Origin of the sequence: Vibrio hepatarius, assembly GCF_043642085.1 — a bacterium.
Taxonomy (GTDB): domain Bacteria; phylum Pseudomonadota; class Gammaproteobacteria; order Enterobacterales; family Vibrionaceae; genus Vibrio; species Vibrio hepatarius_C.
On sequence record NZ_JBHZSA010000006.1, the window covers coordinates 120448 to 178118 of the forward strand.

Genomic DNA, 57671 nt, shown 5'->3' on the forward strand with positions numbered 1-57671 from the left:
GTTGTTGAAGCGATTCAGCAGCATCCAAATACATCGATTGAGCTGCAAATTGAGCGAAATGGAGAGAACGTTAGTTTAACCATGATTCCTGATAGCCGCGAACTTGCAGACAAGCGAGTGATTGGTTTTGCTGGAATCGCTCCTGAAGTCGCAGAATGGCCAGAAAATTATCGCTTCGACTTACAATTTGGTGTAATTGATTCAGTCGGTAAGGCGGTTGAGAAAACAGGTCAGGTAATCAGTCTGACAATCAGTATGCTCAAAAAGCTGATTGTTGGTGATGTTGGATTGAATAACTTAAGTGGACCTATTTCGATCGCAAAAGGGGCCGGTATGACTGCCGATTATGGCTTAGTCTACTTTTTAGGTTTCCTTGCATTAATCAGTGTGAACTTAGGGATTATTAACCTTGTACCGCTGCCTATGTTAGATGGCGGACATTTATTGTTTTTTGCTATTGAGGCTGTAATAAGACGCCCTGTACCTGAGAAAATTCAGGAAATGGGTTACCGCGTTGGCGGTGCAATTATCTTCTCTCTTATGGCAGTGGCAATTTTCAATGATTTTGCTCGTTTGTAATTGAGCAAAGGTTGAATTAAGGAATAACAAAAACAAATATGGCGATGAAAAATATTCTGTTTGCAACTTTATTGGCGACCAGTGTCAGTGCAAACGGTGCCGAGAACTTCGTAGTTCAAGATATTAGAATTGAAGGCCTTCAGCGAGTTGCACTGGGTGCAGCATTGCTGAAGATGCCAGTACGAGTTGGCGATACAGTCGATAATCAAGACGTGTCTGAGACAATACGCGCGCTATACGCCACCGGTAACTTTGAAGACATCAAAGTGCTGCGTGATAACGATGTGTTGGTTGTTCAAGTTAAAGAGCGCCCAACGATAGCGAGCATCTCATTCTCAGGTAATAAAGCGATCAAAGAAGAGCAACTTCAGCAGAACTTGGATGCGTCAGGTATCCGTGTTGGTGAAGCGCTTGACCGCACAACGCTTTCAACCATTGAAAAAGGCTTAGAAGACTTTTACTACAGCGTGGGTAAGTACAACGCCGGCGTAAAAGCGGTCGTTACACCTTTACCTCGTAACCGTTCTGACCTGAAGTTTGTCTTTACTGAAGGCGTGTCTGCCAAGATTAAGCAGATCAACTTCATTGGTAACACCCAATACACAGACGAAGAGCTACTGAGCCGTTTCGATCTTAATGTCGACGTTGCTTGGTGGAACTTCCTTGCGGATGATAAGTATCAGAAGCAGGTACTGGCGGGTGATATCGAGGCACTTAAGTCATACTACCTAGATCGTGGTTACCTTAAGTTCCAGATTGACTCTACCCAAGTGGCAATCTCACCGGATAAAAAAGGTGTTTATATCACTCTTGGTCTAAATGAAGGCCAGCCATACAGTGTAAGTGATGTGAAATTCCGCGGTGAACTACTGGGCAAAGAAGCAGAATTCGAAAACCTAGTACCATTTGAAAGTGGTGAAACCTATAACGGCTCGGCGGTTACAGGACTAGAAGAGAATGTTAAGCGTCTACTTGGTGAAGCAGGTTATGCATACCCTCAAGTACGCACCATTCCAGAGTTTGATGATGAGAACCAGACCGTATCACTAGTTGTTAACGTCGAAGCTGGTCAACGTATTTACGTACGTGATATTCGCTTTGTGGGTAACAATTCGACTAAAGATGAAGTTCTGCGTCGTGAAATGCGCCAAATGGAAGGCAGCTGGCTTAACTCAAAATCGATTGAGACCGGAAAAAGCCGCCTAAACCGCTTGGGCTTCTTTGAAACGGTAGACGTACAGACGGTACGTGTACCGGGCAGTACTGACCAAGTTGACTTGGTGTACAACGTAAAAGAGGCCAACTCAGGCAGCGTTAACTTCGGTATTGGTTACGGTACTGAGTCAGGTGTGAGCTTCCAAGTGGGTCTACAGCAAGATAACTTTGTAGGTAGCGGTAACCGCGTTGGTATTAACGCGATGATGAACGATTACCAAAAGAACATCAGCTTAGATTACCGCGACCCTTACTGGAACCTTGATGGTGTCAGTATGGGCGGTAAGATCTTCTACAACGAGTTTGAAGCGTCAGAAGCGGGTATTGTTGACTACACCAACGAAAGTTACGGTGCGAGTTTAACTTGGGGTTTCCCATTCGATGAGCTTAACCGTTTTGAGTTTGGTGTGGGTTATACGCACAACAAGATTGGTAATGTACCAACTTATGACCAAGCTCAGTTATTTGCTCAGAGTATTGGCCAAGAGAATGGCGATATCCTGACAAACGACTTCGATGTTAACGTATCATGGACACGGAACAACCTGAACCGTGGTTATTTCCCTACCGCTGGTAACTACCAACGTGCTTTCGCTAAGGCGACAGTGCCAAGTTCTGATGCTCAATACTTTAAAGTTCAGTATGACGTTAGACAGTACGTACCAATCACCAAAAAGCACGAATTTACGCTATTGATGCGTGGTCGTTTAGGTTACGGTAACGGTTATGGCCAAACAGATGGTAACGATAACTTGTTCCCATTCTACGAGAACTACTATGCGGGTGGTTTTACGACCCTGCGTGGTTTCGGCTCAAACAGTGCGGGTCCAAAGGCGGTTTATACCACTAACGGCAACCCAGCAACTTGTAACAGCGCAAGCTGTGTTTCAGCGACTGACGATTCGGTAGGTGGTAACGCAGTTGCATTGGCGAGTTTGGAACTGATTGTCCCAACGCCATTTGCTTCGGAAGAAGTTCGTAACCAAATTCGTACTAGTGTATTTGTCGATGCGGCAAGTGTTTGGGATACAGAATTCGTTTATGACCCAAGTGTTGATACTCGATACTACGATGATTACTCAGACCCAATGAACATCCGTGCATCTTACGGTGCAGCATTGCAATGGATGTCACCAATGGGGCCTCTAGTCTTCTCTATTGCTAAACCTATTGAAAGTTATGAAGGTGATGACGAAGAATTCTTCACTTTCACCATCGGCAGAACCTTCTAAAACAGAGGAAAATAAAGTGAATAAAACAATTAAAGCGGCTGGTCTAAGCCTTCTTGTAATGACGTCTTCTTTCTTTGCTAATGCAGCTGAAGCGGCGCAAAAGATCGGCTATGTCAACACGGCTCAAGTATTCCAAGCGCTTCCTCAACGTGAAGTTGTACTGCAAAAGATGCAGGAAGAGTTCAAAGATAAAGCGGATGAGCTAAAAGCAATCCAAGCGCAAGCTAAGACAAAGATTGAAAAGCTAAAGCGTGATGGTGAACTGCTAGGTCAAGATGAGATTGAGAAGCTGCGTATTGAGATTGGTCAGCTAGACAGCAAATACAAGATCAAGGCTCAAGCATTAGAGCAAGCATCGGCTCGTCGTGAAGCGCAAGAGAAGCAAAAACTGTTTAAAGTGATTCAAGACGCAGTAGCGAAAGTTGCTAAGAAAGAAGGCTACGACATCGTTGTTGATATTCAAACGATGCAGTACGGTAAGCCTGAGTACAACATTTCAGAAAAAGTAATCAAATCACTTAAATAATAAAAACTATGACAGTACTTTCTTTAGCCGAATTGGCAACCATTACCGGGGGCGAACTACATGGTGATGCAGCAGCGACTGTCACCATGGTTGCGCCAATGGATAAAGCGCAAGAAGGGCATGTAACCTTCTTGTCTAATCCTAAATATGCTAAGCACTTAGCTCAATGTCAGGCTACTGTAGTGATGGTCAAAGAGGCTCAGCGTGAACAGTGCAGTGGAAATGTACTGGTTGTTGCTGACCCTTATGTGGCATTTGCGAAAGTGACCCAAGCGTTAGATAGCACTCCAGCACCTGCGAGTACTGTTGCTCCTTCAGCTTTTATTGCAGAAGATGCGAAGCTTGGTAAAGATGTTTCGATTGGTGCAAACGCTGTGATTGAATCTGGTGTTGAACTGGGTGATAACGCGGTAATTGGTGCGGGCTGTTTTGTTGGTAAAAATGCCAAGATCGGCTCAAACTCAAAGCTTTGGTCAAATGTTAGTGTTTACCACGAAGTACAGATCGGCTCTGACTGTCTGATTCAAGCCAATACAGTGATTGGTTCTGATGGTTTTGGTTATGCGAACGAGAAAGGTGAGTGGGTTAAAATTCCTCAACTAGGTCGTGTTCGCATTGGTAACCGTGTTGAGATCGGTGCATGTACCACGATTGACCGCGGCGCATTGGATGATACGGTGATCGAAGATAACGTCATCTTAGATAACCAGTTGCAGATCGCCCACAACGTACACATCGGATATGGTACAGCTATAGCTGGTGGTACGATTATCGCAGGCAGCACTACTATCGGTAAATACTGTATTATCGGTGGCGGCACTGTAATCAATGGTCATATCGAAATCACTGATGGCGTCACCATCACGGGTATGGGTATGGTCATGCGTGGTATTTCAGAGAAAGGTATGTACTCCTCTGGTATTCCACTACAGCCAAACAAAGAGTGGCGTAAAACAGCAACCCGCGTTCATCGCATTGATGAGATGAATAAGCGTCTAAAGGCTGTTGAAAAGCAATTAGAGCAGAAAGAAGAATCTTAATTCCATTTCTGATTAAAAGGCTCGCACTTCGCGAGTCTTTTTGTCTATATAGCCAACCAATTTTCGGGTGGGATTACACCTTAAGCTCACTTGAGTATATAATGCCTGCCAGCAACCAAATTTAGCATTCAAAATAGGAATATGACTTTGACTACTGAACAGAAAACGATGAACATCACTGAAATCCAGGAATTGTTACCACATCGCTACCCATTCTTGCTCATCGATCGCGTAATTGATTTCCAAGAAGAGAAATACCTAACGGCGATCAAAAACGTTTCAGTGAATGAACCTCAGTTTACAGGTCATTTCCCTCAGCTACCTGTATTTCCAGGTGTACTTATCCTAGAAGCAATGGCTCAGGCGACTGGTTTATTGGCATTCAAATCATTTGGTGCTCCTTCTGAAAATGAACTGTACTACTTTGCGAGCGTTGATGGCGCGAAATTCCGCAAACCAGTTGTTCCAGGCGATCAGCTAGTGATTGAAGTAGAATTTATTAAAGAGCGTCGCGGTATTGCTGCATTTAAAGGCATAGCAAAAGTCGACGGCGAAGTGGTATGTTCTGCGGAACTAAAATGTGCTCGTCGAGAGTTTTAATATGATTCATGAAACAGCTCAAATTCACCCTTCAGCGGTTATTGAAGGTGAAGTTAAAATTGCAGCCAATGTGACCGTTGGTCCATTCACTTACATCTCAGGTACGATTGAGGTCGGTGAAGGCACTGAAGTGATGTCTCATGTTGTCATTAAAGGTCATACAACGATTGGTAAAGACAACCGTATCTTTCCCAATGCCGTAATTGGTGAAGAGAACCAAGATAAGAAATATGGCGGTGAAGAGACGACAGTTGTTATCGGTGATCGCAACGTTATCCGCGAAGCCGTTCAAATCCACCGTGGTACAACTCAAGACAAAGCGACTACAGTAATCGGCAACGATAACCTGTTGTGTGTTAATGCGCATATTGCCCATGATGTGATTGTTGGTAACCATACTCACATTGGTAACAATGCCATCCTTGGTGGTCACGTTACCGTTGGCGATTATGCGGGCGTTATGGCGCTTTCTGCGATTCATCCATTCTGTAATATCGGTGCTTACTCATACACAGGTGGCTGTTCTGCAGTGGTTCAAGACGTGCTTCCTTACGTGCTTGCACAAGGTAACCATGCAACACCGTTTGGCTTAAACCTTGTTGGCCTTAAGCGTAATGGTTTCGAGAAGCCAGAAATCCGTGCTTTGCAGAAAGCATACAAAGAAATTTACCGTTCAGGTAAAACGCTTGAAGACGCAAAAGCTAGCCTAGTTGAAATGGCGAAAGAGTTTGATTCGATCAAACCGATGCTGGAGATGCTAGAGATTTCTGAGCGCGGTATTATTCGCTAATAACACTTGTGAAGCTGCATAAAAGATCGCAATCTTACGGTTGCGGTCTTTTTTACTTTTTAAAGCAATAAATTAGGTAGGTCATTCAGCCATGGAAAAGCCACTACGAATTGGTATTGTCGTCGGGGAACTGTCCGGAGACACTCTCGGTGAAGGTTTCATCAAAGCGATAAAACAAAAGTACCCTAACGCTGAGTTCGTCGGTATCGGTGGACCAAAAATGATAGCCCAAGGCTGTGAGTCTCTGTTTGATATGGAAGAGCTTGCGGTAATGGGACTCGTCGAAGTACTGGGAAGGCTGCCAAGATTGCTGAAAGTGAAAGCTGAACTGGTTAAGTACTTCACCCAGAACCCGCCGGATGTATTTGTCGGTATCGATGCGCCAGACTTTAACTTGAGACTTGAACTCGACCTGAAAAAAGCTGGCATTAAAACCGTCCATTATGTGAGTCCATCGGTGTGGGCTTGGCGACCAAAGCGTATCTTTAAAATTGATGCAGCAACAGACCTTGTCCTTGCGTTCCTACCTTTTGAAAAAGCGTTTTATGACAAGTATCAGGTAGCGTGTGAGTTTGTTGGTCACACCTTAGCGGATGCGATCCCACTGGTGCCAGATCAACAAGAGGCGAGAGAGCTTCTTAATCTAGAGCAAGACAAACAATGGCTCGCGGTATTGCCGGGCAGCCGTGGCGGCGAGGTGGGCTTAATCGCTCAGCCATTTATTGAAACATGCCGAGAAATAAAGCAGAAGTTTCCTGATATTGGCTTTGTTGTTGCGGCGGTGAATGACAAGCGTAAACAGCAGTTTGAAGAAATCTGGCAACAGACTGCGCCTGAACTAGACTTCGTCATTGTTCAGGATACCGCGCGTAATGTGATTACCGCGTCTGATGCTGTACTGCTTGCTTCTGGTACGGTTGCGCTCGAGTGTATGCTGCTTAAACGACCTATGGTTGTTGGCTATAAGGTCAACCGATTCACTGGCTGGTTAGTACAGAAATTAGCGATTACTGAATTCGTCTCACTGCCGAATATTTTGGCTGGAGAGGAGTTAGTCAAAGAGTTCATTTTGGATGAGTGCGACCCACAATTTTTAGTACCTGCTGTTGAGGATATGTTGGGCAGTAATAACGAGGAACTGATTGCTCGATTTACTGAAATGCACCACTTGATCCGTAAAGACGCGGATGTTCAGGCTGCCAAAGCTGTCCTCAACCTAATTGGTAAAGAATAATGGCAAAAGAGAAACAAGAACTTCCACCTTTTGAGTACCCGCAAGGCTATCAACTGGTTGCAGGTGTGGATGAAGTAGGCCGTGGCCCTTTGGTCGGCGATGTTGTCACTGCCGCGGTTATTTTAGACCCGAATAACCCGATTGAGGGTTTGAACGATTCTAAAAAGTTATCCGAGAAAAAACGCTTAGCGCTGTTGCCAGAAATTAAGCAAAAAGCTCTGGCATGGTCGGTAGGGCGTTGCTCTCCTGAAGAAATTGATCAGCTAAATATTTTGCAAGCGACCATGGTTGCAATGCAGCGTGCTATCGATGGCTTGAGTGTTAAACCTGATCTTGCCCTTATTGATGGCAACCGCTGCCCAGAATTACCTATGGATTCTCAAGCGGTGGTCAAAGGCGATTTACGTGTTGCAGAGATTAGTGCGGCGTCGATCATTGCCAAAGTTGTCCGTGACCAAGAGATGGAAGAGCTCGATAAGCTGCATCCTGAGTTTGGTTTTGCTAAGCATAAAGGCTATCCAACCAAGGCGCATTTTGAAGCCATTGAAAAGCACGGCGTCATCGAACAGCACCGCAAGAGCTTCAAACCAGTCAAGCGCGCGCTTGGGATTGAATAGAAAGCGCTTTGATGGGGTATATAAGTCGATAATTTTCACTTAAAATACCCCAAATATCTTCCAAATTTATCACCTTTCTGGACCTTATTCATGTCAGATCCAAAGTTTATCCACCTTCGAGTTCATAGTGACTTCTCCATGGTTGACGGCCTATCAAAAGTGCCTCCCTTGGTTAAGAGGGTGGCTGAAATGGGTATGCCTGCAATGGCACTGACCGACTTCACCAACTTGTGTGGTCTGGTTAAGTTTTATGGCACTGCACACGGCTGCGGTATTAAGCCAATCATTGGTGCTGATTTTCTTATGCAGTCACCTGAGTTCGGTGATGAGCTAACAAAATTGACCGTTATCGCGGCGGATAATGTTGGCTACAAGAACCTAACTCTACTCATTTCTAAAGCGTACCTGCGTGGGCACGTACAGCATCAACCTGTCATTGATAAAGAGTGGCTAACTGAGTTATCTGAAGGGGTAATTTTACTCTCAGGGGGTAAAAGCGGTGAAATAGGTAAAGCTCTGCTCAAAGGCAACCAGAAAGTTGCTGAAGAGTGTGTCGCGTTCTACCAAACCCATTTCCCAAATAGATTTTATTTGGAGTTAACGCGTACAGGCCGTGCTGATGAAGAAACGTATCTGCATTTTGCGCTAGAGTTGGCCGAGCAACGAGAGATCCCTGTCGTGGCGACCAACGATGTGGTTATCCTCGACGAGACTTTGTTTGATGCTCATGAGATTCGAGTTGCTATCCATGATGGCTACACACTTGAAGATCCACGTAGGCCAAAAAACTACAGCCCTCAGCAATATCTACGCACGGAAGAGGAGATGTGTGAGCTCTTCTCTGATATCCCAGAAGCACTAGAAAACAGTGTTGAAATTGCTAAGCGTTGTAACGTTACTGTCCGACTCGGTGAGTACTTCCTTCCAGCGTTCCCAACCGAAGGGATGGAAGAAACCGAATTCTTGGTTAAGAAATCGGAACAAGGCCTAGAAGAGCGTCTTGAGTTCCTATTTCCTGACCCAAAAGTGCGCGAAGAGCGCCGCCCTGAATACGATGACCGACTTAAGATCGAGCTTGAAGTAATCAACAACATGGGATTCCCAGGTTACTTCTTGATCGTAATGGAGTTCATCCAGTGGTCAAAAGATAACGCTATTCCAGTTGGTCCTGGGCGTGGTTCAGGTGCGGGTTCGCTAGTGGCGTACGCACTTAAGATCACCGACTTGGATCCATTGGAATATGACCTGCTATTCGAACGATTCTTGAACCCAGAACGTGTCTCGATGCCCGATTTCGACGTCGACTTCTGTATGGATAAACGTGATAAAGTTATTGATCACGTAGCAGAAATGTATGGCCGAGACGCGGTATCTCAGATCATCACCTTTGGTACCATGGCGGCAAAAGCGGTTATTCGCGACGTGGGACGTGTACTTGGTCACGGTTTCGGCTTTGTAGACCGCATTTCTAAGTTGGTGCCGCCAGACCCAGGTATGACGCTTGAAAAAGCGTTCAAAGCTGAGCCTGCACTGCCTGAATTGTACGAGAACGACGAAGAGATCAAAGAGCTGATCGATATGTGTCGCATCCTTGAAGGGTGTACACGTAACGCCGGTAAGCACGCGGGTGGTGTTGTTATCTCACCAACGACCATTACTGACTTTGCGCCTATCTACGCGGATGCGGAAGGCCATTTCCCAGTTACCCAGTTTGATAAGAACGACGTAGAAACCGCTGGTCTGGTTAAGTTTGACTTCTTGGGTCTACGAACATTAACCATCATCGACTGGGCGCTGGGCTTGATTAACCCTCGTCTAGAGAAAGAGGGCAAACCACCGGTTGCGATCGAGTCAATTCCACTGGTAGACCAAGCGTCATTCAATCTGTTGCAAAACTCAGAGACCACGGCGGTATTCCAGCTAGAATCGCGTGGTATGAAAGAGCTAATCAAGCGTCTTCAACCTGACTGTTTTGAAGATATTATCGCACTGGTAGCTCTGTTCCGCCCTGGCCCACTCCAATCGGGCATGGTAGATAACTTTATCGACCGTAAGCATGGTCGAGAAGCTGTATCGTATCCAGATGAACAGTGGCAGCACGACTCGTTACAAGAAATTCTTGAACCGACCTACGGCATTATCCTCTATCAGGAGCAGGTAATGCAGATCGCTCAGGTTCTTTCTGGCTATACGCTAGGTGGCGCTGACATGCTCCGTCGTGCGATGGGTAAGAAAAAGCCTGAAGAGATGGCCAAGCAGCGTGCGACTTTCGAAGAAGGGGCGATTGCCAACGGCGTTGATGGCGAACTGGCGATGAAGATCTTCGACTTGGTAGAAAAGTTCGCAGGTTACGGCTTTAACAAATCCCACTCAGCGGCATACGCACTGGTTTCGTACCAGACGTTATGGCTAAAAACTCACTTCCCAGCAGAGTTTATGGCAGCGGTAATGACAGCCGATATGGACAACACGGAAAAAGTGGTTGGCCTAGTCGATGAATGTTTCCGTATGAAGCTTAAAGTGCTACCACCGGACATTAACGCTGGCTTATACCGTTTCAATGTTGATGAAGACGGTGCGATTGTTTACGGTATCGGCGCGATTAAAGGGGTTGGTGAAGGCCCAATTGATGCAATTCTAGAAGCGCGCAACAAAGATGGCCACTTTAAAGATTTATTTGATTTCTGTGCCCGCATTGACCTTAAGAAAGTCAACAAGCGTGTGATTGAAAAACTGATTTATGCCGGTGCTCTTGACCGACTTGGCCCTCATCGTGCAGCCCTGATGGCCTCATTGAATGATGCCGTGAAGGCGGCGAGCCAACACCACCAGGCGGAAGCATTTGGTCAGAGTGATTTATTCGGGGTATTAACCGAGGCACCGGAAGAGGTCGAGCATAAGTACACCAAAGTTGAACCATGGCCTGAGAAGGTATGGCTTGAAGGTGAACGTGATACACTCGGCCTATATTTGACCGGCCACCCAATTAATGCCTATATAAAGGAACTTGGTAAGTACACCAGTTGTCGACTAAAAGACGCGACTCCAACTCGTCGTGATCAAAGTGTCACGGTTGCCGGCTTGGTGATTGCGTCACGAGTAATGACAACTAAGCGCGGTACACGTATCGGTATTATGACTTTGGATGACAGAAGCGGCCGAATGGAAGTGATGTTGTTCTCAGATGCGCTGGATCGATACGCAGAATTGTTAGAAAACGATAAAATTTTGGTGGTTTCTGGACAGGTCAGCTTTGATGATTTCAATGGTGGTCTTAAAATGTCCGCGCGCGAAGTTATGGATTTGGGAACAGCTCGTGAAAAATATGCACGAGGATTATCTGTCTCGATTGATGAATCGCAAATCAATGACCGATTTTTTGAGCGCTTTAGTCAAATACTAGAGCCTCATCGGGCGGGAAGTGTGCCCGTCCATGTATACTACCAACGCTCCGATGCTCGGGCGCGTTTAACGCTAGGTACAGAATGGCGAGTAACGCCGAGTGACGCATTATTAGATGATTTAAAACAACTACTTGGGAAAGGCCAGGTAGAACTCGAATTTAACTAAGTTCGGTCAATGGCGACCGAATAATAAAGGATCTATAGATGAGCCTGAACTTTTTAGAATTTGAAAAGCCAATCGCAGAGCTAGAAGCAAAAATTGAAGCACTTCGTGACGTATCTCGTCATGGCGGTGAAGCGGGTGTTGATCTTGAAAAAGAGATTGAGCAGCTAGAAAAGAAAAGCCTAGAACTTAAAAAGAAAACGTTCAGTGACCTTGGTGCATGGGAAACTGCTCAGTTAGCTCGTCACCCACAGCGCCCTTACACGCTAGATTACATCGAGCACGTATTTACTGAGTTTGATGAAATGGCGGGTGACCGTCACTACGCTGACGACAAAGCAATTGTTGGTGGTATGGCTCGTCTAAATGGCCGTCCAGTGATGATCATTGGTCACCAGAAAGGTCGTGAGACCAAAGAAAAAGTAAAACGTAACTTTGGTATGCCAAAGCCAGAAGGTTACCGTAAAGCGCTACGTCTAATGCAAACGGCAGAGCGTTTTAACATGCCAGTGATCACTTTCATCGATACTGCAGGTGCATACCCAGGTGTTGGTGCTGAAGAGCGTGGTCAATCAGAAGCAATCGCAACTAACCTTAAAGTGATGGCTGGCCTAAAAGTGCCTGTAATCTGTAACGTTGTTGGTGAAGGCGGTTCTGGTGGCGCTCTAGCTATCGGTGTGGGTGATTACGTGAACATGCTTCAGTACTCAACTTATTCGGTAATCTCTCCAGAAGGTTGTGCATCAATCCTATGGCGTGATTCAGATAAAGCGCCACAAGCAGCAGAAGCGATGGGTCTAATTGCTCCGCGACTAAAAGAGCTTGAGCTTATCGATGAAATTATCGAAGAGCCGCTAGGTGGTGCACACCGTGATCACCTGACAATGGCTCAAAACATGAAGGCAACACTGTCTCGTCAACTTGAAGAGTTAGAGCAGTTTGATAACGATACGCTACTAGAGCGTCGTTACCAGCGCCTAATGAGCTACGGTTACTGTTAATCGCTACGCGTATCATAGAAAGGCTGAACTTAGGTTCAGCCTTTTTTATTGCTAGTGATAAAATAACCCTATAACTCTCAAGATAAAGACAGTGATGAAGCTTAAATCAACGTTTTACGCAGCGATTGACCAATATTATCAACCAAACACACGCATTGTGCTTGGTTTGAGTGGTGGGCTGGACTCACGAGTGATGCTCGAGTTGCTGGCTCAATACGCTCAGCAACATAGCGTGGAGTGTTTAGCGGTACATGTTCACCATGGACTGAGTGACAATGCTGACCAATGGGCGAAGCAGTGCCAGCATTGGTGCCAATCATTAAATGTCCCTTTAGTTATCGAAAGAGTGAGTTTAGATGTTGAGGGACGGAGTATCGAAGAGAGTGCGCGCGAAGCTCGTTATAACGCATTGAGTAAGCACCTCAAGTGCGGCGACTTATTACTAACGGGTCAACATGCAGATGATCAGTTAGAGACGTTTTTGCTAGCCCTTAAACGCGGTAGCGGCCCTAAAGGCTTAGCTTCTATGGCTGCGGTCATGCCTTTCGAAAAGGCGCAAATTGTAAGGCCACTTTTATCCGCGACTCGCCAAGAGATAGAAGAGTTTGCTCGAAGTTTAGATCTCGAGTGGGTTGAAGATGAGAGCAATCAAGATCAGCGCTTTGAGCGTAATTTCATTCGCCATAACCTTACGCCTAGCATGAGAGAGCGTTGGCCGCACATCCATCAGTCAGTGCAGCGCAGCGCTGAACTTTGTGCAGAGCAAGAACAATTGCTTGATGAGCTGATGACAGAGAAGTTGTCTGCGGCGATGTACTCAGACGACAGCTTAGATATTGCCACGTTAGCGGCGATGAGTGAGTTGGCCAGAATGCGCCTGTTGAGAATGTGGTTAGAATCCCTTGGTCTGCGTATGCCTAGCCGAGTACAGCTTGATAAATTATGGCAGGAAGTGGCTCAGGCTCAGCAAGATGCTAACCCTCAATTGACGTTGGCCGATGGGCAGATTCGACGCTTCGCACATAAATTATACGTTGTTCAAGCATGGCAAAGTCTTGAGCATTGGCAGTGCGCGTTACAGCTTGAACAAGTTTGTCAGTTGCCAGATGAGTTAGGTCAATTAGCACTGGTTTCATCATCTAGTGGCAAATTATCACAGCAAGCATTAGCTCAAGCACCATTACAGGTGCTATTTAACCCCGAAGGACTTACTGCCCATCCGGCAGAACGGGGTCATAGTCGAAAGCTGAAAAAATTATTTCAAGAGTATGGCATCCCAAGCTGGCTGAGACGTAGAACCCCTATAGTAATGTGTGGTGAGCGGGTTGTTGCGGTCGGAGATTTATTTATTGATCGTCACTTTATAGGCCAAGACTGTGAACTCATCTGGGACAAGCTTTAGTTGTTTCTGTAAAATTGTATACATAAAAACGTACAACTATCATGGAATTATAAGGAAGAGCAATGAAAAAACTCGCTATTGGATTGGTTATTGGTATGGGGCTACTTAGTGGCCAAGCGTTAGCGGCCGGTGATGTTGCTGCTGGCAAAGCGAAAGCGGCGGTTTGTGCTGCTTGTCATGGCGCTGACGGTATCGCAATGATCCCAGGTTACCCAAACCTGAAAGGTCAAAACGAGCAATACCTTGTTTCTTCGATCAACGCATACAAAAACAAAGAGCGTAACGGAGGCATGGCGGCAGTAATGCAAGCTCAAGCTTCAATGTTAAATGACGCGGATATTGCTAACCTAGCGGCTTACTACGCAAGTTTGAAATAATTGCCATTCGGCTTAGATAAAACAATCGAGCCCGAGCATTCAACGCTCGGGCTTTTTATTACCCAGTTATCATGGGATAATGGCGACAGTTACAATAGTTTAAGGGATGAACATGAAAAAGATCGAAGCCATTATTAAGCCGTTCAAGCTTGATGATGTACGTGAAGCGCTAGCTGAAGTTGGTATTACTGGCATGACAGTGTCTGAAGTTAAAGGTTTTGGCCGTCAAAAAGGTCATACAGAGCTGTATCGTGGTGCCGAATACATGGTGGACTTCCTGCCTAAAGTGAAGCTAGAAATTGTCGTGACTGACGATGTGGCCGATCAATGTGTTGATACCATCATTGAGACTGCGCAGACAGGCAAAATTGGTGACGGAAAAATCTTTATTACCGATGTTGAGCGTATCGTGCGAATTCGTACTGGCGAAGAAGACGAAGACGCAATCTAATATACTAAAAAAGAGCCGTAAGGCTCTTTTTTGTTTTTGGCGAACAATATGAAAAAAGCTTCCTTAATTCTGCTCCCTTTAGTACTCGCGAGTGCTACCTTTATCGGCTACAAATCGATATTTCAGCTATCGGATAGTGTGCAACTGACATCGCTAGATGGTGACCAAGTAGAGTTGTCACTGCAATGCTATCAAAATCCAAATGCGGCGGTGGTTGATCAATCGGGTGAAATAAATCTCTTAGTTTGGAATCTTTATAAGCAGAATCGCGACAATTGGCAGCAACGTTTGCAGCAGTTTTCTGCTAACAAGCAATTAGTTCTGCTGCAGGAAGCGAGCATGACGGAAGAGCTACGTGAATGGATCTTGGCGGCTAAATGGTTTGGCAGTCAGGTGGATGCATTTAAGGCGTTCGATACTACGGCAGGTGTACTGAACCTTTCATTGAGTGCGCCAGCTAAAGCGTGTGCTTATACCGAGCTTGAGCCATGGCTTAGATTGCCTAAATCGGCCTTGTATGCACTGTATCCACTTTCTAATGGAGAGCAGCTAGCGGTCGTTAATATTCATGCGGTGAACTTTACGTATGGGACGGTTGAATATCAGCGTCAGTTAGACGTGCTGGTGGCTGAGCTCAAGAAACACCAAGGGCCAGTTATTGTTGCAGGCGACTTTAATAGTTGGAGTGAAGAGCGTTTGACGGTGATGCACCAAGCTCTGAAATCACTTGGGCTGCAAGAGGCGACGTATCTGCCGGATCACCGCACTCAATTTATTACTGGTTTACCACTGGATCATGTGTTTTTCCGTGGGCTTGGGTTAGAAGCCGCAGAGGCGCCCGAATCGGACGCCTCTGATCATAACCCTATTTTGGTGCGCTTCCGACTAGAAAATCAGGATGTATAGCGCCCAAATCAAGTAGTAGCCAACCCAAGGTAGCGCGGAAATTGCAAGAGCTTGACCGCGCTCAAACTCAGTCCAAGTACCAATAGCTGCGTAGCCTAAAGCAATGTACCAAGGCAGCAACAGAGGGAATGAGCTGGCAAACTGAGACCAATCATTAGTCAGTGGCAGTTTCAGTAAACCATTTAAACTATTTAGGTCGGCGGCATAAACCATCACCTGACCATGCTTAAGTAGCACGCTGACATAACTTGCCAAATCACCGATGATCGCTGGGAAAGTGATCACTGCGCCAGCTGCGAACCATTTCCAAAAGCCATGTTGATGTTGGCTCGGCTTCGTCGCGAGGTTAAACCAGAATGCCAACATCAGGATTGTCAGTGTACGCCCTGCAATATCACTGATGATCTCGCTGGCCATCAGAGTATTAGGATCCAATAGCTCCAGCTGCTTTGGATTGGTTTCCGCTAGCTGTGCTGCCAACCCTTCTCTTAGCCATTCAAAATTGACCAAGTCAAAGTAAGATCCCCAGAACAAAAATGGCGACAGAATTAAGAAAACATAAGGCTGCCATCCCCAAGCACCGCGTTGGTATAGAGCTAAGAAACACGCGCTTGGCGATCGAAAAATATCGAGCAGCATAACAAGTGGGTTGCTTGACGGGTTCATACGCTTACCTTAGTTACATCTACATAAAGTTTAAGCTTCTGTCCTGGCTTGAGGTACTTCTGCTTATTTAAACCATTCCATTTAACAATATCGTTCGACTTCACTTTAAACTTGCTAGCAATGCCGCTGATAGTGTCACCACTGCGTACGTTGTAGAACACAGTACGAATGATGGCGCCGTCGGAGCTGTTCTTCCAAATTACAAGCTTTTGACCGACGCGAAGCGTATCGCGCGGACCCATGCCGTTCCACTTAGCGAGAGATTGGTGCGAAACCTTATTCTCTTTTGCAATCGACCATAAACTATCACCTGAGCTCACAGTGTGAGTCAGTTTGTACTGACCGCGGTTCTTTGATTGCGTTTTCGCCAGGCGGTTAGAGGCACTTAGGGCGTAAGCTTTGTCGTCTTTGGTTGAAGTAGGAATTAGTAAGTGCTGACCAACACGAATATTGTTATTCGTCATGTTGTTCGCCGTACGAATAACGCTTGAAGTCGTATTGTATTTCTGCGCTAAAACGCTCACGCTATCGCCAGATTTGACTTTGTAGCGCACGACTTTCATGCCCTTGCCACGATTGTCACTAACTGCTTTATTGAACTTAGCGATATTAGCTGTAGGCAGCAGCAATTGATGCGGACCTTCTGGCGCCGTGGCCCACTGATTATAGGCAGGGTTCAAACCTTGTAGCTCTTTCACTGAGATACCCGCATATTGAGCTGCAATCGCAAGATCGAGTTGCTCTTTAGGGTCTACTAGCTTAACCACTGGTTTGTTCGCAATCGGCGGAATGATTAAGCCATATTTCTCTTGATTGGCAACAATATCAGCCAGTGCGAGTAGCTTTGGTACGTATCCGCTGGTCTCTTTAGGTAGGTCTAGCGAGAAGAAGTCAGTAGGCTTACCTAAATTGTTGTTCTTGCGAATGGCACGCGAAACACGGCCACCACCACTGTTGTAGGCAGCAATTGCGTGTGTCCACTCACCATCAAAACGTTTATTGAGGTAGGTTAGGTAATCCAGTGCGGCATCTGTTGAGGCTGGCACGTCGCGGCGGCCGTCATACCAGAAGTTTTGCTCTAGGCCTTGTTGCTTACCTGTGCCTGGGACAAATTGCCATAAGCCTGCCGCGCTACCGTGTGAATAGGCAAAGGCATCAAATGAGCTTTCTACAACAGGCAGTAAAGCTAACTCTAGAGGCAGGCCACGCTGTTCAATCTTTTCAGTAATTAGGTACAAGAAAGGTTCTGCACGCTTAGATACTGTTTTCAGATGGTTGGGGTGTTTTAAGTACCAAGTGCGGTAGTAGTCGACCAATTTATGATCTGGAATAGGCATCTCTAGTTGCATCGCAATGCGTTGCCATACATCTTCTTGAGATTGAGGAGTCACCACAGGTTGTGGTTTTGCTACCGGCTTTGCGGGTTGAGCGGTTAACTCAGTTTGCTTGCTTGGTGTTGGATTATTGGTTCCCGGAGAGACGGCTTCACCGGAATCTGTTGGCTGGGTAAGTTGACAGCCAGATAATACTAGCGCGAATACCCAGCTGTGTTTAACTCGCATTTCACAGCCCTTTTTATCTTTGGCTGCTGATAATACTTGTCACAATTAGTCAGTGACAAGCTGCAAATCGTTAAAATTCGTTCTTCCACTCACGTAATGCAGTAAAAATTGACAAAGAGTCTGTCTCAGAGGTGCGATTTGCGACCGAACGCATGACGGTTGGCTGGTCGGTACGAAGGAACGGATTGATCCATTTCTCGCGGCGAATGCTACTTGGTAGCGTTGGTTTGTTCTGCGCGCGTAGGCGATTCACTTCATCACGATACTGTTGCAGTTGTTCGTTGTCTGGCTCAACGGCAAGTGCAAAAGCGACATTGCTTGCGGTGTACTCATGGGCGCAGAACACTTGTGTTTCTTCAGGCAGAGCCACTAATTTGCTCAGTGAAGTGTGCATCTGTTCCATCGTGCCTTCAAACACGCGGCCACATCCTGCAGAAAACAGCACATCACCACAAAACAATTTGCTATCACCGACGTAGCCAATATGTCCCAGCGTATGACCTTCAAGCCCTAAGACGAAGAAAACTTCATCAAATAGCTCAATTTGGTCACCTGCTTCAACCGCGTGAGTCAGCGTGGGAACTGGCTCATTAGCTGGGCCGACAACATCGACGTTAGGGAACTGTCTGACTAATTCAGCAATACCGCCAATATGGTCGTGATGGTGGTGGGTGATAAGAATTGCTTCTAAACTCAGGTCGTGCTGAGCAAGATAATCAAGCACAGGCTTTGCATCTCCCGGATCGACAACAGCACAACGGCGATCGCTATTTTCAATCAGCCAGATGTAATTATCATTAAATGCAGGTATGCTTTTGATATTCAACATAGTTGTGTCTCCCAAGAGTGAAGCAGGTTAGATATGAAACCAGCACGTAGCGCTAAAAAGCTTGAAAAACCTCATTCATGGTCTCAGCTAAAAAATGGTCAATGGGTCAGTGACTCCATTCAAACCCGCGTTGATGAATGGTGCCCTAAATTATTTGGGTATCACTTACTCAAGTTGGGTGGTTTGAGCTGCGAGTTAACTAGCTTCAACTGTAATATTCAACATCAAGTTCAGTTAGATATCCAGAACCCTTTGCATAATGTGATTGCAGATGGTTACGATTTGCCCTTTTTAGAGAAAAGCTTTGATGCTGTCTTGATGGCACATCAGCTTGATTACTGCAATGATCCTCATCGTATGCTGCGTGAAGTTGACCGAGTAATGATCGATGATGGTTATATGATTATTACCGGTTTTAACCCTATGAGTCTTACTGGCTTGGGGAGCTTAATGCCATGGCGACGGAACAACTTGCCTTGGAGCGGCCGCATGTTTACGCCAAATCGAATTAAAGATTGGTTAGGGCTGCTGAACTACCAAGTGGTTGAGTGTGATAGCTATGCACTGTTTCCAATGCAAAAGTATCGAACTATGTGGACTTGGCTTGAAAACAGTTTAGGTGATTGGGCCGCGCCGATGGGCAGTTTGTACTTTATTGTCGCGCGTAAACGTACCTATCCATTGAAACCGATTAAACCGCACTGGAAGCTAAAACGAAAATTGACGCCAGTCAGCGTCAATTATAAGGTTTCGAACAAGCAGCCGTACTAATTAGGAACGTAGCCGGTATCTTCTTCGGTTGGGTTCTCTGCTGCAGCGCGTGCAAGCTCGTCACACATTTCGTTTTCACGATGGCCCGCATGACCTTTTACCCAGCGCCAATCTACCGTGTGGCGCTCTGTTTCTTGGTCAAGCGCTTTCCAAAGGTCGGCATTTTTAACCGGTTTTTTATCAGCGGTTTTCCAACCGCGTTTTTTCCAGTTATGTATCCATTGAGTGATGCCTTGACGAACATATTGGCTATCAGTGGTAAGTATGACATCGCAAGGTTCTTTCAATGCTTGCAGTGCTACGATGGTTGCTAGCATTTCCATACGATTGTTAGTCGTTAAGGTATAGCCTTTAGCAAGGGTCTTTTCTGTCTGTTTATAGCGTAATACGACGCCATAGCCACCTGGGCCAGGATTACCTAAACAAGAACCATCAGTGAAAATTTCCACTTGTTTCGTCATGATTTGATACTATTGGGTTAAGCACATTATTGGCATAGTCTGACACACATATTGTTATGAATACCAGCAACAATTCTAAGCAGCATCGTATCGTCGTTCTCGATACGGAAACCACCGGTATGAACCAAGAGGGTGGTCCACATTATCAAGGTCACCGCATTATCGAAATCGGTGCGGTTGAGATCATTAACCGTAAGCTGACTGGGCGTCATTTCCACGTTTATATCAAGCCGGATCGTGATATTCAGCCCGAGGCGATCGGGGTTCACGGTATTACCGATGAATTTCTTGTAGATAAGCCAGAGTACCAAGACGTTCATAAAGAGTTTTTGGAGTTCATCAAAGATTCAGAGCTGGTGGCTCACAACGCCTCGTTCGATACCGGCTTTATGGATCACGAATTTTCGATGCTCGATCCAACCATCGGTAAAACAGACGACTATTGTAAGGTGACCGATACGCTGGCCATGGCGAAGAAGATCTTCCCAGGCAAGCGAAACAACCTTGATGTGCTCTGTGATCGTTACGGTATTGATAACTCGCACCGTACCCTTCACGGCGCTTTGCTCGATGCGGAGATCCTAGCTGACGTCTACCTGTTAATGACTGGTGGTCAAACATCGTTGCAATTTAATGCGGGTAGTTCAAATGATGACGGTGGGGAAGCGATAAAACGTGCCGCCAGTGGACGAAAAGCGCTAAAGGTTCTACGTGCAACGGCCGATGAAATAGATGCCCATAATAAAAGATTAGATATCGTCGAGAAAAACGGAAGTTGTCTCTGGCGTCAGTAGGAGAAAGGATGTTGAGGATTTGGATTGCCATTGTAGGTCTTGTGTTTAGCGCGTTAAGCTACTCAGCTGAAGAATCCTCAATGAGCTTGTTAGATAACCGTTTTCGAGTTGATCCGTCGATTAAGCAGATCACTTTTGTTATCTATCGAGCGAAAAGCTCGCAACCTGTGGTTTTAGTTCGCCCAGATGGTAAGAAATACTACGCTTGGCGCTCTCCTGATAATGTCCGTTGGTATCAAGAATCATCCATGGACATCATTTCGATTGATAGCCCGATGCCAGGACCTTGGCAAGCTATCGGCAAGGTGACACCTAAAAACAAAATTAAGCTTATCTCTCACTTAGAACTCTCTACCGATAAGATGCCGAGTCGTCTTTTCTTAGGCGAGTCGATTAAGTTTAATGCGCGCCTCACCTCAAACGGGCAGCCACTTGTGCTGCGAGATTTCCTCGACCGAGTCAAACTGAAGGTGACGTTCACTAAGTTTATTGAGAATGAAGAAACCTTAGTCAAAGAAGCGCGGCCAATTCCTGAAGTGATTGGTGAGTTTGCTGATGATGGACGCGGCTTAGATGAAGTCGCAGGCGATGGTATTTTTACTGTGTTATTGCCCGTTACGAGCGAGCCGGGTAAATATCGGGTTCGGATTACTTCTGGAAATGGCGTCTTTTTACGTGCTCAAGAGCAAGAAGTCTTAGTGTACCCTCAGCCACTGCAATCGACCTTTATTCAATCTCGGGTTGCAGGTACCCCGCACAAGGTCGTGATCAATGGTGAGCAGGGTATGATTCAGCCAGGCTCGATTTCTGCGCATATCGAGCATATGGGGCCTGATGGAGACAAAGTGACGGTACAAGGCAGTGCCGAAGCGGAAAGTAACAAGGTGGAATTAGAAATTCCCAACAGTGACAACAATGGTCATTACTCTTGGTCAGGTAAAGCCTTTGCTACCGAAATGGGCTCAGAGCGACCACTTATGTTTGACATTACCGAACATACTTACAGTGTGGTTGAAGAGGTCGACTTAGCGGAAACACGCCGCTTACAAGAGCTTGAAAGAATCCAGCAGCAGAAAATGCTCGAAGAGATGCAGCTACTACAAATGCGTGAAGAGAAGAAAACACGCACCATGATCATTATCGGCGTGGGTAACTTTGTCGTACTGATTCTTGGTCTGGTGGTTTGGTTTGTGATGGGCAAGCTGAGAGCGAAGAAACAAGCGATACCAGAGATGCAGTTAGAGATGCCGAAGAAATAACGCATTCTACTGACTTTGTAAGCATTAAAAAGGGCTGCCATTGGCAGCCCTTTGTTGTATCGACGGATTGGAATGTTAAGCGACTTCATCCATTGCAGGTGTCAGTGTTGGCTGAGGCTTTGCCGCTAAGTCCTTTGGGTCGAAATCATCAACATTAATGACATACAGACGATGCTGCTCGGCCTCGCGCAACAAGTTAGCTTCATTGCTATCAATTATGCCTTGCTCTAGACCGATATCAGCAACAAGATCTAAGCGTAGGAATGGGCGGCGTTTATTCGTCGCTTTACATACCTTATCAAACACAGGCTCAGCTTCTAGAATGATATGCAGTGCCTTTTCAATTTTACCGACTGGGTTAAATTCACTCGCTTCAAAGTATTGGTTACGGCCAATTCGAGAACGAGTCGCGCTTGGCGTTTGAAGAATTTGCGCTACTTGGCTATCAAGCTTATCACTTGGCGCTTTACGAATACGACCAAATGGTAGAATGATCACTCTGAGTGCTTTTCCTAGCCACTTGTTCGGGAAGTTCGCCAAGAACTCATCAATCGCATGCTCTGTCTGTTTTAAGCTGTCTTGCAGACCCCAGTGAACCAGAGGCAGATCATCGGCAATACGGCCTTCACTTTCATAGCGCTTCAGCGTTGCAGAGCTTAAGTACAGTTGGCTCAAAATATCGCCAAGGCGGGCTGATAGGCGCTCTTTGCGCTTCAAAGAACCACCTAATACTGCCATCGAGATATCTGATAGGAAGGCAATATTGGCGCTGTAGCGGTTAAGCTGTTGGTAATAACGGGTTGTTTGGTCTTTAACCGGCGCATTAGATAAACGCCCATCAGTAAGACCTAACCATAAGCTGCGGACAAAGTTACTCATGGTAAAGCTGACGTGGCCAGCTAGCGCACTATCAAACTTATCCAGAGCGTCTGATGAATCTGAATAGGCGGCATTCATCTCTGCTAGAACATATGGATGGCAGCGGATCGCACCTTGACCATAGATGATCATTGAGCGAGTCAGAATGTTCGCACCTTCCACAGTAACTGCGATTGGCGCACCTTGGTAACCACGCGCTAGGAAGTTCGATGGACCCATACAAATGCCTTTACCACCGACGATATCCATAGCATCAATCACGCTATGTTGCATACGGTGAGTACAGTGATATTTAACGATAGCTGAAATGACCGATGGTTTTTCACCTAGGTCGATACCCGCAACCGTTAATGCGCTTGCCGCATCCATCACATAGGCATTACCACCTAGGCGTGCCAATGGCTCTTCGACCCCTTCCATATGGCCAATTGGCTGTTTGAACTGGCGGCGAATACGTGCGTAAGCGCCAGTTGCAAGCGCGGCAGTTTTAATACCGCCTGTTGAGTTTGAAGGTAGGGTAATACCACGACCAACCGAGAGACATTCAACCAGCATACGCCAGCCTTGGCCTGCCATTTTCGGCCCGCCAATGATGAAATCGAGTGGTACAAACAAATCGTCACCGCGAGTAGGACCGTTTTGGAACGGTACGTTGAGCGGGAAGTGGCGGTTACCAATTTCAACGCCTTTTAGATGAGTTGGGATTAGGGCACAAGTGATACCAAGGTCTTGTTGTTCACCAAGTAGGCCATCTGGGTCTCGCAGTTTAAATGCTAAACCTAGTACCGTCGCAACAGGGGCTAGGGTGATGTAACGCTTGTTCCAAGTCAGGCGCATCCCTAGTACTTCTTTGCCTTCCCATTTGCCTTTACATACCACACCGAAATCTGGAATAGAGCCTGCATCTGAGCCCGCTTCAGGACTAGTCAGGGCAAAACAAGGGATCTCTTTACCTTCGGCTAGACGAGGTAAGTAGTAATCTTTCTGGTCGTTAGTACCGTAGTGTTGCAGTAATTCACCTGGGCCTAAAGAGTTAGGTACGCCTACTGTAGATGACAGTACGCTCGAAACACCCGTTAGTTTTTGTAGCACCAAAGATTGTGCGTAAGCTGAGAACTCAAGACCACCGTATTTCTTTTTAATGATCATGGCGAAGAACTTATGATCTTTTAAGTACTGCCATACTTCAGGTGGTAAGTCGGCCAGTTCATGAGTCACTTGGTAGTCGTTAACCATGGCGCATACTTCACTAACTGGTCCGTCTAGGAACGCTTGTTCTTCCGCGCTTAGCTTAGGATCTTTAATCTCATGTAGCTTGTTCCAGTTCGGCTTACCTTTGAATAGCTCGGCTTCCCACCAAACAGTACCCGCATCGAGTGCTTCTTTTTCCGTTTGCGACATAGCAGGAAGCACTTTCTTAAATAGAGTCAGTGCTTTTTTGCTGATCAGAGATTGGCGCACCGACGGGATAGCTAATGTCACAACCGCTGCGATAAATAGAATCCAACTCAGTGAGCCCGCACTACCAAAGATAGACAGAGCTACCATGGTTGCGGTCAGAGCCGAGATAGAGAGTAGCAGCGAGCTGCGATGGTATAAGCAAACCGCCAGTACAGCGGTAAAACCTAAGATAGAGAGCAAGATGTCCATATTATTGTTCCTTTTACGGCGGCCTTATATGTGTTGTACGCCTTTAAAGTAGTAAGAGGTCTAACCAGTTAAGTGTAATCAAAATATTAATAAAATGTAAAATGGCAATTTGTTCAAAAAGTGATCTAAGTAGAGTGAAAGGTCTAAAAATGATGAGTCATGCAGATTTTGTGAGGAGAGATTTGTAATAAAGGTGCAATTGTTAACGGTGGGCTATCGACAGTGAGAATTGTTTGAGTAAACTCTGTAGGTAATGCTTTCTGTAATTGATGCAGAACTATTTATTACAAAAATTAGAGATAAACCTATGTACCAGGACCTAATTAAAAACGAATTGACCGAAGCTGCCGATGTACTGAATAAGTTTTTGAGTGATGATAATAATATTGCTCAGATTGAAGCGGCGGCGAAGATGATTGCTGATTCATTTAAGCAAGGTGGTAAAGTTCTGTCTTGTGGTAATGGCGGTTCACACTGTGATTCGATGCATTTTGCTGAAGAGCTAACAGGTCGTTACCGCGAAAACCGTCCTGGTTTACCGGGTATCGCGATTTCAGATCCGAGCCACCTATCATGTGTGAGTAACGATTTCGGCTACGATTTTGTTTTTTCACGTTATGTTGAAGCGGTAGGTAGCAAAGGCGACGTGCTGTTTGGTCTATCGACGTCAGGCAACTCAGGTAACATCCTAAAGGCGATTGAAGCTGCTCAAGCTAAAGGGATGAAAACCATCGCATTGACAGGTAAAGATGGCGGTAAAATGGCTGGTCTAGCGGATATTGAAATCCGTGTACCGCATTTTGGTTACGCTGACCGTATCCAAGAGATCCACATCAAAATCATCCACATCGTGATTCAACTGATTGAAAAGGAAATGGAGCAGGCTTAATAGCTGTTACCGTTTTCTATCTTATAACTATAAGCGCTAGCAATCTTGCTGGCGCTTATGTTATTAAATAAGTATGACACGCAAGGAAGAATGGAGTTTGCTAGACCATGTGTGAATTGCTCGGAATGAGCGCTAACGTTCCAACCGATATCTGTTTTAGTTTTACTGGTTTGATGCAGCGAGGCGGTAATACTGGCCCGCATCGTGATGGCTGGGGGATTACTTTCTATGAAGGTAAGGGCTTTCGTACCTTTAAAGATCCCAACCCGAGTTGCGATTCAAAAATAGCGGAGCTAGTGCAAAACTACCCGATAAAGAGTCGTGCGGTGATAAGCCATATCAGACAAGCCAACCGCGGTGGCGTCAACCTAGAAAATACTCACCCATTTACTCGCGAATTGTGGGGACGTTATTGGACATTTGCACATAATGGCCAGCTTTGTGATTATCAAGACTTCCATACAGGTCGACATCGCCCAGTAGGTCAGACGGACAGTGAATTAGCGTTTTGCTGGTTACTTAAGCAGATGGAAGACCGATACCCTGAGCCACCACAAGATATGGTTGGCGTGTTCCGTTTTGTCGCTGAGTGCTGTGACAAACTGCGTGAGAAAGGAGTATTTAATATGCTGCTTTCTGATGGTGAGTATGTCGTTACCTACTGTACCAATCACTTGTATTGGATCACGCGTCGTGCCCCGTTTGGTAAAGCATCACTGATCGATGAAGATGTGGAGATTAACTTCCAAGAAGAGACAACACCGAATGATATTGTTTCAGTGATTGCCACTCAGCCGCTGACTGACAATGAGAAGTGGCATCGTATGAAACCGGGAGAATTTGGTATTTTCCACTTTGGTGAGTTGATTGATGGTAATGCTGACGAACTTATTGATGTGCCATACGCGCCGAAGAAAGTGGCAAGCCAAGCGCCAACGGAACCGTTGGAGTAGGGAATCTCATCGGGTATTCGACTCACTTCAAGAAATCTCCAACTCATTCGTTCCTCATTCTTGAGGATGACGTAGCTATTAAGTGTCATTCCATAGACTGACGAAGGAAGGAGTAGGGAATCTCATCAAGTGTTCGATTTGCTTCAAGAGCTCCCCCAATTCATTCGTTCTTCATTCTTGAGGATGACGTTATCTACTTTTAAATTCCATTAAAAAAGGCTGATGTTTTCACATCAGCCTTTTTCGTATCTAAGCGTTAAACAACTTAAGCAAGTTGCGCTTTAACGTGCTCAACAATGTCAGCCATCGCTACTGCCGTTTTCTCACCGTTACGGCGGTTCTTGTACTCGAAGTTGCCTTCTTTCATCGAACGATCACCGATCACGATAGTGTGAGGAACACCGATAAGTTCCATATCAGAGAACATAACGCCTGGGCGCTCTTTACGGTCGTCGAATAGAACTTCGATACCCATAGCCGTCAGTTCAGCGTACAGCTTCTCAGCCGCTTCTTTCACTTCTTCTGACTTGTGCATGTTCATTGGCACGATAGCTACTTGGAAAGGTGCTAGTGCGTCTGGCCAGATGATGCCGTATTTATCGTGGTTCTGCTCGATTGCAGAAGCAACAACACGTGATACACCGATACCGTAACAACCCATCTCTAGGATTACGTTTTTACCGTCAGGACCAAGAACACCACAGTTCATGGCTTGAGAGTAAACATTGCCTAGCTGGAAGATGTGACCGACTTCGATACCACGCTTCAGCATTAGCGTACCTTGACCACATGGGCTTGGATCGCCTTCCACGACGTTACGTAGATCTTCAATTTGGCCTAGTTCAACGTCACGACCCCAGTTGATACCGAAGTAGTGTTTGTCATCAACGTTAGCACCTGCGCCAAAGTCGCTCATCATAGCCACTGTGCGGTCAACAATGAATGGTAGCTCAAGACCTACTGGGCCAAGAGAACCAGGGCCTGCGCCAATCAGTGCACGAATTTCTTCTTCCGTTGCCATCTCTAGAGGGGCAGCAACTTGAGGAAGGTTCTCAGCTTTCACTTCGTTCAGTTCGTGATCGCCACGGATGATAAGCGCGATGATATCGGCATCTACTTCATCAGATGCTTTAACGAAAAGCGTCTTAACTGTCTTCTCGATAGGCATGTCGAACTGTTCAACAAGCTCAGCAATAGTTTTCGCATTTGGCGTATCAACCAGCGTCATTTCTTGAGTTGGCTGCGCACGCTCACCTGCAGGCGCTGCTGCTTCTGCTTTCTCGATGTTCGCTGCGTAATCAGACTCAGTAGAGAACGCGATTAGGTCTTCGCCGCTTTCTGCTAGTACGTGGAACTCTTGAGAGCCACTACCGCCGATAGCGCCAGAGTCAGCCAGTACTGGACGGTACTCAAGGCCCATGCGATCGAATGCTTTACAGTAAGCATCGTGCATCGCTTGGTAAGATTGCTCTAGGCCAGCTTTATCGATGTCGAAGCTGTATGCATCCATCATGCAGAATTCACGTGCACGCATTACGCCAAAACGTGGGCGGCGCTCATCACGGAACTTAGTCTGGATTTGGTATAGGTTAAGAGGAAGCTGTTTGTACGAGCTTACTTCGTTGCGAACAAGGCTAGTGATAACCTCTTCAGCAGTTGGGCTAAGAACAAACGGACGAGTATGGCGATCAGTAAAGCGAAGTAGCTCAGGGCCCATCTTTTCAGAACGACCTGTCTCTTCCCATAGTTCAAACGGCTGAACAACGGGCATCAGAGTTTCGACAGCACCTGCATTGTCGATCTCTTGACGAACGATGTTTTCGACTTTACGCAATACACGTAGACCAGTAGGTAGCCAGGTGTAAAGACCTGAAGCTAGCTTACGGATCATACCTGCACGTAGCATAAGCTGGTGGCTTACTACTTCTGCGTCGTTTGGAGTCTCCTTCAGAGTAGAAAGAAGATAATTACTGGTACGCATTAAATTTATCCGTTTATTAAAGTTGAATACTCAAGCCAGAATGGACAGGAGCATGAAGTCCCCATACAGGGAAATTTGCTAAGCCGTCTATAATATCAGCCAATTGGCTTTGTCAAAAGCATTCGATCGACGTAACCGTGACGAAATTGCCCTCAACAGTGAATTTTACGTTTAAGTCGAACAAGTTGACCGCATACTCTTTGTTATCGGCTTTGTTTTTCTTATAGGCCGGGCGAGGGTCTTGAGCTAAGACTTGCTCAATCACCTTACTCTCCATCATCCCTTCCTTACGCTTTTCAAGCACCTCTTTAGCCTGTTCAGTGAAGATGACCTGCGCTGTTTCGGGCTCAAGCTCTGCGTATCCGCCAAGTGCGCCTGCTACCGAATCTGAATAAGGGATATAAGGCTTAATATCCACGATAGGGGTTTGATCAACAAGATCGACGTTACCCAGTTCAAGATAGATTTGATCGCCTTGCTGTGTGACGCCTTTTAACTCAACCGCCGACATGCCAATACCATTAGGTCTGAATGTCGAGCGAGACGCCAACACTCCGATGCGCTCATTGCCACCTAAGCGTGGAGGTCTAACCGTAGGCTTCCACCCCGCCTCAAGGTTTTGATCAAATAGAAATAGCAGCCACACATGACTGAATTGTTCGATCCCGCGTACAGCTTCAAGGCAATTTATGGCGCCACAAAGGCGTACCCTAGAGGTCGCTGAGGTGACCAGTCTTGGTTGACGAGGTACGGCAAACTTCTCTTTATATGGAGATTCAACGAAACCGATCGGTTCTATGGAGTACATGTTTGTCTCTCTTCACTATCACTCTGAAAAGAAAATATCACAAAAACCTCTTGCATCTTTTGTTGATAATGATTATTAATTGCAATGTTATAACATAGCAATGTAAATATAGGAGATAGAAATGAAGCAGAACATCCACCCTGAATATCGCCAAGTGGTGTTTCACGATACTAGTATTGATGAGTATTTTGTTATTGGTTCAACGTTACAAACAGACCGAACCATCGAATGGAAAGATGGCAAGACCTACCCATACTTCACCGTTGAGGTTTCATCGAAATCGCACCCTTACTACACCGGTAAACAGCGCGTGATTCAAAAAGAAGGACGTGTGGCTAACTTTAACCGTCGTTTTGCCCAGTTTTCAAAAGGAGAAGAGTAAATGAAGGTCGTTAAATCGTTAAAAAGTGCCAAGAGTCGTCATCCTGATTGTCAGATCGTAAAGCGAAGAGGGCGACTGTATGTCATTTGCAAAACCAACCCGAGATTTAAAGCGGTGCAAAAGTAAGCACCTATTCGGTGTGATCATTGTGCAAAGTTGAACAAAAAGCTCCCTCCTAAGTGGTTAAAGAACAAATTGAACGTGAGAGTCATGAAATTCTGCGTTAAACGTAGTTTCAAACAAGGTTTGCTATTTTTACGGTCGTTGAATCAGTAAGTTACAGTGCTAGTTATAAATAGAATGAATGTATTTATACAAATTATAAATCTAACTTAAGTTTGTAATTTGGTGTTATTTGCTAATTTTTTGTTCAAATGGCGTTAAATATTATGATTTGTTACACACTTTGTAACATTTTACGTTTCTAATTGAGTCTTTTGTCGAGTACTCTGCGCTGGCATTTGGAACATTTTTGTCACAAATGCGCAGGAATAACTACAAGGAGGGAACAGATGAGTTCATCTGCTTCAATTAAAAATAATTCGCCAAAGAAACCTTTATTTACTCGTTTTCTCGATGGCGTTGAGTATTTGGGGAACCTATTACCCCATCCGATCACACTATTTGCAATCTTCTGTGTTGCGATTCTAGTCACTTCAGGCATCGCTGGTTACTTCGAAGTATCTGTTATGGATCCTCGCCCAGAAGGTGCTAAAGGTCGTGCTGCTGACGGCATGATCCACGTTGTGAGCCTATTAAATGCTGAAGGCTTACAGCTTATCGTAACTAACCTAGTTAAAAACTTTGTTGGCTTTGCACCGCTAGGTACAGTTTTAGTAGCAATGCTTGGTGTTGCTATTGCTGAGCACTCTGGTCTTCTATCTGCAGCAATGCGTGGCATGGTAATGGGCGCTTCTAAGCGTATGGTTACTGTGACGGTTGTATTTGCTGGTATCATTTCAAATACCGCATCAGAGCTTGGTTACGTTGTTCTAATCCCATTAGCAGCAATGCTATTCCACTCGTTAGGTCGTCACCCTCTTGCAGGTCTTGCGGCGGCATTTGCGGGTGTATCAGGTGGTTACTCTGCAAACCTTCTAATCGGTACCGTTGACCCACTGCTTTCTGGTATCACAGAAACTGCAGCTCAGATGATTGACCCATCTTACACGGTAGGTCCTGAAGTTAACTGGTACTTCATGTTTGTATCGACTTTCTTCATTGCTATTACGGGTGCGTTCGTAACTGAGAAAATCGTTGAGCCAAAACTTGGCAAATACAACGATGAAGAAGCGTCTGAAGACCTATCTAATGACTCAATGGGCAAACTCACTGACATTGAGAAGAAAGGTCTAAAACTGGCAGGCCTAGCGGTTGTTGCTGTATCAGCACTTCTTGCTTGGACAATCGTTCCTGAAGACGGTGTTCTACGTTCAGCGACAGGTACAGTGGCAGGTTCGCCATTCCTGAAAAGTATCGTAGCGTTTATCTTCGTATTCTTTGCAATCCCAGGTTTCGTTTACGGTAAAGTAACAGGCTCAATGAAGACTGACCGTGACGTGATTGATGCAATGGCGAAGTCGATGTCTTCTATGGGTATGTACATCGTACTTGTATTCTTCGCTGCTCAGTTTGTTGCGTTCTTCAAGTGGACTAACTTTGGTCAAGTATTCGCAGTAGCAGGTGCTAGCTTCCTACAGGAAATCGGTCTAACTGGCCCAATGCTGTTCTTCGCATTTATCCTAATGTGTGGCTTCATCAACCTAATGATCGGTTCAGCATCGGCTCAGTGGGCTGTTACAGCGCCAATCTTCGTTCCAATGCTAATGCTAGTTGGCTACGCTCCTGAAACAATTCAGGCGGCTTACCGTATCGGTGATTCAACAACTAACATCATCACTCCAATGATGAGCTACTTCGGTCTAATCCTAGCGGTAGCAACTCGTTACATGAAGAACCTAGGTATCGGTACACTGATTGCAACTATGCTACCTTACTCAATCTGCTTCATCGTAGGTTGGAGTCTACTGTTCTACATTTGGGTATTCGTTCTAGGTCTACCTGTAGGTCCTGGTGCAGCAACGTACTACACGCCTTAATCTATGTCGATAGCCTAAATTTAAAAGCCAGAGCACTTGCTCTGGCTTTTTTGGTTTAGGCACGCCGTTATGCAAGTTGACAAGTGATAGTGGTGAACTTTACTTAACTCTATGAGGTGTTAGCTCGGAGGAGAATACGTAGTATGAGTACAATTTCGTCGCATGCAGTGGCTTTTGACCTAGCTCCTTAGCTTAAGAGCCGACACATTATGATTAGGCGCTGTGCTTTTTTTGCTTTGGCTTGCCTGCTTTCGTTTAATGCGTGGAGCACGCCTCCGATACAGTTAGTCACGCTTGAGTATCCTCCTTATATTGTGACTGATGAGGGCGAGGTGTCAGGTGTTGCGATAGAGTTAGTCGAGGCGGTCTTTGCAGAGCTGGAGGTGCCGATCTCGATAGAAGTCCTACCCTGGGCGAGAGCATTGAACAATGTGCAGTTTGGCCGCTCTGATGCCATCTTCACCGCTTTTAAGAATCCCACCCGTGAGCAATTCGCCGATTACAGCAGTCAAGTACTGTTTACCCAAAACATCAGCTTAGTGGTTAAAGCGCAAAGCAAGATCAAGAGTGATAACTTTCTGACTCGCGATTTATCGGATGTCTCGATTTGTGTTGTTAACCGGGTTAGTTATGGCAAGCAGATGGATACTCTGTTGGCAGAAAGGCGTTTTCGAATTGTGTTTAGGCGTAATAAGACTCAAGACTGTGCTCATTTAGTCCGGACAGACCGCGCTGACGTCTGGGTCAATAACGATTTTGGTGCTCGGAGTATCATGGCGAGCGAGCAGCTAGAAGATGTGCTAGAAATTCTCTCCCCACCGATTGAGGCAACACCCAGCTATATCGCCTTTTCGAAGCTGCGTGAGCGGGATTCGTTAAGAGACAGGTTTGATCAAGTATTGCGTGATATGAAAGGGGATGGCCGTTATGAAGCGATTATTGACAACTACTTCAATCGTTTAAGAGTGATGAACCAAAAAGAAAAGGGCTAGCGTATCAACGCTAGCCCTTAGAGTTCATAAGCTAGTAAGTGATTACCAACCTTTAACTACGCCACCTTGGAAGATGTCAGATGCTGCTGAGTAAACTTCTTCAGTTTGGTAAGCTTTAACGAAGTTAGTTACGTTTTCAGCTTGTGCATTGTCTTCACGCGCAACGATTAGGTTTACGTATGGAGACTCTTTATCTTCAACAAAAACACCATCTTTTTGTGGAGTAAGGTTGATAGAGCTAGCGTAAGTTGTGTTGATTACAGAAAGTGCCACGTCATCGAGAGAACGAGGAAGCTGAGCTGCGTCTAGTTCAACAATCGTGATGTTTTTAGGGTTTTCTACGATGTCACGAACGGTAGCTAGCAGACCTGCGCCTTCACGTAGCTTAAGTAGACCTTGTTGCTCAAGGAGTAATAGAGAACGACCTAGGTTAGTTGGATCGTTTGGTACTGCGATACGAGCGCCTTCTTGAATCTCATCAACCGATTTTACTTGCTTAGAGTAACCAGCGATTGGGTATACAAACGTATTGCCTGCGATTGTTAGCTTGTAGCCACGGTCAGTTACTTGCTGATCTAGGTATGGCTTGTGCTGGAATGCGTTGATGTCGATAGAGCCGTCATCCAGTGCCGCGTTAGGCGTTACATAATCAGTAAAGGTAACAAGCTCTACCTCTAGGCCGAACTTCTCTTTAGCGACTTTAGCGGCTACTTCTGCAACTTGTGCTTCAGCACCTGCCATTACACCCACTTTTACTTTGCTTGTGTCGACTTCTTTTTCGCCACAACCTGCTAGAACTAGTGCAGACGCTGCTGCTGCGATAGTCAAAAGACCTTTAAGACTGAATTTCATCACTATCTCCTTATGAATAAATCTGTGAATTGGTTATATTTTTAGCGGTGATCAACGCGACGAACAATCGCATCACCAATAGATTGAATAATTTGTACTAGTACGATTAGCATCACAACGGTCACGGCCATAATCACCACATCGTAGCGGTGGAAGCCGTAGCGAATTGCGACATCACCTAGACCGCCACCGCCTACCGTACCAGCCATGGCTGAGTAGCTGACAAGTGTTACTAGGGTAATCGTTACTGAGTTAACAATCGTAGGCATTGCTTCAGGAAGCAGTACCTTAGAAATAATTTGCATTGGTGTTGCGCCCATAGATTGCGCCGCTTCAACCAAGCCAGTCGGTACTTCAAGTAGCGCGCCTTCAATCAGGCGAGCAACAAATGGGATTGCGCCAATTGTGAGTGGTACGATGGCCGCCGTTGTGCCGATAAAGGTGCCAACTAATAGCTTAGTCACTGGAATGATTGCCACCATCAAGACTAAGAATGGTACTGAGCGGCCTACGTTGACCACAGCGCCGAGAATGCCATTTAGCTTAGTATTCTCTAGCAGTCCGCCTTTCTTGGTTGTATGAAGAATAACGCCGAGTGGAATACCCACGGCAAAGCCAACGATACCCGCAACTGCTACCATATAGAGTGTTTCCCACGTTGCACCAAGCAATAGGTTGCTGTTGAGGCTCAGCCACTGTGAAATTTCATTAAAGGACATAACCTAGCACCTCTACTTTTACATTGTGCTCACGCAGGAACTCAATCGCTGCATTGTCATCTTGTTCATTTCCAAATAGTTCAGCCACCATCATGCCGAACTTAACACCGCCAGCGTAATCAAGATCCGAGCTTAGGATGCTGACATCAATATTGAACTTGCGCGCAATCTGCGTCATTAGTGGGGCATCAACGGTCGCACCAGTAAACTCTAAGCGAACAAGCGGGTAGCTTCCTTCAACGCGAGTCTCTTGCAGGCGAGCTTGATAGTCCTCGGGAATCGACAGGTCGAGCGTCGAGCGAATAAATTGGTGTGCCAACTCTGTTTTAGGGTGAGCGAAAATCTCGCCAACCGTACCTTTCTCAACCAATTCACCACCACCAATGATTGCCACTTCATGACAGATGCTTTTCACCACATCCATTTCATGGGTGATAAGTAGGATAGTGATATTGAGTTTACGGTTGATCTCTTTCAGCAGCTCAAGAATCGATTGAGTCGTTGCTGGATCAAGTGCGCTAGTCGCTTCATCACACAGAAGAACTTTAGGATCAGACGCTAAAGCGCGAGCAATCGCCACGCGCTGCTTTTGACCACCACTTAAGTTTGCTGGGTAGCTTTCATGCTTATCCGCTAAGCCAACCAGTTTTAGTAACTCGGTCACTTTTACTGAAATATGATCTTTATCTTTACCAGCTAGTTCTAAAGGTAGTGCGACGTTGTCAAACACAGTACGTGAAGAGAGCAAGTTAAAGTGCTGGAAAATCATACCGATGTTACGGCGAGCTTCACACAGCTCTGATTTTGATAGCTTAGTGAGATCCACACCATCAACAACAATAGAGCCTGTGGTTGGTGCTTCTAGCATGTTTACACAACGGATAAGTGTGCTTTTACCTGCTCCTGACGAGCCAATAACACCAAAGATATTTCCCTGTGGGATCTGTAGGTTAATCTCTTTCAAGGCATGAATTTCCTTAGTACCTTGATAGAACACCTTATTTACTTGATTAATTTCAATCATCGAGAAACTCGTTTCAGCTTAGGAGCAGTAGATTATTTTGAACTATATCTCATTTACTAGAGGATGCTATGGCTTTGCGTGAAAACTGTCAATAGATATTTTTACGTCTAGACGTCTAAACGTATTTTGAGCCAAATCAATTTGTCATTAGATAGAGATTAAGGCAATAAGCGCCATGCTTGACCGCCAGAATATCGCTAAATTTACCAACCTTTGCTTCTCTATGACAGAGGAGGGGCCGCTCTTGATAAGATGGTATATTGCAACGACTTGGGTATAATCTTCTTTATATAAAGCAAATAACGAGAAGCATATTTTGGCAAAACCAGCAGTCTTTTTAGATCGTGATGGCGTGATTAACGTAGATCATGGCTATGTACACGATGAGCACGATTTTGAATTTATTGAAGGCGTGTTTGAGGCGACCAAAAAACTGAAAGAGATGGGCTACCTGCTTGTCTTAGTGACCAACCAGTCTGGTATTGCACGTGGTAAATTCAGTGAAGACCGCTTCCTAGATTTAACTCAGTGGATGGACTGGAACTTTGTCGACAATGGTGTTGAGTTCGATGGTTTTTACTACTGTCCTCACCATGCTGAACATGGTCAAGGCAAGTATAAAGAAGATTGCGATTGCCGTAAGCCAAAGCCGGGTATGTTTATCTCTGCTCGTGATTTCTTAAAAATTGATATGGCTAACTCTGTCATGGTTGGCGATAAAGCTGAAGATATGATGGCTGCAGAAGCCGCTGGTGTAGGGACCAAGATCTTAGTCCGTACAGGTAAGCCAGTGACAGAAAAGGGTGAGGAGATAGCATCCGTTGTGCTCGATAGCATAAAAGATGTTCCTGCATACCTAATTAAATAAACTCTAATAGGTCGCCACGTGCGGCCTCTATTTTCTCTGGAGGTTTTGATGAAGTATCGTGCACTATTAATCGCTCTTGTTGGCGTGGGTCTTATTGGGTGTTCATATAACGCAGTGGAACCAAAGAGCGCATATCAAGGTGAGTTTAAAAGCTATGCTTGCCAAGATGATAAAAGCTTTAAGGTGGCTTATATGCCAAATGAACCTAAAGCTTTGTTACGTCTTCCTGAAAATGATTACCGTCTAGTGCGAGTACGTTCAGGCTCAGGAGTGAAGTATATTCTTGATGACGGTACTTCTGAGACGCTAAATCCAGTGACGCTTTTCACAAAAGGCAATCAAGCTCGCTTAGAGTTGGGTCGCGTCGTTTACAAGAACTGTGTAACCGAAGAATAATAGCCCATCATGACAGGAGGCTGAATGTTTGCCTCCTTCACTTCATTTAAGCACCCAAAAGAATCTATGAGCAGAAAACTAACCATTCTTGATATCGCCAAACTGTCTGGCGTTGGCAAATCGACCGTATCACGTGTGTTGACGAACGATCCTAAAGTAAAGCCAGCGACACGCGAAAAAGTCGAACGTGTGATTCAAGAGTCCGGTTACGTGCCTTCTAAATCTGCCCAATCGATGCGTGGTGGCAGTCAAAAAGTGGTTGGGGTGATTATCTCTCGTTTGGACTCGCCATCAGAGAATAAAGCGGTCGGCAGTATGCTCAACACTCTTTATGCTGCAGGCTATGATGTGGTTATCATGGAAAGCCAATTTGATCGCGATAAAACCAATGATCATCTTGATGTGCTAAAGAAGCGTAATGTCGATGGTGTGATCGTATTCGGCTTTAGCGATTTCGATATCGACAAGCTTTCCAGCTGGCAAAATCGTAGCGTTGTTATCGCCATGGATACCGACAAAGTCTCTTCGATTAACTACGATAATGCTCTGGTCATTACCAAAGCTTTGGAGTACCTACAAGAAAAGGATGTCGATAAGATTGGCTTTATCGGTGTCGATCCTAGCGATAAAACCACCGGTAAGCTACGCCTCGATGCCTACCTAAATTGGTGTCAACGCCATTCGGTTGAGGCCCACTATCAAACCGGACAGCTAAACCACGAAAGCGCTTATTTGCTGGTGGATAATGTTTTGACTGAGCAGACTGAAGCCATTGTGTGTGCCAGTGATACCCTAGCCTTAGGTGTGATCAAGCGTTTGCAAGAGCTCAATCGCGAAGATGTCGTCGTTACAGGCGTTGGAGGTAATGAGCTACTTTCTTTCCTTTTCCCCAAAGTATTCAGCATAGATCCAGGTTATTCATTAGCCGGTGAAAAAGCGGCTAACCTGTTGATCTCTAATATAAATGGTGAAAAAGAGCAGGTTCATCTTACTCAAGAACCGCTCGCGCTATAAGCCATTATTTCTAAAGTGATTTAAAATTATACTGTGATCTTATTCAATTAATGGGACTGTTCCCATTTTTATTCTAGGTCAGATCTGACAGTATAATAACCATAATTGGGAATGTTCCCATAAATATAAAACCAAGAACATCAAGTCAATTTGAATTGAACAGAATGAGAATCCAATTAGGGTGGACATGGATATGAGTAAGATAGCGAAACAAGAAGTTGAGCGTCTAATTGAATTAGTCGGTGGGCGTGACAATATTGCGAGCGTAAGCCACTGCCTAACTCGCCTTCGCTTCGTATTAAACGATACAAGTAAAGCCGATGAGAAAGCACTAGAAGCCCTGCCGTTAGTTAAGGGCTGCTTTACTAACGCAGGTCAGTTCCAAGTGGTGATTGGTACTGAAGTTGATGAAGTGTACAAGGTACTTATCGAGCTAGCAGGTAAGAGCGAAGCGTCAAAAGACGAAGCCAAACAAGCCGCTCGCCAGAACATGAACATCTTGGAACGCGGTATTTCCCATCTTGCTGAAATTTTTGTACCGCTGCTTCCTGCCATCATTACTGGTGGTCTAATTCTTGGTTTCCGTAACGTGATTGGCGACATCAAAATGTTTGATGGTCAGTCGCTGACTGAAATTAGCCAATTTTGGGCAACAGTACATAGCTTCCTATGGTTGATTGGTGAAGCGATCTTCTTCTTCCTTCCTGTCGGTGTGTGTTGGTCTACGGTTAAGAAGCTTGGTGGTACGCCTATTCTTGGCATTACTTTAGGTGTCACATTGGTGTCGCCACAGTTGATGAACGCTTATTTGATTGGTAAGCAAGTTCCAGAAGTGTGGGACTTTGGTTTATTTGTGATTGAAAAAGTCGGTTATCAGGCTCAGGTCATTCCTGCAATGCTGGCTGGTGTGGCGCTGGCGTTTATTGAAACCAACCTAAAGCGAATCGTCCCATCATACTTGTATTTAGTAGTGGTTCCGTTTGTATCTATCATTGTTTCTGTTGTGCTTGCTCACTCGCTAATCGGTCCGTTTGGTCGCGTATTAGGTGATGGTGTTGCGTTTGCTGCCAAAGCAGCGATGACAGGTGATTTCGCCATGATTGGTTCAATGATATTCGGTTTCCTCTATGCGCCATTGGTGATTACCGGTATTCACCACACGACTAACGCGGTTGACCTGCAGCTAATGCAAGAACTTGGTGGAACCCCAATCTGGCCATTGATTGCCCTATCAAACATTGCTCAAGCATCAGCAGTTGTCGGCATCATTCTTATCAGTAAAAAGCACGGTGAACGCGATATCTCAGTACCAGCGGCTATCTCTGCTTACCTAGGTGTAACAGAGCCTGCTATGTACGGCATCAACCTGAAATACAAGTTCCCAATGCTGAGCGCTATGATTGGTAGTGCGATTGCAGCGGCTATTTGTGGTAGTGCAGGCGTGATGGCGAATGGCATCGGTGTTGGCGGTCTACCAGGCATTCTATCTATTCAACCACAGTTCTGGGGTATCTTTGGCATCGCTATGCTAGTGGCTATTGCAGTTCCAGCAGCATTAACTCTGTTCTTCTACAAGCGTGCGCAAATGAAAGGCGAGCTAGAGCCTGCTAACGCTTAATTATTCCTCCTGATTTGGAGCGGCGGTTTGCCGCTCCGTTTTTAATGATTTTTATTTTTGGTAAGTGAGTTTAGTCATGATAACGAAGGTTAATGATGCAAATTGGTGGAAAACAGCGTCTATCTACCAAATCTATCCAAAGAGCTTTTGTGATAGCGGCAGTAAAGGGACGGGGGATATTCAAGGCATTATCTCTAAGCTCGACTACCTCAAGCTATTAGGTACCGATGCGATCTGGTTAACCCCAGTCTACCAATCTCCGATGATTGACAATGGCTATGACATTTCTGATTACTACGCGATTAACCCTGACTTTGGCAGTATGGAAGATTTCGACCAGCTGCTGTCTGAAGCGCATCAGCGCGGTATTCGAATCATTATGGATATCGTGGTCAATCATACCTCTACTGAGCATCACTGGTTCCAATCGGCTTTGGCTGATAAGAATAGCTCTTATCGTGATTACTACATCTGGAAAGATCCGATTGAAGGTCAAGCGCCGAACAACTGGCAATCAAAGTTTGGCGGTAGTGCTTGGGAGCTTGATGAGAAAAGTGGTCAATACTTCCTGCACCTATTTGCTAGAGAGCAAGCGGATTTAAACTGGGAAAACCCAACCGTTCGCGCCGAAGTAAAAGAAGTGATCAGCTTTTGGGCAGAGAAGGGCGTCGATGGTTTCCGTTTAGATGTGATTAACCTTATTTCTAAACAGCAAGACTTCCCAAGTGATGAGATTGGTGATGGTCGTCGTTTCTATACCGATGGACCACGCGTGCATGAGTACTTACAAGAGATCAGCGAAGCAGTATTCCAGAAATATGGCAGCGTAACGGTGGGAGAGATGTCTTCGACCACTCTAGAACATTGTCAGCAGTATTCATCACGAGATAACAAAGAGTTATCTATGGTGTTTAATTTCCATCATCTTAAAGCAGATTACCCAAATGGTGAGAAGTGGACTAAAGCGCCATTTGATTTTCTACAGCTAAAACAGATCTTCAATCATTGGCAAACCGGCTTAAATGGTAAAGGTTGGGGTGCGCTATTTTGGTGTAACCACGATCAGCCTCGTGTCGTGAGCCGCTTAGGCAATGATCAACAGTATCGAGCTGAATCAGCAAAAATGCTTGGTGCATCAATCCATATGATGCAAGGCACGCCGTATATCTATCAAGGTGAAGAGATCGGCATGACCAACCCAGGTTACACCTCGATTGAGCAATACCGTGATGTTGAAAGTACCAATATGTACGACATCATGGTCAATCAACAAGGTGTTAGCCATGATGAGATGATCGCTATCTTAGCGCAGAAATCCCGTGATAATTCTCGTACCCCAATGCAGTGGAACAGCGAAGCGTATGCTGGATTTTCTAAAGGCCAACCATGGCTTGAGGTTGCGAAAAACTACCCAGATATTAATGCCGAAAAAGCAGTCGCTGATGATGACTCTGTATTTTACTTCTATCAGCAACTCATTAAGCTGCGTAAAGAGATTGAAGTGATCACCACAGGTAACTATGTGGATCTCTATCCACAACACAGTGCTATTTTTGGTTACCAGCGTAAGTCTGAAAGCCAGACGTTAATCTGCTTGAATAACTACTATGGTGAAGAAGCAGAGTGTGTATTACCTGACGAGTTTGATTGTGATAAGGCTGAGTATGTTTTAGCTAACTATGATCTTCAGGCTGATAGAGTGTCGCAACATCAGGTGCTTAGACCTTACGAAACACGCATCTTAGTTATGAATAACTAACTCCCCCTATGATGTTAGTTATCGCCTCGGCTTTGGTCGGGGCTTTTTTATATCTGGATCTTGTTGGATGACTATTGTGGATGGGGGAGCGATTTGTGGACAGCAGAAACGAAAAAAGCCAACTCAGTGAGTTGGCTTTCTTGAATATGGTGGAGGGGGACGGATTCGAACCATCGAAGGCAGTGCCAGCAGATTTACAGTCTGATCCCTTTGGCCACTCGGGAACCCCTCCAGGGTATTTTTATACTTAGATAATGTTTTCCCAACACGTTGTCCAAGTGTTTCCCACAATTAACTCATAGATTAATCACAGAAGAATATGGTGGAGGGGGACGGATTCGAACCATCGAAGGCAGTGCCAGCAGATTTACAGTCTGATCCCTTTGGCCACTCGGGAACCCCTCCAGGGTATTTTTATACTTAGATAATGTTTTCCCAACACGTTGTCCAAGTGTTTCCCACAATTAACTCATAGATTAATCACAGAAGAATATGGTGGAGGGGGACGGATTCGAACCATCGAAGGCAGTGCCAGCAGATTTACAGTCTGATCCCTTTGGCCACTCGGGAACCCCTCCAGGGTATTTTTATACTTAACTAAGGTTTTCCCAACACGTTAATCAAGTGTTTCTCACAACTTATCTACAAAGGCTATTTACCTTGAAGAAAGCACAAGAAGAAATATGGTGGAGGGGGACGGATTCGAACCATCGAAGGCAGTGCCAGCAGATTTACAGTCTGATCCCTTTGGCCACTCGGGAACCCCTCCAGGGTGTTTTATACTTAGACAATGTTTTCCCAACACATTGCTCAAGTGCGGAGCGAATCATAGCAAACTCGCTCAAGCTGTAAAGCGTTTTCTTAGAATTTTGAATTGAATGGTGCCTTTTTGGGCAAAGATGGCAGTAATTGACCATAAAGCTTAAACAATCAACGGTTTTACTTACACAATATTTCGCCCTCTTTACATTACTTGACGTTTAAAATGAGTATAAAGGGATACAATACGGGTAATTACTCTATACAGAACTTCACTATGAAAAATAAAATTGTTTTGAGTTTGCTGTCATTGTCTATTATTGCAGCAGTACCAACAGCTTACGCTAAAAGGCAAGGGCCACCTTCAGTGACGGTTGTGACCGAACAAGTGCAGACACATGAAGTGTCTCAGTCGCTTGAATTGGTCGGTAAACTCGACGCAGAGCAATCGGTGACCATTTCTCCTGAGGTCACAGGTAAAGTTGACGTTATTGCAGTTAAAGCCAATCAAGTGGTGCGTAAAGGTCAGCTTTTGGTGCAGTTAAATGATGATAAAGCGCGTGCCGCGGTCACTGAAGCTAATGCTTACCTAAAAGATGAACAACGCAAACTCAAAGAGTTTCAGCGTCTAGTGAAGCGCAATGCGATAACCCAGACAGAGATTGACGCTCAACAAGCGAGTGTCGATATTGCCAAAGCCCGCCTTGATGCCGCCAATGCTAATTTGAAAGATCTCCATATCAGTGCGCCTTTTGATGGCACGGTTGGCTTTGTTGACTTTAGCCGCGGCAAAATGGTCAGTGCGGGTGCAGAACTTCTCAATCTAGATAACCTTTCCGTTATGCAGCTCGACCTACAAGTACCAGAGCGTTACCTCTCTCAGCTATCGCAAGGTATGAAAGTAAAAGCCACCACCGCCGCATGGCCTAGTCAACAGTTTGAAGGTGAAGTGGTGGGCATAGACTCACGCATTAACTCTGAAACTTTAAACTTACGTGTACGTATCCACTTCGCTAACGCAGAACAATATCTAAAGCCTGGCATGCTAGTGTCTGCGGATATGGACTTCCCTGCTATTGAAGCGCCAATCATCCCAGTTCAAGCACTTGAGTATTCTGGCACTAAGCGTTTTGTTTATGTGGTTGGTGAGGACAGCAAAGCCCAACGCACAGAAGTCACTTTAGGTGCGCGAGTCGATAATCTAGTCGTGATTGAGCAAGGGTTAGAGATTGGTGAAAAGATTGTCGTGCAAGGCATCGTCAATATGCGCGATGGTATCGCGGTGACTGAGCTAGGCAGCGACGCTCGTCCGAAAGTGGCGAATAACAGCCAAGAAGGGGCGAACTAATGCTGTTATCTGACGTTTCTGTAAAGAGACCAGTTGCCGCCGTGGTACTCAGCTTACTGCTGTGCGTATTCGGTATTGTCTCTTTTAACAAGTTAGCGGTTCGTGAAATGCCAGACATTGAAAGTCCGGTTGTTTCGATCAGTACGCGTTATGAAGGCGCTTCAGCCACTATTATTGAAAGCCAAATAACCTCTAATCTTGAAGACCAGTTGTCAGGGATAAGTGGTATTGATGAAATTTCGTCAACCACGCGTAATGGTATGTCGCGCATCACCATTACCTTTGAACTAGGTTATGACCTTAATACCGGGGTCAGTGATGTGCGTGATGCGGTTGCTCGTGCGCAGCGCTCACTGCCAGATGAAGCCGATGATCCGATCGTATTTAAAAACAACGGCTCCGGTGAGGCCTCACTCTATATCAACCTTAGTTCGTCTGAAATGGACCGAACTCAACTGACCGACTATGTTGAGCGGGTGTTGATGGACCGTTTCAGCTTGATTTCAGGGGTCAGTTCGGTCGATGTTTCAGGTGGCTTGTACAAAGTCATGTACGTAAAACTCAAACCTGAACAAATGGCCGGCCGCGGCGTGACGACCTCCGATATTACTTCGGCACTACGCAGCGAAAATATTGAAAGCCCAGGTGGTGAGGTGCGAAACGATCAAATCGTTATGTCGGTACGTACTGCGCGCAGCTATAACCAAGCTGAAGACTTTGAATACTTGGTGGTGAAACGTGCCAGCGACAATACGCCGATTTATCTGCGTGATGTGGCGGACGTCTACATAGGGGCAGAGAACGAAAACTCGACCTTTAAGAGTGATGGTGTAGTGAACGTGAGTATGGGGATTGTGCCTCAGTCGGACGCAAACCCACTGGAAGTGGCGACATTAGTTCATAAGCAAGTTGAAGATATTCAGCAGTTTTTACCAGATGGCACTCGTCTTGCGATTGACTATGACTCGACGGTCTTTATTGAACGCTCAATAGCTGAGGTGTACAGCACGCTATTTATCACTGGTGGTCTTGTTGTACTGGTTTTGTATATCTTTATTGGTCAAGCTCGTGCAACCTTAATCCCAGCGGTGACGGTGCCGGTATCACTAATTTCCTCTTTCATTGCCGCTTATTACTTTGGCTTTTCGATTAACTTGATCACTTTGATGGCGCTGATCTTGTCGATTGGTTTGGTGGTTGATGATGCGATTGTGGTGGTAGAAAACATCTTCCACCACATCGAAAGGGGCGAGAAGCCACTGCTTGCCGCTTATAAGGGTACTCGAGAAGTTGGCTTTGCTGTGGTTGCGACCACGCTAGTGTTGGTGATGGTTTTCCTGCCGATTTCCTTTATGGATGGCATGGTTGGTCTGCTATTTACTGAGTTCTCAGTGTTACTTGCGATGTCAGTGATCTTCTCATCGTTGATTGCATTGACACTGACGCCTGTTCTTGGCAGCAAGCTGCTCAAAGCGAATGTAAAACCAAACCGCTTCAATATCTTCATTGATGGTATGTTTGGCCGTTTAGAGTCGGCATATCGAAAGGTGCTCAAGGGCGCATTGAAATGGAAGTGGGCGGCTCCGCTTATCATTATGTCCTGTATTGGCGGCAGTTGGGGGCTAATGCAGCAAGTGCCTGCTCAGCTAACACCGTCTGAAGACCGTGGTGTGATTTTTGCCTTTGTTCGCGGTGCTGACGCGACCAGTTACAACCGTATGTCAGCCAATATGGACATTGTCGAAGAGCGTTTGATGCCATTGCTGGGTCAAGGTTTCTTGAAGTCGTTTAGCATTCAATCTCCTGCATTTGGTGGTAATGCGGGTGACCAGACCGGCTTTGTTATCATGATTCTGGATGACTGGAATGAGCGTGATGTCACCGCCCAGCAAGCGTTAGGGCAAGTACGTAAAGCGCTAGCGGGTATTCCTGATGTGCGTGTATTCCCATTCATGCCGGGTTTCCGTGGTGGTTCGAGCGAACCTGTTCAGTTTGTGCTTGGGGGCTCTGATTACCCTGAGCTTAAACAGTGGGCAGAGAAGTTAGAGCAGTTAGCGGAAGAGTCACCGTTTATGGAAGGCGCAGATATTAACTACTCTGAGAAAACCCCAGAGCTGGTGGTCTCTGTTGATAAGCAGCGCGCGGCTGAGCTCGGCATCAGTGTCCAAGATATCTCTGAAACGCTCGAGATTATGCTCGGTGGTAAAAGTGAAACGACCTTTGTTGAGCGCGGCGAAGAGTATGACGTTTATTTACGTGGTGATGAGAACAGCTTTAACAACGCTTCTGACTTAAGCCAAATCTATATGCGCACCGCTTCTGGAGAGCTAGTAACGCTCGATGCCGTGACTAAGATTGAAGAAGTGGCATCATCAATCCGCCTTTCGCACTACAACAAGCAAAAAGCGATTACCGTAACGGCAAACCTGTCGGATGGTTATACGCTTGGTGAGGCATTGGACTTCCTTGATCAGCAAGCGATTGAGTTGCTACCAGGTGATATCTCAGTCAGCTACTCTGGCGAGTCTAAAGACTACAAAGAGAATCAATCGAGCATTCTGATTGTGTTTGCTTTGGCATTGCTGGTGGCCTACTTAGTGCTGGCTGCTCAGTTTGAAAGCTTTATCAACCCTTTGGTGGTGATGTTCACCGTTCCAATGGGGGTATTTGGTGGCTTCCTTGGCTTGTTCTTGATGAATCAAGGCCTCAATATCTACAGTCAGATTGGCATGATCATGTTGATTGGTATGGTAACCAAGAATGGTATTTTGATCGTCGAGTTTGCTAACCAGCTACGTGACCGCGGTATTGAGTTTGAAAAAGCGATTGTTGATGCCTCTGCTCGTCGTCTTCGCCCAATTATGATGACAGCATTTACCACATTGGCAGGTGCGATTCCGTTAATTATGTCGACAGGTGCTGGTTATGAAAGCCGAGTCGCTGTCGGTACGGTAATCTTCTTCGGCATGGGCTTTGCGACGCTGGTGACCTTGTTCGTAATCCCTGCGATGTATCGTTTGATTTCCGCAACCACCCAATCACCGGGTCATGTGGAAGCAGAACTAAACAAAGAGCTTAGCCATGATGTGAAGGCTCGTACTTCTCACGGAGAGCTGAATTAATCGCGTTGCTCTAGGAACTTGTCATTCCATAGACTGACGAAGGCAGGAGTAGGGAATCTTATCGAGTATTCGACTCGCTTCAAGAGACCCCCAACTCACGAGTTCCTCGTTCTTGGGGACGACAGTGTAAAGTTTTGAAAAATAAAGAGGGTTGACGTTTTCACGTCAACCCTCTTTTTTTGTTCTGCAACTCGTTAGCCGTAATTCACGCTATAACGGGTCGGCTTATGGTTCATCGCTAGCACTAGGTTTAGAGCGATAGTGCCAAGGATAGATAAGCCAATCACTTCAGGCGATACGAAGAAGAATGACGCAACCAAAATAACAAAATCGATCGCGAGTTGAGATTTACCCACCGAAATTCCAAACTTGTCTTGAATAAACAGACATAAGACATTGAAACCGCCCAAGCTTGAACGGTGGCGAAATAGGATCAACATACCTAAGCCCATCAGTAATCCGCCAGCGACGGCACAATAAACGGCGTTGATGCTGTCTAAACTGATGACTAAATAAAGGTGATCGGCAAAGATTGACACTAAAGCGCCTGAAATTGCACTGTTAAATGCAAAGCGAGAACCAAAGCGTTTCCATGCTAAAAGGTAAAAAGGGCAGTTAGCAGCAAAATAAAGCACACCGAAAGAGAGAGGTACGAATTGACTCGCCAATAGCGCTAAGCCCGTGGTGCCGCCAGTCAGTAGTGACGCTGATTGTAAAAAGAAGACGCCCTGAGCGACTAAGAAGGTGCCAGTTAAAATTGCGATCCAATCTTCTTTTCTTGAGTGTTTTTCCATCAATTTGAAATTTAACTAGTAAATAATGGCGAGCATACTATTTAAAAATGAAGGATTTCGGTAGCTTGAGAGCGAAATTTAAGGTAAACCTATGTAATTATCGTTTTACGGAGTGTAAAGGAGAAAATTGACACTTTGCTAAGTAAACACTTGGTGAAAGGGTCATCATGATATTCTTCGTAAAGCATTATGAAAAAACTGCATGAGAAAAAATGAATTTTTCTCTTTATGACCTAGATCAAATTATGTAGAATGCGCGTCATCAGCTTAATGCAAACGTTTGCGTCAGGTAAAAAACGTCGGTGTTGAGGTCAAAAATCAGTTTTTTTGCAATTTTTAAGTCTTAATCTGAGTCAGGAGATACAGATGCTAAAGCGTGATATGAACATCGCAGATTACGATGCGGAACTGTTCGCAGCAATCCAAGAAGAAACTCTTCGCCAGGAAGAACACATTGAACTTATCGCTTCTGAAAACTACACCAGCCCACGTGTAATGGAAGCTCAAGGTTCTCAGCTAACAAACAAGTACGCTGAAGGTTACCCAGGCAAGCGCTACTATGGTGGTTGTGAGTACGTTGATAAAGCAGAAGCTCTGGCTATCGACCGTGCATGTCAGCTATTTGGTTGTGAGTACGCAAACGTACAGCCACACTCTGGTTCTCAAGCAAACAGTGCTGTTTACATGGCGCTACTTAACCCAGGCGATACGGTTCTAGGTATGAGCCTAGCGCACGGTGGTCACCTGACTCACGGCTCTCCAGTAAACTTCTCTGGTAAGCATTACAATGTTATCCCTTACGGTATCGACGAAGCAGGCCAAATCAACTACGACGAGATGGAACAGTTAGCGCTTGAGCACAAGCCTAAGATGATCATCGGTGGTTTCTCTGCTTACTCACAAATCGTAGATTGGGCACGCATGCGTGAAATTGCAGACAAAGCAGGTGCTTGGTTATTTGTCGATATGGCGCACGTAGCGGGTCTAATCGCTGCAGGCGAATACCCAACGCCAGTACCACACGCTCACGTTGTAACGACAACGACTCACAAAACGCTAGCAGGTCCACGTGGTGGTCTTATCCTGTCTAACGCGGGTGAAGAGATGTACAAAAAGCTGAACTCAGCTGTCTTCCCTGGCGGCCAAGGTGGCCCTCTTATGCACGTTATTGCAGGCAAAGCAGTAGCGTTCAAAGAAGCAATGGAACCTGAATTCAAAGCTTACCAAGCGCGCGTAGTGAAGAACGCAAAAGCGATGGTTGCTCAGTTCCAAGAGCGCGGTTACAAAATCGTTTCTAATGGTACTGAAAATCACCTGTTCCTAGTTGACCTAATCGACAAAGACATCACAGGTAAAGATGCCGATGCAGCACTAGGTGCAGCAAACATCACTGTAAACAAGAACTCAGTACCAAACGACCCACGCAGCCCATTTGTAACGTCTGGTATCCGTGTAGGTTCTCCAGCTATCACTCGTCGTGGCTTCACTGAAGAAGATGCGAAAGAGCTAGCGAACTGGATGTGTGACGTGCTAGATAACATCGGCAACGAGGAAGTTATCGAAGCAACGAAAGCAAAAGTGCTAGAGATTTGTAAGCGTCTACCTGTTTACGCGTAATTTTTCTGCCTGAATGGTTCTATTTCTGCGTCAAAGGTGCTCATTTACTATCGTAAACTCCGCGCCTTTTCCTTGAACTAGAAACCATTCAGTTTGAAAATGAATTGAAGCCTCATCATTTGATGTGGCTTTTTTGTATCTGTCGAAAATGGATTGTAGAGGTGCTGATTGGAGAAAGGCTCTTAGAAGGGGAAAGAGCGACTGTCATTCCATAGAGCGACGAAGGAGCGAGTAGGGAATCTCTAAACGCCTTCTACTCGCTGGAAGAGATCCCCAATTCGTTCGTTCCTCACTCTTGAGGATGACCGAATATAATAAAAAGGGTGGACGCTGAAACGCCCACCCCGACAATTATGCTCGAAACTCGAAACTCGAAACTCGAAACTCGAAACTCGAAACTCGAAACTCGAAACTCGAAACTCGTTTACTTAGGCAAGCTAATCAATGTGCCTGACTTACATTTGAACGAGTAGTACTTAGTGCTCTCGCTAAACTTACCTAAGCCTTCACCATCACAGTAGTCGAAGTTAATATCGCGCATGGTTTCCAAAGTCTTTTCACTGTTGAGAGAAAACTTAGACCCGTCGGCGCACACAATGCGTACACGCTCATCGTCACTTACTGAATAAAGAGAAACGTCGGTATTACAAAGCTCAAAAGAGGCTTCACGAAAGTTGTCTTGCTTTGTATTTGAAGCGCAGCCAGCAGTAAGTGTCGCCAGCGCCACTGCGACTAATCCTAATCTCTTCATAATAAATCCTTAGGTGATTTTATCTTGTGCTTATAACTAGTTAGCTAAGCCTATATAAGAGTAGTTGTTCATTCAATAGAAATTAAAAAAGGCTGACATATTTAGCCAGCCTTTTATTCAATCAAGCAACTTTTAGCTTACTTCGATACCTTGCGCTTGAAGATCGGCATGGTACGAAGAGCGTACAAATGGGCCACACGCTGCGTGAGTAAAGCCTAGCTCAAGTGCGATCTCTTTAAGTTCATCAAACTCAGAAGGCGGAACATAACGCTCTACTGGTAAGTGGTGACGGCTCGGAGCCAAGTACTGGCCAAGTGTCAGCATGGTCACACCATGTTCACGAAGGTCTTTCAGTACTTGAATGATCTCTTCCTTAGTTTCACCAAGGCCCATCATAACGCCAGATTTTGTTGGGATATCTGGGTGCTGCTCTTTGAATTTCTGTAGCAGTTGTAGTGACCACTTGTAGTTTGCACCCGGACGAGCCTTACGATATAGGCGCGGCGCAGTCTCTAGGTTGTGGTTGAATACATCTGGTGGATTGTCTTTCATTAGATCAAGCGCGACATCCATACGGCCACGGAAGTCAGGAACAAGAGTCTCGATTCTGATGCTTGGGTTAAGTGCACGGATCTCGCGGTTACAATCAGCGAAGTGTTGTGCGCCACCGTCACGTAGGTCGTCACGGTCAACAGACGTAATAACGACATACTTAAGCTTCATATCTTGGATGGTTTTCGCCAGTTTTTTCGGCTCATCAGCTTCAGGAGTAAGAGGGCGACCATGTGCTACGTCACAGAATGGGCAGCGACGAGTACAGATAGCACCAAGGATCATAAACGTAGCGGTACCGTGGTTAAAACATTCCGCTAGGTTTGGACATGAAGCCTCTTCACAAACAGAGTGGAGGTTATTTTTACGCATAGCCGACTTGATGTCTTGGATACGTTGGCTGTCCGCTGGGAGCTTGATCTTCATCCATTCAGGTTTACGAAGAACTTCTTTTTGCTCTGTTGGCATGTTCTTTACTGGAATCAGTGCCATTTTGTCAGCGTCGCGGTATTTAACGCCTTTTTCCATTTGGATTGGTTTACTCATGCTTCTCTTACTTCTCGTTACTGTTTGTCTTATTGGCTGGCTAATGTTTTGGATTCAACTTGGTCATAACCGAGTAGAGTCACCAGTTCTTCGACTAGCTTATGTTCGACCTCGATAATGTCACTTGGACCACCAAGCTGACTCACTTGAACCATTTCCATTCCGGCATAACCACATGGATTGATGCGGTGGAACGGCGATAGGTCCATATTTACATTTAATGCTAAACCATGGAACGAACATCCTTTACGGATTCGCAAACCTAAGGAACAGATTTTTTTGCCATCTACATACACACCCGGTGCGTCTGGGCGCGCTGCAGAGTCGATATTGTATGTCTTTAGCGTGTTAATTACGAGATTCTCGATATGCGTGACGAGATCTCGTACACCAATTTTTTTACGACGAAGGTTTATCAGGAAGTAAGCGACTAACTGACCTGGCCCATGGTAGGTCACTTGACCGCCGCGGTCACTTTGTACCACTGGAATATCGCCAGTGTTCAGTAAGTGCTCTGCTTTACCCGCTTGTCCTTGAGTGAACACAGGGTTGTGTTCAACGAGCCAAACTTCATCGGCGGTTTCATCCGTTCTGGTATCGGTGAAGTCATGCATTGCGCGCCAAATTGGCTCGTAATCTTGTCTGCCGAGATGTTTCACTACAAGCTGGTTTTGCATTCCGCTGTTCCATCGTCGATTAATAAAGTAGACGGATTATAAACTGCTTCTGGCAATCGAACTATATGCCAGTAACACATTTTTAACCCTAGAGTTTTTGTAGGATTTTTATCTGTTTGATATCTAAAAAGAAAGCAGCTTTCGCTGCTTTCAAAATAATTTGATAGATTCAAATTAAATTATAGAACCATGCGTACGATGTCGATCTCACCCAGTTCTTTGTATAGGGTCTCAACCTGCTCGATTGAAGTAGCAGTGATGTTCACTGATACCGAGTGGTAATTCCCCTTAGCGCTTGGCTTAACTGTAGGGCTGTAATCACCTGGAGCATGGCGTTGGATCACTTCTAGAACCTTCTCTGGCAGTTCAGGCTTTGCATAGCCCATAACCTTGTAAGTAAAAGAACAAGGGAACTCAAGCAGGTCTTTCAGTTTAGCATCTGAGTTAATGTTCAGCATGTTGGAACTCCAAGTTGAAAGTCGTTGTTTGCAGCGCGGAATAGTACTGCCTATCGATGAGGATCTCAAGGCATCACGATTCGCGGCTTAATATTATCAATACAATTAAAAAAGCCGCACTAGGCGGCTTTTTATCAGCTACATGCAGAAATTACAGGAAGCTTTTCACCAGCATTACAATGTAATCCCATAGGCGGCTAAATAGGCTGCCTTGCTCTACGTCTTCTAGTGCTAGAAGTGGGTACTCTGCAATATCTTCACCTTCTAGTTGATAGTATAGCTTACCAACTACGTCACCCTTCATAATTGGGGCTTCTAGCTCTTTTTCAAGTACAAAGCTAGCAGTTAGGTTTTTCGCTTGGCCACGCGGTAGTGTTACGTAAGTATCTTGGTCAAGGCCTAGAGCAACAGTATCTTTGTTACCCATCCAGATTTTCTCTTCAACAAACGTTTCGCCCGCTTTATGCGGAGCAACGGTTTCGAAGAAGCGGAAGCCGTAGCTCAGTAGTTTTTTGCTTTCAGACTTACGAGCATTGGCATTCTTAGTGCCCATTACAACAGCAACTAGACGCATTTGACCTTCAGTTGCTGAACTCACTAGGCTGTAGCCAGCGTTACTAGTGTGACCCGTTTTAATACCGTCAACGTTCATGCTCTTGTCCCAAAGTAGACCGTTACGGTTGTATTGGGTGATGCCGTTGTAAGTAAATTTCTTGTCTGAGTAGATGCGGTACTCGTCTGGTACATCGCGGATTAGCGCGCTACCCAGTAGAGCCATATCGTAGGGCGTTGAGTATAGGTTTGGGTTATCTAGACCATGCACGTTAGCAAAATGCGTGTCTTTCATACCAATGGTATCAGCCCAAGCGTTCATCAGATCGACAAATGCATCTTCAGAGCCTGCGATGTGTTCAGCCATTGCCACACACGCGTCGTTGCCAGATTGAACAATGATACCGCGGTTTAGATCTTCAACCTTAACGGTTGTTCCAACTTCGATGAACATCTTTGATGAGTCAGGGAAGTTCTTTGCCCAAGCGTTTTTACTGATAGTCACATCGTCTTGTAGAGAGATGTTGCCACGCTCAAGTTCTTGGCCGATTACGTAGCTGGTCATCATTTTGGTAAGACTCGCAGGAGAAAGCTTGGTATTCATTTCTTTCTCTGCCAGAACTTTACCAGAATGGAAGTCCATCAAAACGTAACCTTTCGCTGCGATTTGAGGCGCGTCAGGAACAACAATTGGAGATGCGAAAGCAGACGTTGCGATGGTTGCAGAAAGCGCAATTGATGACGCAAACACTGATTTTATTAGTGATGTTTTTTTCATAGTGACTACAGGTTTATCTAAAACTGTCCATATCTTAACAGAATCAATCACTCAAGCCAGTGTAGTGATTAAGTACACTGGATTGAGGACTAGTGGGATTTTATGAAAGCGCTGGTATAACCCAGCTCTTTTACTTGCTCTAGTGCTTTTTGGGTCAACATATAGTCGTTAAACGGACCTAAAAATACACGGTGAATATCGCTAGCAGAATTGACGTAGCTCTTCACTGATAGCTTTTGACTCAAGTCTTGCGCTAAAGTTTCAACGCGATCTTGATGTTTTGACGAAGCAACCTGAACAACAAACTTTGGCAGGGCTTCTTGTTTGTGTGTTTGAGTGGGTCTATCGACGGAAATGACCTCAATTGCCACGTTCGCCGTGCCAGTGCGGATAACATCAAGCTTTAACGCAGCAGCGTAACTTAGATCGATAATACGCCCCGGATGGAAAGGGCCGCGATCGTTAACGCGAACAACAGTGGTTTTGCCGTTATCTTTATTGGTGACTTTGACATAACTAGGAATAGGTAGCTCTTTATGCGCTGCCGTCATCGAGTACATGTCATAGATTTCACCGTTGGAGGTTAGATGACCATGAAACTTCTTACCGTACCAAGATGCCTGACCTTCTTGCTTAAAGCCTTTAGGCTCTTTGATGATGGTATAGCTTTCACCACGCAGCGTGTAATTGCTGTTGCCTCCTAAGCTATAAGGTTCGTACTGCGGCGTTGCATCTTCAATATGGTCAACACTGATTGGTGCATCAGGGGCAATATCATCATCAATCGAATAACGTTTCGATGGGGATGAAGAACACCCAGCCAGCACAAGGCTAGCTAGAAGTGTAGGGAGCAGTAGCTGCTTGTTTATCATTTATATTGCCTTAGAGAATGCTTTTCTGTGGGTATGGATCGACATTAAGATGCCAAAGCCGGCCATTAGGGTCACCATGGAGGTACCACCGTAACTGATAAGGGGCAGTGGAACACCAACTACCGGTAAAATGCCGCTTACCATGCCAATATTTACGAACACATAGACGAAGAAGCTTAATACGATACTGCCTGCCATCATTCGGCCAAAGGCAGTTTGAGCTTTACTTGCTAGTACCAAGCCGCGGCCAATGATAAATAAATACAGGCTAAGCAGGAGTAAGATGCCGATCAGGCCCCACTCTTCAGCGATAACAGCGAAGATAAAGTCAGTGTGTCGCTCAGGTAAGAACTCAAGCTGAGACTGAGTGCCTTGCAGCCAGCCTTTACCCGATATACCACCGGAACCAATCGCGATTTTACTTTGAATGATGTGATAACCAGCCCCTAGCGGGTCGGACTCTGGGTTGAATAGGGTTCTGACCCGGACTTTTTGATACTCGCGCATCAAGAAGAACCATAGAATTGGTAAAAAGGCACCTAGGCCACAAGCGGCGGCAAAGATGATCTTCCAGCTAATGCCTGCAAGGAAAATAACAAAGATACCTGATGCTGCGATAAGGATTGAGGTGCCTAAGTCTGGCTGTTTAGCGATTAAAATGGTTGGTACAAACACCATCACCAAAGAGATCACTAACGTCTGGAACGTGGGTGGTAGTGGGCGCTTACCAATATAGCGAGCGATCATCAATGGAACCGCTAGCTTTAACAGTTCCGAGGGCTGAAAGCGGATAAAACCCAAATTCAGCCAACGTTGCGCGCCTTTGGAGGCTTCACCAAAAAACAGCACCCCAAGCAGTAACACTACGCCGCCAACAAACATCAGTGGTGCTAAGGCTTCATAAGTACGCGGTGGGATTTGCGCTAGAATCAGCATCACACCAAGCGACAAGCCCATGCGCATTGCTTGACGATCCATCATCGCCAGACTTTGTCCGCTCGCACTGTACATTACCACTAGGCCAAAGCCCATTAATGCGAGAATGCCAAGCAGTAATGGTAAGTCGAGGTGGAAGCGTTCAAATAGAGCGCGATTTTCACCGGTTGCTGGATTTAAATCCATATTATTTCGTCTCTTTTTTATCAACTAGCGTGTGGTCAAAGATTCTTCTAACCACTGGGCCGCCTTGCGAAGAGCCACCACCTGCGTTTTCCAAAACAACCGTAACGATAAGTTTTGGATCGTCGATTGGGGCAAAGCCAGTAAATAGTGCGTGGTCGCGTAAGTGCTCGGCGATTTCATCCGCGTTGTACTCTTCATCTTCGCCAAGACCAAAGACTTGTGCGGTACCTGATTTACCTGCACTGACATACTTAGTCTTAGTAAAGGCTCTACGCGCCGTGCCTTTTTTACCATGGTTTACTAAACGCATGCCTTCTACCGCGATATCCCAATAGCGCTCTTTTACGCCCGTAATTGGCGGGTAGGTTTCTATATCTGAAAGCTGTTGTTTCTCAAACAGTTCGCCATTGTCGATAGTGGCACGTAGCAAGTGAGGTGCCACTACTTCACCGCGTTTCACCAGCACTGATGTCGCTTTGGCTAATTGCATCGGTGTTGCTGTCCAATAACCTTGTCCGATACCTACAGGGATGGTGTCCCCTTGGTACCAAGGCACTCGGTGTCTGGCCATCTTCCACTCTCGAGTTGGCATATTAGCCTTGCTCTCTTCATAGATATCTATGCCGGTGTAATCACCAAAGCCAAACATCATCATCCAACGAGAAATACGGTCGATACCCATGTCATAAGCAATCTGGTAGAAAAAGGTATCGACGGATTCCTCAATTGACTTAACAATGTCGACCTTACCATGGCCCCATGCAAGCCAATCTCTAAATGGGCGAGTCTTCGAATTTGGTATCTTCCAGTAACCTGGGTCATTTCGAGTGGTATACGGCGTGATCACCCCTTCCTGAAGCGCTGCCACCGCCATAAATGGTTTAATGGTGGAGGCTGGTGGGTAGATCCCGAGTGTCGCTCGGTTAACTAACGGACGATTTTTATCGTTCAGTAACGCGCTATAGTTTTTGCTCGAAATACCATGTACGAAAGCATTTGGGTCATAGCTTGGACTCGATACCATAGCCAGCACGCCATTGTCTTCCGGATCGAGAACAACCGCACTACCACGACGTCCGGCAAGAAGCTCATGAATATAGAGCTGTAAATTGATGTCCAGGTTAAGAACAATATCTTTCCCAGGCTCAGGCGGTACGTATTTTAGCGTGCGAATCACTCGGCCGCGGCTGTTAACTTCGACTTCTTGGTAACCTGCAGTGCCGTGTAAAAGGTCTTCGTAATAGCGTTCAATACCGAGCTTACCGATGTCTCGAGTAGCTTGGTAGTTGGCGTCTTTTTCTTCTCGGATTAGTCTCTGAATATCGCGATCGTTGATACGTGATACGTAACCAATAACGTGTGTTAGCACTTCACCATAAGGGTAGTGGCGCTTTAACGCTGCGTTTACCGAGACGCCTGGGAATTTGTACTGATTAACCGAAAATTTCGCAGCTTGATCTTGAGTTAGCTGAGTCAGGATCGGTACTGACTTAAAGCGACGTGTTTGACGACGTTCTTTCTCAAAGCGCTCAACTTGCTCTGGGGTAATCTCTAGGATTTGTTGTAGACGTTGGATGGTATCATCCATGTCTTTGACTTTCTCTGGCGTGATTTCAAGGCTAAAGACCGGGCGGTTTTCGGCCAATAGGTTACCGTTGCGGTCGTAAATCAAACCACGGTTTGGTGCAATAGGAACGACTTTGATTCGGTTATCGTTAGAGCGAGTTTTATAATCTTGATATTGGTTGATCTGGATATTGTACAGGTTGGTAACCAGAAGCCCCAGCATCGTAACGATACCAATGAAAGCGACAATAGCGCGACTCTTGAATAGTCGCGCTTCCTCATGGTAATCCCTTATCTGGGTACGCTTTCGTAACATCTATTGTTATTCTCGGTGATACGGGTGGTTAGCGGTAATGCTCCACGCTCGGTATAAACTTTCTGCCATGACAATACGCACTAACGGATGTGGCAAGGTTAGCGCGGATAGTGACCAACTTTGATCTGCAGCTGCTTTACAAGCAGGAGCTAGACCTTCTGGACCACCGATAAGGATTGATACATCACGTCCGTCGAGCTTCCAGCTCTCTAGTTGCTCCGCTAGTTGCGGCGTATCCCACTTTTTACCAGGGATGTCGAGAGTAACAATTCGATTGCCTTTTGGCACGGCTGCCAGCATTGCCTCACCTTCTTTTTGCAGAATCCTTGCAATATCGGCATTTTTTCCGCGTTTTCCGGCTGGAATTTCGACAAGTTCTAATGGCATATCATGAGGGAAGCGGCGTTTGTATTCTTGAAAACCCTCTTCCACCCATTTTGGCATTTTTGTACCAACGGCAATCAACTGTATCTTCATCGATTAGCCCCAAAGCTTCTCTAGCTGGTAAAGCTCGCGCTGCTCTTCTTGCATCACGTGAATAATGGTTGTGCCCATATCCACAACAACCCATTCACCTTCCGCTTCACCATCAATGCCAAGAGGCTCTAAGCCGGCCATTTTTGATTCTTTTGCAACGTGCTCAGCGATAGAAGCGACGTGACGTTTCGACGTGCCAGTACATACGATCATAAAATCGGTAATGCTTGATTTACCCTGAACATCAATGGTTTTGATGTCTTGGGCTTTCATGTCATCTACTTTGTCGACTAGGAAGTTATTTAACTCTTCAAGTTGCAAGGTGTTGTCCTCGTTGATGTTGTGCTGTTGTAGCGGGTTTCTATTTTGCGGCGGCGAAGTATATCACGCTTTTTATAGCTTCACTTGCGGCAGGCAAATCTCGGTACTCAACTGGTGAAGTAGTGGCCAGCTTGATTGATCGTACTGAGTTTTTACCAGTAATTCTATTTTGGCCAATAATTGCAGCAATTGGATTATTTTAGGTGCTTGTAATCGATTTAGCGCCGCGGAATAAAGTGGGCGCTTCGATTGCCAAATACGGTAACTCTCAAAAACCTGTC

General features: G+C 45.6%; 53 protein-coding genes and 4 tRNA genes (2 of these 57 only partly in view). 31 read left to right on the forward strand and 26 right to left on the reverse strand.

Going from position 1 to position 57671, the window contains the following annotated elements:
* The 14 genes from rseP to ACHUFZ_RS13685 form a co-directional block, all read left to right on the forward strand.
* Window positions 1–579: the end of a sigma E protease regulator RseP gene (gene rseP, locus ACHUFZ_RS13620; RefSeq protein ID WP_394127588.1), read on the forward strand. 780 nt of this gene lie to the left of the window's left edge; 579 of the gene's 1359 nt are visible here — the last part of the coding sequence; its start codon lies beyond the left edge, outside the window; its stop codon occupies window positions 577–579.
* A gap of 38 nt (window positions 580–617) precedes the next feature.
* Entirely contained in the window at window positions 618–3026 is a 2409-nt protein-coding gene (gene bamA / locus ACHUFZ_RS13625) for an outer membrane protein assembly factor BamA (RefSeq protein ID WP_134836284.1), read from the forward strand.
* 16 nt (window positions 3027–3042) lie between these two features.
* On the forward strand, window positions 3043–3552 hold the full coding sequence (locus tag ACHUFZ_RS13630) for an OmpH/Skp family outer membrane protein (protein ID WP_134836283.1): 510 nt from the start codon (window positions 3043–3045) through the stop codon (window positions 3550–3552).
* A gap of 8 nt (window positions 3553–3560) precedes the next feature.
* Window positions 3561–4592 carry a UDP-3-O-(3-hydroxymyristoyl)glucosamine N-acyltransferase gene (gene lpxD, locus ACHUFZ_RS13635; RefSeq protein WP_394127589.1) on the forward strand — a complete coding sequence of 344 codons (1032 nt, stop codon included), beginning with the start codon at window positions 3561–3563 and terminating at the stop codon, window positions 4590–4592.
* A gap of 147 nt (window positions 4593–4739) precedes the next feature.
* A complete protein-coding gene (gene fabZ / locus ACHUFZ_RS13640) occupies window positions 4740–5192 on the forward strand; it encodes a 3-hydroxyacyl-ACP dehydratase FabZ (RefSeq protein WP_134836281.1) in 453 nt (150 codons plus the stop codon).
* A 1-nt stretch (window position 5193) separates the two neighbouring features.
* On the forward strand, window positions 5194–5982 hold the full coding sequence (lpxA, locus tag ACHUFZ_RS13645) for an acyl-ACP--UDP-N-acetylglucosamine O-acyltransferase (protein WP_394127590.1): 789 nt from the start codon (window positions 5194–5196) through the stop codon (window positions 5980–5982).
* A 91-nt stretch (window positions 5983–6073) separates the two neighbouring features.
* Window positions 6074–7216: a lipid-A-disaccharide synthase gene (gene lpxB, locus ACHUFZ_RS13650; protein ID WP_394127591.1), complete on the forward strand. Its 1143-nt coding sequence runs from the start codon at window positions 6074–6076 to the stop codon at window positions 7214–7216.
* Window positions 7213–7833, forward strand: coding sequence for a ribonuclease HII (rnhB, locus tag ACHUFZ_RS13655; RefSeq protein ID WP_208733185.1), 621 nt, complete (start codon window positions 7213–7215; stop codon window positions 7831–7833). The genes lpxB and rnhB overlap by 4 nt, the downstream gene beginning before the upstream one ends.
* Before the next feature lie 90 nt (window positions 7834–7923).
* Window positions 7924–11403 (forward strand): DNA polymerase III subunit alpha, encoded by a 3480-nt coding sequence (dnaE, locus tag ACHUFZ_RS13660; RefSeq protein WP_394127592.1) that lies wholly within the window; start codon window positions 7924–7926, stop codon window positions 11401–11403.
* A gap of 38 nt (window positions 11404–11441) precedes the next feature.
* The gene (gene accA, locus ACHUFZ_RS13665; RefSeq protein ID WP_134836276.1) at window positions 11442–12401 is read left to right on the forward strand and encodes an acetyl-CoA carboxylase carboxyl transferase subunit alpha; all 960 of its coding nucleotides are present in this window, start codon (window positions 11442–11444) and stop codon (window positions 12399–12401) included.
* Window positions 12402–12495: 94 nt separating this feature from the next.
* Window positions 12496–13803: a tRNA lysidine(34) synthetase TilS gene (tilS, locus tag ACHUFZ_RS13670; RefSeq protein ID WP_394127593.1), complete on the forward strand. Its 1308-nt coding sequence runs from the start codon at window positions 12496–12498 to the stop codon at window positions 13801–13803.
* A 62-nt stretch (window positions 13804–13865) separates the two neighbouring features.
* The gene (locus ACHUFZ_RS13675) at window positions 13866–14180 is read left to right on the forward strand and encodes a c-type cytochrome (protein WP_134836274.1); all 315 of its coding nucleotides are present in this window, start codon (window positions 13866–13868) and stop codon (window positions 14178–14180) included.
* Window positions 14181–14292: 112 nt separating this feature from the next.
* Window positions 14293–14631 carry a nitrogen regulatory protein P-II gene (gene glnB, locus ACHUFZ_RS13680; RefSeq protein ID WP_004744805.1) on the forward strand — a complete coding sequence of 113 codons (339 nt, stop codon included), beginning with the start codon at window positions 14293–14295 and terminating at the stop codon, window positions 14629–14631.
* A gap of 48 nt (window positions 14632–14679) precedes the next feature.
* Window positions 14680–15537, forward strand: coding sequence for an endonuclease/exonuclease/phosphatase family protein (locus tag ACHUFZ_RS13685; protein WP_394127594.1), 858 nt, complete (start codon window positions 14680–14682; stop codon window positions 15535–15537).
* On the opposite strand, the gene ACHUFZ_RS13690 is transcribed toward ACHUFZ_RS13685, so the two are convergent.
* The 3 genes from ACHUFZ_RS13690 to gloB all read right to left on the reverse strand — a co-directional run bounded on the left by ACHUFZ_RS13690 (window position 15517) and on the right by gloB (window position 18594).
* On the reverse strand, window positions 15517–16203 hold the full coding sequence (locus ACHUFZ_RS13690; RefSeq protein WP_394127595.1) for a YIP1 family protein: 687 nt from the start codon (window positions 16201–16203) through the stop codon (window positions 15517–15519). The genes ACHUFZ_RS13685 and ACHUFZ_RS13690 overlap by 21 nt on opposite strands.
* The gene (locus tag ACHUFZ_RS13695; RefSeq protein ID WP_394127596.1) at window positions 16200–17765 is read right to left on the reverse strand and encodes a LysM peptidoglycan-binding domain-containing protein; all 1566 of its coding nucleotides are present in this window, start codon (window positions 17763–17765) and stop codon (window positions 16200–16202) included. The genes ACHUFZ_RS13690 and ACHUFZ_RS13695 overlap by 4 nt, the downstream gene beginning before the upstream one ends.
* A 70-nt stretch (window positions 17766–17835) precedes the next feature.
* A complete protein-coding gene (gene gloB, locus ACHUFZ_RS13700) occupies window positions 17836–18594 on the reverse strand; it encodes a hydroxyacylglutathione hydrolase (RefSeq protein WP_134836270.1) in 759 nt (252 codons plus the stop codon).
* 33 nt (window positions 18595–18627) lie between these two features.
* On the opposite strand from gloB, the gene ACHUFZ_RS13705 reads away from it, so the two are divergent.
* Window positions 18628–19365: a class I SAM-dependent methyltransferase gene (locus ACHUFZ_RS13705; RefSeq protein ID WP_394127597.1), complete on the forward strand. Its 738-nt coding sequence runs from the start codon at window positions 18628–18630 to the stop codon at window positions 19363–19365.
* Here the strand turns inward: ACHUFZ_RS13705 and rnhA are convergent.
* The gene (rnhA, locus tag ACHUFZ_RS13710) at window positions 19362–19826 is read right to left on the reverse strand and encodes a ribonuclease HI (RefSeq protein WP_134836268.1); all 465 of its coding nucleotides are present in this window, start codon (window positions 19824–19826) and stop codon (window positions 19362–19364) included. The two genes, ACHUFZ_RS13705 and rnhA, sit on opposite strands and share 4 nt — an antisense overlap.
* A gap of 56 nt (window positions 19827–19882) precedes the next feature.
* Here rnhA and dnaQ point away from each other — a divergent pair, with 56 nt between their 5' ends.
* Window positions 19883–20620, forward strand: a complete 738-nt coding sequence (gene dnaQ / locus ACHUFZ_RS13715) for a DNA polymerase III subunit epsilon (protein ID WP_134836267.1) — start codon at window positions 19883–19885, stop codon at window positions 20618–20620.
* Window positions 20621–20628: 8 nt separating this feature from the next.
* Entirely contained in the window at window positions 20629–21879 is a 1251-nt protein-coding gene (locus tag ACHUFZ_RS13720; RefSeq protein ID WP_394127598.1) for a TIGR03503 family protein, read from the forward strand.
* A gap of 75 nt (window positions 21880–21954) precedes the next feature.
* Here the strand turns inward: ACHUFZ_RS13720 and fadE are convergent, their stop codons facing one another.
* Window positions 21955–24408: an acyl-CoA dehydrogenase FadE gene (fadE, locus tag ACHUFZ_RS13725; RefSeq protein ID WP_394127599.1), complete on the reverse strand. Its 2454-nt coding sequence runs from the start codon at window positions 24406–24408 to the stop codon at window positions 21955–21957.
* A gap of 307 nt (window positions 24409–24715) precedes the next feature.
* Here fadE and lpcA point away from each other — a divergent pair, with 307 nt between their 5' ends.
* Both lpcA and ACHUFZ_RS13735 read left to right on the forward strand, forming a co-directional pair.
* Window positions 24716–25297, forward strand: coding sequence for a D-sedoheptulose 7-phosphate isomerase (gene lpcA, locus ACHUFZ_RS13730; RefSeq protein WP_394127600.1), 582 nt, complete (start codon window positions 24716–24718; stop codon window positions 25295–25297).
* Window positions 25298–25404: 107 nt separating this feature from the next.
* Window positions 25405–26250 carry a class II glutamine amidotransferase gene (locus tag ACHUFZ_RS13735; protein ID WP_394127601.1) on the forward strand — a complete coding sequence of 282 codons (846 nt, stop codon included), beginning with the start codon at window positions 25405–25407 and terminating at the stop codon, window positions 26248–26250.
* A gap of 265 nt (window positions 26251–26515) precedes the next feature.
* Here ACHUFZ_RS13735 and ACHUFZ_RS13740 read toward each other — a convergent pair whose 3' ends face one another.
* A complete protein-coding gene (locus ACHUFZ_RS13740) occupies window positions 26516–28231 on the reverse strand; it encodes a proline--tRNA ligase (RefSeq protein ID WP_394127602.1) in 1716 nt (571 codons plus the stop codon).
* 112 nt (window positions 28232–28343) lie between these two features.
* The gene (gene tsaA / locus ACHUFZ_RS13745) at window positions 28344–29039 is read right to left on the reverse strand and encodes a tRNA (N6-threonylcarbamoyladenosine(37)-N6)-methyltransferase TrmO (RefSeq protein ID WP_394127603.1); all 696 of its coding nucleotides are present in this window, start codon (window positions 29037–29039) and stop codon (window positions 28344–28346) included.
* 121 nt (window positions 29040–29160) lie between these two features.
* Here tsaA and ACHUFZ_RS13750 point away from each other — a divergent pair, with 121 nt between their 5' ends.
* The 4 genes from ACHUFZ_RS13750 to ACHUFZ_RS13765 all read left to right on the forward strand — a co-directional run bounded on the left by ACHUFZ_RS13750 (window position 29161) and on the right by ACHUFZ_RS13765 (window position 32512).
* Window positions 29161–29421, forward strand: coding sequence for a type B 50S ribosomal protein L31 (locus tag ACHUFZ_RS13750; protein WP_394127604.1), 261 nt, complete (start codon window positions 29161–29163; stop codon window positions 29419–29421).
* Window positions 29422–29547, forward strand: a complete 126-nt coding sequence (ykgO, locus tag ACHUFZ_RS13755; protein WP_005380299.1) for a type B 50S ribosomal protein L36 — start codon at window positions 29422–29424, stop codon at window positions 29545–29547.
* A gap of 386 nt (window positions 29548–29933) precedes the next feature.
* The gene (locus ACHUFZ_RS13760) at window positions 29934–31520 is read left to right on the forward strand and encodes an AbgT family transporter (RefSeq protein WP_134837087.1); all 1587 of its coding nucleotides are present in this window, start codon (window positions 29934–29936) and stop codon (window positions 31518–31520) included.
* Between the two features lie 209 nt (window positions 31521–31729).
* On the forward strand, window positions 31730–32512 hold the full coding sequence (locus ACHUFZ_RS13765) for a substrate-binding periplasmic protein (RefSeq protein WP_394127605.1): 783 nt from the start codon (window positions 31730–31732) through the stop codon (window positions 32510–32512).
* 42 nt (window positions 32513–32554) lie between these two features.
* On the opposite strand, the gene ACHUFZ_RS13770 is transcribed toward ACHUFZ_RS13765, so the two are convergent.
* From ACHUFZ_RS13770 to metN, 3 genes are read right to left on the reverse strand one after another with little or no spacing between them, the layout of a single operon-like run.
* Window positions 32555–33364 carry a MetQ/NlpA family lipoprotein gene (locus tag ACHUFZ_RS13770; RefSeq protein WP_394127606.1) on the reverse strand — a complete coding sequence of 270 codons (810 nt, stop codon included), beginning with the start codon at window positions 33362–33364 and terminating at the stop codon, window positions 32555–32557.
* A 41-nt stretch (window positions 33365–33405) separates the two neighbouring features.
* Window positions 33406–34083 (reverse strand): methionine ABC transporter permease, encoded by a 678-nt coding sequence (locus tag ACHUFZ_RS13775; protein WP_004415195.1) that lies wholly within the window; start codon window positions 34081–34083, stop codon window positions 33406–33408.
* A complete protein-coding gene (gene metN / locus ACHUFZ_RS13780) occupies window positions 34073–35107 on the reverse strand; it encodes a methionine ABC transporter ATP-binding protein MetN (protein ID WP_394127607.1) in 1035 nt (344 codons plus the stop codon). Before metN ends, ACHUFZ_RS13775 begins: the two co-directional genes overlap by 11 nt.
* Window positions 35108–35423: 316 nt before the next feature.
* On the opposite strand from metN, the gene gmhB reads away from it, so the two are divergent.
* The 5 genes from gmhB to treC all read left to right on the forward strand — a co-directional run bounded on the left by gmhB (window position 35424) and on the right by treC (window position 40762).
* A complete protein-coding gene (gmhB, locus tag ACHUFZ_RS13785; protein WP_394127608.1) occupies window positions 35424–35975 on the forward strand; it encodes a D-glycero-beta-D-manno-heptose 1,7-bisphosphate 7-phosphatase in 552 nt (183 codons plus the stop codon).
* A gap of 48 nt (window positions 35976–36023) precedes the next feature.
* Window positions 36024–36371, forward strand: a complete 348-nt coding sequence (locus ACHUFZ_RS13790) for an MliC family protein (protein WP_134837082.1) — start codon at window positions 36024–36026, stop codon at window positions 36369–36371.
* 66 nt (window positions 36372–36437) lie between these two features.
* Entirely contained in the window at window positions 36438–37385 is a 948-nt protein-coding gene (gene treR, locus ACHUFZ_RS13795; RefSeq protein ID WP_394127609.1) for a trehalose operon repressor TreR, read from the forward strand.
* 193 nt (window positions 37386–37578) lie between these two features.
* A complete protein-coding gene (gene treB / locus ACHUFZ_RS13800) occupies window positions 37579–39003 on the forward strand; it encodes a PTS trehalose transporter subunit IIBC (RefSeq protein ID WP_394127610.1) in 1425 nt (474 codons plus the stop codon).
* A 76-nt stretch (window positions 39004–39079) separates the two neighbouring features.
* Entirely contained in the window at window positions 39080–40762 is a 1683-nt protein-coding gene (treC, locus tag ACHUFZ_RS13805) for an alpha,alpha-phosphotrehalase (RefSeq protein WP_394127611.1), read from the forward strand.
* 147 nt (window positions 40763–40909) lie between these two features.
* Here the strand turns inward: treC and ACHUFZ_RS13810 are convergent.
* The 4 genes from ACHUFZ_RS13810 to ACHUFZ_RS13825 all read right to left on the reverse strand — a co-directional run bounded on the left by ACHUFZ_RS13810 (window position 40910) and on the right by ACHUFZ_RS13825 (window position 41531).
* Window positions 40910–40994: transfer RNA gene (locus tag ACHUFZ_RS13810), tRNA-Tyr, on the reverse strand.
* Between the two features lie 88 nt (window positions 40995–41082).
* A tRNA-Tyr gene (locus tag ACHUFZ_RS13815) sits at window positions 41083–41167 on the reverse strand.
* Between the two features lie 88 nt (window positions 41168–41255).
* Window positions 41256–41340, reverse strand: a tRNA-Tyr gene (locus ACHUFZ_RS13820).
* A gap of 106 nt (window positions 41341–41446) precedes the next feature.
* A tRNA-Tyr gene (locus tag ACHUFZ_RS13825) sits at window positions 41447–41531 on the reverse strand.
* Window positions 41532–41798: 267 nt separating this feature from the next.
* Between ACHUFZ_RS13825 and ACHUFZ_RS13830 the strand changes: the two genes are divergently transcribed.
* Window positions 41799–42869, forward strand: coding sequence for an efflux RND transporter periplasmic adaptor subunit (locus tag ACHUFZ_RS13830; RefSeq protein WP_394127612.1), 1071 nt, complete (start codon window positions 41799–41801; stop codon window positions 42867–42869).
* A complete protein-coding gene (gene vexH / locus ACHUFZ_RS13835; protein WP_394127613.1) occupies window positions 42869–45991 on the forward strand; it encodes a vibriobactin export RND transporter permease subunit VexH in 3123 nt (1040 codons plus the stop codon). The genes ACHUFZ_RS13830 and vexH overlap by 1 nt, the downstream gene beginning before the upstream one ends.
* A 194-nt stretch (window positions 45992–46185) precedes the next feature.
* Here the strand turns inward: vexH and ACHUFZ_RS13840 are convergent, their stop codons facing one another.
* Window positions 46186–46785: a YitT family protein gene (locus tag ACHUFZ_RS13840; protein WP_394127614.1), complete on the reverse strand. Its 600-nt coding sequence runs from the start codon at window positions 46783–46785 to the stop codon at window positions 46186–46188.
* A gap of 366 nt (window positions 46786–47151) precedes the next feature.
* Here ACHUFZ_RS13840 and glyA point away from each other — a divergent pair, with 366 nt between their 5' ends.
* Window positions 47152–48402, forward strand: a complete 1251-nt coding sequence (gene glyA, locus ACHUFZ_RS13845) for a serine hydroxymethyltransferase (RefSeq protein ID WP_053441751.1) — start codon at window positions 47152–47154, stop codon at window positions 48400–48402.
* A gap of 424 nt (window positions 48403–48826) precedes the next feature.
* Here glyA and ACHUFZ_RS13850 read toward each other — a convergent pair whose 3' ends face one another.
* The 11 genes from ACHUFZ_RS13850 to holA all read right to left on the reverse strand — a co-directional run.
* On the reverse strand, window positions 48827–49153 hold the full coding sequence (locus ACHUFZ_RS13850; protein WP_134837075.1) for a hypothetical protein: 327 nt from the start codon (window positions 49151–49153) through the stop codon (window positions 48827–48829).
* A gap of 132 nt (window positions 49154–49285) precedes the next feature.
* The gene (lipA, locus tag ACHUFZ_RS13855; protein WP_134836264.1) at window positions 49286–50251 is read right to left on the reverse strand and encodes a lipoyl synthase; all 966 of its coding nucleotides are present in this window, start codon (window positions 50249–50251) and stop codon (window positions 49286–49288) included.
* A 29-nt stretch (window positions 50252–50280) separates the two neighbouring features.
* Entirely contained in the window at window positions 50281–50928 is a 648-nt protein-coding gene (lipB, locus tag ACHUFZ_RS13860) for a lipoyl(octanoyl) transferase LipB (RefSeq protein ID WP_394127615.1), read from the reverse strand.
* A gap of 179 nt (window positions 50929–51107) precedes the next feature.
* Window positions 51108–51386 carry a DUF493 family protein YbeD gene (ybeD, locus tag ACHUFZ_RS13865; RefSeq protein WP_004415161.1) on the reverse strand — a complete coding sequence of 93 codons (279 nt, stop codon included), beginning with the start codon at window positions 51384–51386 and terminating at the stop codon, window positions 51108–51110.
* Between the two features lie 151 nt (window positions 51387–51537).
* Window positions 51538–52716, reverse strand: coding sequence for a serine hydrolase (locus ACHUFZ_RS13870; RefSeq protein WP_394127616.1), 1179 nt, complete (start codon window positions 52714–52716; stop codon window positions 51538–51540).
* Window positions 52717–52805: 89 nt separating this feature from the next.
* Complete coding sequence (locus tag ACHUFZ_RS13875; protein WP_134836261.1) at window positions 52806–53588, reverse strand: septal ring lytic transglycosylase RlpA family protein; 783 nt, start codon at window positions 53586–53588, stop codon at window positions 52806–52808.
* Window positions 53589–54710, reverse strand: a complete 1122-nt coding sequence (rodA, locus tag ACHUFZ_RS13880; RefSeq protein WP_394127617.1) for a rod shape-determining protein RodA — start codon at window positions 54708–54710, stop codon at window positions 53589–53591.
* A 1-nt stretch (window position 54711) separates the two neighbouring features.
* A complete protein-coding gene (gene mrdA, locus ACHUFZ_RS13885; protein ID WP_394127618.1) occupies window positions 54712–56592 on the reverse strand; it encodes a penicillin-binding protein 2 in 1881 nt (626 codons plus the stop codon).
* A 6-nt stretch (window positions 56593–56598) separates the two neighbouring features.
* Window positions 56599–57069 (reverse strand): 23S rRNA (pseudouridine(1915)-N(3))-methyltransferase RlmH, encoded by a 471-nt coding sequence (rlmH, locus tag ACHUFZ_RS13890; RefSeq protein WP_053441758.1) that lies wholly within the window; start codon window positions 57067–57069, stop codon window positions 56599–56601.
* Between the two features lie 3 nt (window positions 57070–57072).
* Window positions 57073–57390, reverse strand: coding sequence for a ribosome silencing factor (gene rsfS / locus ACHUFZ_RS13895; protein WP_053441759.1), 318 nt, complete (start codon window positions 57388–57390; stop codon window positions 57073–57075).
* Window positions 57391–57462: 72 nt separating this feature from the next.
* A protein-coding gene (gene holA / locus ACHUFZ_RS13900) for a DNA polymerase III subunit delta (protein WP_394127619.1) crosses the window boundary here: on the reverse strand, window positions 57463–57671 show its final stretch. The gene runs 805 nt beyond the window's last position; 209 of the gene's 1014 nt are visible here — the last part of the coding sequence; the start codon falls outside the window, past its right edge; it ends in the stop codon at window positions 57463–57465.

What these genes read in the sequence shown, in the direction of transcription:
- ACHUFZ_RS13675 (WP_134836274.1), top strand. Translation starts at nt 13,866, where the DNA reads ATGAAAAAACTCGCTATTGGATTGGTTATTGGTATGGGGCTACTTAGT.
- lpxA (WP_394127590.1), top strand. Translation starts at nt 5,194, where the DNA reads ATGATTCATGAAACAGCTCAAATTCACCCTTCAGCGGTTATTGAAGGT.
- ACHUFZ_RS13875 (WP_134836261.1), bottom strand. Translation starts at nt 53,588, where the DNA reads ATGATAAACAAGCAGCTACTGCTCCCTACACTTCTAGCTAGCCTTGTG.
- ACHUFZ_RS13870 (WP_394127616.1), bottom strand. Translation starts at nt 52,716, where the DNA reads ATGAAAAAAACATCACTAATAAAATCAGTGTTTGCGTCATCAATTGCG.
- treB (WP_394127610.1), top strand. Translation starts at nt 37,579, where the DNA reads ATGAGTAAGATAGCGAAACAAGAAGTTGAGCGTCTAATTGAATTAGTC.
- ACHUFZ_RS13830 (WP_394127612.1), top strand. Translation starts at nt 41,799, where the DNA reads ATGAAAAATAAAATTGTTTTGAGTTTGCTGTCATTGTCTATTATTGCA.
- ACHUFZ_RS13790 (WP_134837082.1), top strand. Translation starts at nt 36,024, where the DNA reads ATGAAGTATCGTGCACTATTAATCGCTCTTGTTGGCGTGGGTCTTATT.
- tsaA (WP_394127603.1), bottom strand. Translation starts at nt 29,039, where the DNA reads ATGTACTCCATAGAACCGATCGGTTTCGTTGAATCTCCATATAAAGAG.
- rlmH (WP_053441758.1), bottom strand. Translation starts at nt 57,069, where the DNA reads ATGAAGATACAGTTGATTGCCGTTGGTACAAAAATGCCAAAATGGGTG.
- ACHUFZ_RS13685 (WP_394127594.1), top strand. Translation starts at nt 14,680, where the DNA reads ATGAAAAAAGCTTCCTTAATTCTGCTCCCTTTAGTACTCGCGAGTGCT.
- ACHUFZ_RS13695 (WP_394127596.1), bottom strand. Translation starts at nt 17,765, where the DNA reads ATGCGAGTTAAACACAGCTGGGTATTCGCGCTAGTATTATCTGGCTGT.
- gloB (WP_134836270.1), bottom strand. Translation starts at nt 18,594, where the DNA reads ATGTTGAATATCAAAAGCATACCTGCATTTAATGATAATTACATCTGG.
- ybeD (WP_004415161.1), bottom strand. Translation starts at nt 51,386, where the DNA reads ATGCTGAACATTAACTCAGATGCTAAACTGAAAGACCTGCTTGAGTTC.
- rnhA (WP_134836268.1), bottom strand. Translation starts at nt 19,826, where the DNA reads ATGACGAAACAAGTGGAAATTTTCACTGATGGTTCTTGTTTAGGTAAT.
- accA (WP_134836276.1), top strand. Translation starts at nt 11,442, where the DNA reads ATGAGCCTGAACTTTTTAGAATTTGAAAAGCCAATCGCAGAGCTAGAA.
- ACHUFZ_RS13760 (WP_134837087.1), top strand. Translation starts at nt 29,934, where the DNA reads ATGAGTTCATCTGCTTCAATTAAAAATAATTCGCCAAAGAAACCTTTA.
- ACHUFZ_RS13765 (WP_394127605.1), top strand. Translation starts at nt 31,730, where the DNA reads ATGATTAGGCGCTGTGCTTTTTTTGCTTTGGCTTGCCTGCTTTCGTTT.
- lpxD (WP_394127589.1), top strand. Translation starts at nt 3,561, where the DNA reads ATGACAGTACTTTCTTTAGCCGAATTGGCAACCATTACCGGGGGCGAA.
- ACHUFZ_RS13735 (WP_394127601.1), top strand. Translation starts at nt 25,405, where the DNA reads ATGTGTGAATTGCTCGGAATGAGCGCTAACGTTCCAACCGATATCTGT.
- tilS (WP_394127593.1), top strand. Translation starts at nt 12,496, where the DNA reads ATGAAGCTTAAATCAACGTTTTACGCAGCGATTGACCAATATTATCAA.
- ACHUFZ_RS13850 (WP_134837075.1), bottom strand. Translation starts at nt 49,153, where the DNA reads ATGAAGAGATTAGGATTAGTCGCAGTGGCGCTGGCGACACTTACTGCT.
- lpxB (WP_394127591.1), top strand. Translation starts at nt 6,074, where the DNA reads ATGGAAAAGCCACTACGAATTGGTATTGTCGTCGGGGAACTGTCCGGA.
- ACHUFZ_RS13770 (WP_394127606.1), bottom strand. Translation starts at nt 33,364, where the DNA reads ATGAAATTCAGTCTTAAAGGTCTTTTGACTATCGCAGCAGCAGCGTCT.
- dnaE (WP_394127592.1), top strand. Translation starts at nt 7,924, where the DNA reads ATGTCAGATCCAAAGTTTATCCACCTTCGAGTTCATAGTGACTTCTCC.
- bamA (WP_134836284.1), top strand. Translation starts at nt 618, where the DNA reads ATGGCGATGAAAAATATTCTGTTTGCAACTTTATTGGCGACCAGTGTC.
- ACHUFZ_RS13705 (WP_394127597.1), top strand. Translation starts at nt 18,628, where the DNA reads ATGAAACCAGCACGTAGCGCTAAAAAGCTTGAAAAACCTCATTCATGG.
- rodA (WP_394127617.1), bottom strand. Translation starts at nt 54,710, where the DNA reads ATGGATTTAAATCCAGCAACCGGTGAAAATCGCGCTCTATTTGAACGC.
- ACHUFZ_RS13775 (WP_004415195.1), bottom strand. Translation starts at nt 34,083, where the DNA reads ATGTCCTTTAATGAAATTTCACAGTGGCTGAGCCTCAACAGCAACCTA.
- metN (WP_394127607.1), bottom strand. Translation starts at nt 35,107, where the DNA reads ATGATTGAAATTAATCAAGTAAATAAGGTGTTCTATCAAGGTACTAAG.
- glnB (WP_004744805.1), top strand. Translation starts at nt 14,293, where the DNA reads ATGAAAAAGATCGAAGCCATTATTAAGCCGTTCAAGCTTGATGATGTA.
- fadE (WP_394127599.1), bottom strand. Translation starts at nt 24,408, where the DNA reads ATGGACATCTTGCTCTCTATCTTAGGTTTTACCGCTGTACTGGCGGTT.
- ACHUFZ_RS13720 (WP_394127598.1), top strand. Translation starts at nt 20,629, where the DNA reads ATGTTGAGGATTTGGATTGCCATTGTAGGTCTTGTGTTTAGCGCGTTA.
- ACHUFZ_RS13690 (WP_394127595.1), bottom strand. Translation starts at nt 16,203, where the DNA reads ATGAACCCGTCAAGCAACCCACTTGTTATGCTGCTCGATATTTTTCGA.
- ACHUFZ_RS13840 (WP_394127614.1), bottom strand. Translation starts at nt 46,785, where the DNA reads ATGGAAAAACACTCAAGAAAAGAAGATTGGATCGCAATTTTAACTGGC.
- treR (WP_394127609.1), top strand. Translation starts at nt 36,438, where the DNA reads ATGAGCAGAAAACTAACCATTCTTGATATCGCCAAACTGTCTGGCGTT.
- mrdA (WP_394127618.1), bottom strand. Translation starts at nt 56,592, where the DNA reads ATGTTACGAAAGCGTACCCAGATAAGGGATTACCATGAGGAAGCGCGA.
- ykgO (WP_005380299.1), top strand. Translation starts at nt 29,422, where the DNA reads ATGAAGGTCGTTAAATCGTTAAAAAGTGCCAAGAGTCGTCATCCTGAT.
- lipB (WP_394127615.1), bottom strand. Translation starts at nt 50,928, where the DNA reads ATGCAAAACCAGCTTGTAGTGAAACATCTCGGCAGACAAGATTACGAG.
- lpcA (WP_394127600.1), top strand. Translation starts at nt 24,716, where the DNA reads ATGTACCAGGACCTAATTAAAAACGAATTGACCGAAGCTGCCGATGTA.
- treC (WP_394127611.1), top strand. Translation starts at nt 39,080, where the DNA reads ATGATAACGAAGGTTAATGATGCAAATTGGTGGAAAACAGCGTCTATC.
- ACHUFZ_RS13740 (WP_394127602.1), bottom strand. Translation starts at nt 28,231, where the DNA reads ATGCGTACCAGTAATTATCTTCTTTCTACTCTGAAGGAGACTCCAAAC.
- lipA (WP_134836264.1), bottom strand. Translation starts at nt 50,251, where the DNA reads ATGAGTAAACCAATCCAAATGGAAAAAGGCGTTAAATACCGCGACGCT.
- glyA (WP_053441751.1), top strand. Translation starts at nt 47,152, where the DNA reads ATGCTAAAGCGTGATATGAACATCGCAGATTACGATGCGGAACTGTTC.
- ACHUFZ_RS13750 (WP_394127604.1), top strand. Translation starts at nt 29,161, where the DNA reads ATGAAGCAGAACATCCACCCTGAATATCGCCAAGTGGTGTTTCACGAT.
- vexH (WP_394127613.1), top strand. Translation starts at nt 42,869, where the DNA reads ATGCTGTTATCTGACGTTTCTGTAAAGAGACCAGTTGCCGCCGTGGTA.
- dnaQ (WP_134836267.1), top strand. Translation starts at nt 19,883, where the DNA reads ATGAATACCAGCAACAATTCTAAGCAGCATCGTATCGTCGTTCTCGAT.